This is a genomic window from Massilia sp. BKSP1R2A-1, from assembly GCF_050586525.1.
Lineage (GTDB): Bacteria > Pseudomonadota > Gammaproteobacteria > Burkholderiales > Burkholderiaceae_D > Telluria.
This window is the reverse complement of sequence record NZ_JBOBRE010000012.1, coordinates 114,204-171,874: the sequence shown is the minus strand read 5'-3', so window position 1 is coordinate 171,874 and position 57,671 is coordinate 114,204. Positions and strand designations below refer to the sequence as shown.

The following is a 57,671-nucleotide window of genomic DNA, read 5'->3' as shown; positions in this document are numbered from 1 at the left end:
CATGCCTTCCAGTATTCGGAGTCGCTGCGCTGGTTCAGGTGGTAGTGCAGGATGATGAAGTCGCGGATGCGCTCGTAGTCGAAGCGCGACTGGCGGTTGTACTCGTCGCGGTCGACGCTGCTCCAGCCGCGGTCCGGGAAGAAGTCGAGCAGGCGCTGGATGCCGGACTGGATCAGGTGGATGCTGGTCGATTCGAGCGGCTCGAGGAAGCCGCTGGCCAGGCCCAGGGCCACCACGTTGCGGTTCCAGGCCTGCTTGCGCATGCCGGTCTGGAACTTGATGAGGCGCGGGTCGGCCAGCGCCTTGCCGTCGAGGTTGGCCAGCAGCGTGCTTGCGGCCTCGTCGTCGCTGATGAAGCGGCTGCAGTACACATGGCCGTTGCCGGTGCGGTGCTGCAGCGGGATGCGCCACTGCCAGCCCGATTTATGGGCCGTCGCGCGGGTGTAGGGCGTGATCGCGGGCGCCGATTCGCAGGGCACGGCGAGCGCCCGGTCGGCCGGCAGCCAGCGGGTCCAGTCCTCGAAGCCGGTCTGCAGGGTCTGTTCGATCAAGAGGCCGCGGAAACCCGAGCAGTCGATGAACAATTCGCCCTCGACGCGGCTACCGTTCTCCAGCTCGATCGCGTCGATGAAGCCGTTGTCGGCGCGCTGGGTGGCGCGGGTGATCTTGCCTTCGATGCGCACGACGCCGCGCGCTTCCGACAGCTTGCGCAGGTATTTCGCATACAGGCTGGCGTCGAAGTGGTAGGCGTAGTTGATGTCGCGCAACGGCGAATTCTGCACGTCGAAGCGCGGCGGCATGAACTTGCCCGCCCTGGCCGCCATGCGCGTGATCGAGTACTGTTCGAGCGGCGCGGCCTTGCCTGCCGCCCGCATCTTCTGCCAGTACTGGTCGAAGGGCAGCGTGGCCAGGTCCTGGCCCAGGCGGCCGAAGCCGTGCATGTAGCGCTCGCCCAGCCTGCCCCAGTTGACGAACTCGATCCCCAGCTTGAAGCTGCCCTGGGTCTCGCGCATGAATTCGTTCTCGTCGATGCCCACCACGCGGTTGAAGCGCTGGATCATGGGGATGGTCGCTTCGCCGACGCCGACGATGCCGATCTCGTCGGATTCGACGAGGCGGATGTTGTAGCGGCCGTTCAGCACGGTCGACAGCGCAGCCGCGGTCATCCAGCCGGCGGTGCCGCCACCGACGATGACGATGTCCTTGATTGGTTCAGTAGTCATAACGTTACCCTGGGGATTTGTAGGGTGGGCGGTCCTCCGCCCACGCATTCAACCGGCGGGAAAATGGACGATGCGCCAAATTGGCCCGTGTATTTGAACGCGTGGGCGAGGAACCCGCCCACCCTACGAAAAACAACCCCTGGCGAGCGCAAGCCCGGCAGGGGTCGTTACTTTAACCTACTTCAGACCAGCTTAGAACTTGTAGCTGGCGCCGAAGTGGTAGGTGCGGCCGTAGTCCACGCGGTTCGACGGATTGTTCTCGTCGGTGGTGTACTCCAGGAACGGTGCGTTGTTCCAGTTCTGCGCCTGGGCGAACAGGCTCACGCCCTTCAGCCAGCCGGACTGCACTTCGTAGGACACCTGCAGGTCGACGATGGTGTCGCCCTTGATGAAGGTCAGCTGCTGGTTGTCTTGGAAGTCGGAGACCTGGCCCAGGAAGCTCGAACGCTTGCGCGCTGCGGCGGCGATCTGGAAACCGTTCTTCTCGTAGTACAGGCGCAGGTTGCTGACCTTGCGCGACAGGCCCGGCAGCGGGATCGTGACCGAATCGCCGTTGACGTTCGCGAAGCCGATTTCCGGCAGCTCGATACCCGAACGGGTGTCCGAGTGGTTGACCATCACGCCGAAGCCGTCCAGGTACTGCGAGACCATCGAGAACGGCACGTTGACCGCCAGTTCGTAGCCCTTGATGTTGCCGCCGTCGCCGTTGGTCGGCTGGGTGAACAGGCCCTGGGTCGAACCGGCGAACGGACCGGTGGTCGGCAGCGGGGTGGTCGGCGTGATGTACGGCGCGTAGTTGAACGCACGCGGCGCACGCAGGATGTAGGTGTCGAGCTTCTTGTAGAAGACCGCGGCGCTGATGTAGCCCTTGTTGCCGAAGTACTTCTCGTACGACAGGTCGAGCTGCTTGGCGCGGAACGGCTTCAGCTGCGGGTTGCCGCCGCTGCCGGTCAGGATCGACACGCCCTGGGTTGCCAGGCCGAAGTTCTGGCCGGCGCGCAGGTCATCCAGGTTGGCGCGCGAGACCACCTTGGCCGCGCCGAAGCGCAGCGCCTGGTCATTGCCCAGGTCGAAGCTCACGTTCAGGCTCGGCAGGACATCCCAGTAGCTGTCGCCATCGCTCACGCGCTGGGCCGGGCAGGTCTCGGCGGTATTGCCGACGCAACGCGCCTTGTCGATCACGTAGCCGCCGCCGGTCTGGCGGGTGTGGACTGCCTGCAGGCCGACGTTGCCGCGGTAGTTCAGGCCGAACAGCTCACCATCCAGGTCGCCCATGAAGTAAGCGGTATTGATGCGCTCCTGCACGTCCCAGTACTTGTTGTAGATGTCGGCGTCGACCTTGTTGGCCAGTTCGTAGATCGAACCGAGCGAGCCGCGCGGATCCCACGACACCACGTTGAAGCCCGAAGCGCCGGCCTGGGCGACATCGCTGCCCGGCACGGCAACCGCCGCGTACGGGCCGGCGCCGCCCTTGATCAGCAGGCGGCCTTCGTCGCCGGTGCGCGACTTGTCGCGCGAAGTGTGGTTGAAGCCGTAGGTGGTGCCGGTGATCGGGCCCCATTCGACCGCTTTCTTGGCGGTCAGGCGCACGGCCTTGACCTGGTCTTCGACGTAAGGCTGGGCCAGGTAACCGGCCTGCGGCGAGGTTTCGCCGCCGGACCAGCCCATCACGTCGGTCAGGCGCGCGATGTTGCGGTCGGCGTAGTTCGAACCCGGGGTGTACTTCACCTGGGTGACGTTGCCGCCGTCGAAGTTGCTGTAGCTCAGGGTGTCCTGTGCGCGGCCGGCGATACCGGCGGTGGTTTCGTAGCGCGAGCCCAGCTTGGTGGCCTTCGACCAGGTCAGGTCGGCCGCGGTGGTCCATTCGCCGATCTTCAGCTCGTTGTTCCAGCCGATGGTCTTGAGGTCGTCTTCGTTGCCTTCGTAGTGGTTGCGGACCACGCCCTTCCAGTTGGTCAGGGTGCCGCTGGTGGCGACGCCGCCCGCGACGGTGGCGCTGCTCAGCACGTGGGGCAGCTCATACTTGCCGCCGCCGTTGTAGGCGACGCCGCCTTCGAAGCCGGTTTTCTTCAGGCCGGTTTCGCCGGCCGAGTAGAACAGGTCGACGGTCGATTTGAAGTTGCGGTTCGGGCGCCATTGCAGCGAGGCGAAGGCGCCGTCGCGGTTGTGCGAGCCGACTTCGGTGTCGTAGCCGAAGCCGCCCGGGGTCTTCACATCGACGCCGTTGTACGGCATGGTCGCGGTGCCCCAGGAATTGAACTTGGCCTGGCCGCCGCCCATTTCTTCATAGCGGGTGAAGCCCGCCGCCACGCCGATGGTGCGGTTGGCGAACTGGTCGATGTAGGACAGGGTGTAGCGGTCGCCGTCGCCTTCCGGCAGGCCGTCGCGCTGCTTCACGCCCAGGCGGCTCTTCTTGTAGCTGACGGCGACGGTGCGCTTGCCGAAGTCCAGCGGCTGGACGGTGCGCAGGTCGATGGTCGACGCCAGGCCCTGGCCGACGACGGTCGCATCCGGGGTCTTGTAGATCATGATGGAGCCCATCAGTTCGGCCGGGAACAGGTCGAACTCAGGGGAACGGGCATTGCCGGTCGAGGCCATTTCGCGGCCGTTCAGCAGGGTGCCGTTGAAGCTCGGCGACAGGCCGCGCACCGAGATCTCCGCGGCCTTGCCCGAGCTGCGGCCGCGCTGCACGGCCACGCCCGGCAGGCGCGAGATCGATTCGGCGACGCTCTGGTCCGGCAGCTTGCCGATGTCTTCGGCCGATACGGCCTCGACGATCGAATTGGAATTCTTCTTGATCGAGATCGCCGCTTCGATACCGCGGCGGATACCCGTGACGGTGACGGTCGACACCTGGCCATTCGCGTTCGGGGTCGAGCCCGGCGGGCTCGGCTGGGCTGCGGCTGCAGCCTGCTCGGCCGATGCCGGCGCGGTGGCCGTGCTCGAGGTGGCGTTGGTAGTGGTGGTGCTGTTGTCCTGCGCGTAGGCGCTGCCCGCGAACACGGACAGGAAAACGGCGCAGCCGGCAGCGACCGGGCTCAGCAGGAAGGCTTGGCGGACCGGTTCAGCGGCGCGCTTGGTTGCGAAGATACTCATTTGTCCCCTCAATAAAGACCAATAATTTTTTTCCCGAAACTACAGCGCGGCAGGCACCTTGCACGGCAGCCTCAAGCAAACGTATTACAACGTTCTGCCAAGGATTCTGTATTAAAACTAGATGCACTGTCAACGGGAGTTGCTTGTTACTACGATAATGGCATGTTTTGCATAAAATCGTCATAAAAACGCCGTGCGCACGTTGTATTTGGGCTACAACGGTGCATACGCGGGGTTGTAGTCTCACTACAAATGATGAAATTTTGGGCAAAATGGCTGAAAATGCACCACCGTAGTGCAGATTTTGCGGGTAAGGCATGTGAAAGGCGGTGCGGAGTGCCGGGCGCAATCGGAAAAAAATCTGTACTTTGACTAGATATGGAACACATCAAGTTTTTTGTACCTCGACTACTTCCGTAGTATTCTTCAGGCAACACAACTAGAACGGGCGACTCCTTTTTCCAGCGCGGGCGATTCTGTACTGTAGTCTGACTACGATCTGTCGCCGTTCGAAAGAGGAAGCCCTTACGCCATGAGACAGTTCCTCGCCCTCCTCCTGCTCGGCGGCGCCTCGCTCGCCGCTTCCGCCCAGTCCCCCGCCATCGCCCATATGGAACCGCCGTTCTGGTGGACCGGCATGCAGCACACGGGACTGCAACTCATGGTGCATGGCGAGCGCATCGCCGAGCTCGAGCCATCGCTTGCCTATCCCGGCGTGCGGATCGCCACCGTCACCCGTGTGCCGAGCAAGAACTACCTGTTCCTCGACCTCGAGATCGGCCGGGACGCGAAGCCGGGCAGCTTCGAGATCGCCTTCAGGGGCGCCGGGCGCCAGACGAGCCATACCTACCGCCTCCTGGCGCGCGAGTCCGGTTCCGCCCAGCGCGTCGGCTTCAATAGCAGCGATGCGATCTACCAGGTGATGCCGGACCGCTTCGCCAACGCGATCCCCGCCAACGACAGCACCCCGGACACCCGCGAAAAGGCCAATCGCGCCAATGGCGGCGGACGCCACGGCGGCGACATCGAAGGCATCGTCCGGCGCCTCGACTACATCCGCGACCTGGGCTTCACCCAGCTGTGGCCGACCCCGCTGGTTGAGAACGACATGCCGGCCTACTCTTACCACGGCTATGCCGCCACCGACCACTACCGGATCGATCCGCGCTACGGCAGCAACGAGGACTTCCGGCGCTTGTCAAGCGAGGCGAAGAAGCGCGGCATCGGCCTGATCCAGGACGTGGTGCTGTCGCACATCGGCAGCTCGCACTGGTGGATGAAGGACCTGCCGACGCCGGACTGGATCAACTACGGCGGCAAGTTCGTGCCGACCCATCACCACCGCACCGCCGTGCAGGATCCCTACGCCTCGAAGGAAGATGCGGACAACTTCACGCGCGGCTGGTTCGTCGAGTCCATGCCGGACCTGAACCAGAGCAATCCCCTGGTCGCGAACTACCTCATCCAGAACAATATCTGGTGGATCGAGTACGCCGGCCTCTCGGGCCTGCGCATCGATACCTTCGGCTATTCGGATGGCGCCTTCCTGTCCGAATACACCCGCCGCCTGATGCAGGAATATCCGAAGCTGAACCTGGTCGGCGAGGAATGGAGCGTTCACCCGCCCATCGTGGCGCGCTGGCAGCGCGGCAAGGACAACTTCGACGGCTACCGCGCCTCGACGCCGAGCATGATGGACTTCCCGCTTGCGGAAGCGATGCGCACGGCGCTCGCCAAGGACAAGGGCCACAACGTCTTCAACGAGGTCTACGAGACGCTCTCGCAAGACTATCTCTACCCGGAACCGGGCAACCTGGTGCTGTTCGAGGCCAACCACGACGTCTCGCGCATCTGGAGCACCGTGGGCGAGAACTTCGACCGCTACCGCATGATGATGGTCTTCCTGATGACGATGCCGCGCATCCCCCAGCTCTATACGGGCGACGAGATCCTGATGACCAGCGCCACGGGAGAACGCGACGACGCCAGCTACCGCCGCGATTTCCCGGGCGGCTGGGCGGGAGACAAGGTCGACGCCTTTACCGGCAAAGGACTGAACGACCAACAACGCGCCGCCCGGGAGCTGGTGCGCAAGCTGGCCAACTGGCGCAAGGGCCAGCCGCTCATCCACAAGGGCAGGATGATGCACTTCGGCCCGCGCGACAATACCTGGGTCTACTTCCGCTACGAGGGAGATAAAAAAGTGCTGGTCGCCTTCAACAACAATCCGAAGGAGATGGCGCTCGACACGGCGCGCTTCCGCGAAATGCTGGACGGCGTGCCGGGCGGCGTCGACGTCCTGAGCGGCCGCCGCTTCGACCTGCAGGGCGAACTGCGCCTGCCCGCGATGGCCAGCGTGGTGCTGGAACTGGAGACCGCACGATGATGCGCCGGCTCCTCGCTGCAGCGGCGCTTCTGGCCTGCCTGCCGGCCAGCGCCCAGGACAAGCACCTGTACGTGCGCGGCGCCTTCAACGGCTGGGGCACGGACAACGCGCTCGTCAAGAAGGGCGACAAGCTCTGGGAGGCCGACATCCTGGTTGGCCCCGGCAACCACGCCTTCAAGGTCGGCAGCGGCGACTGGAGCGACGAATGGGTGGTGGACAGCACCCGCAGCGTCACCGTGGCGCCTGATACGCCCTACCGCCTCGAGACCCGCGCCGGCCCGGAGGACTACCTGTTCGTGCGCCAGACCGGCACCTACCGCTTCACGGTCGACACCAGCGTTCCTGCCGCGCCCCAGCTGCGCGTGGTGCGCCTGGCGGACCGGCAGGCTGCCGCGCAATCCGACCCGCATGCCGGCCGCCAGGTCGCCCAGCTTGCCTGGCCGACCTGGGACGGCAAGCAGGAAAACGCGCGCTTTTCCTCGCCGGATGCGGCGGCCGCGCTGCGCGGCTACACGCAGTCGAGCAGCATGAACCTGCGCGATCCGGGTCCGCAGCACATCAGCTACCGCGAGGAAGCCGGCCTGCCGCGCATCCGCACCGGCAACCTGGCTTTCGACGCCCTGTTCGCATTGGCCGGCGCCGAGATGCGCCTGGACTCGGTCAGCCAGATCCGCGACGGCAACTACAACGGCGGCGCGCCGATTCCCTGCGAGTGCTTCGCCACCGGCGAGAAATGGCACTACGTCTGGACCCGCGACCTCTCCTACGCGGCCGACCTGGGCCTGGCCATGCTCGATCCCCAGCGCGTGCGCAACTCGCTCGACTTCAAGCTGTCCGGTTGGCGCAAGGGCGTGGACATCCCCGCGCAGGCAGCGGGGACGGAGGACGGCCTGCAGATCGTGCAGGACACCGGCAGCGGCGGCAGCTGGCCGGTCAGCACCGACCGCGTCACCTGGGCCTTCGCGGCCGAGGAAGCGCTGCGCACCCTGAGCCCTTCCGAACGCGCACCCTTCGCGCGGCGCGCCCTCCAGGCCCTCTCGAATACCATCGAGAACGACCGCATCGCCGCCTTCGACCCGGAATCCGGCCTGTACACCGGCGAACAATCCTTCCTCGACTGGCGCGACCAGAGCTACGCCGCCTGGGTGCCGAACCAGTTGGCGGCGATGTCGACCTCGAAGTCGCTGTCGACCAACGTCGCGCACTACCAGGCCTTGCGCCTTGCCGCGCGCCTGGCGCGCGAACAGGGCCAGGCGGCACGCGCGCAGCGCTATGAAGACTGGGCGGCAAGCCTGAAACGCGCCATCAACGCGCGCCTGTGGCTGAAGGACGCCGGCATGTACAGCAGCATGACGGCGGGCCACCTGGACGGCGCGCCGCTGCACAAGTTCGACTGGCTCGGCCTGGCGCTGGCCATCACCACCGGCGTGGCCGATGACGAACAGGCCCGCGCCATCCTGGCGCGCTACCCGCACGGCCCGATGGGCGCGCCCGTGATCTGGCCCCAGCAGCCCGGCATGCCGGTCTACCACAACCGCGCCATCTGGCCTTTCGTCACCGGCTACGGCCTGAAGGCGGCGGCGCTGGTGGGCAACGTGGCGGTGGCCGACGCGGCCTACGCCACCCTCATGCGCGGCGCGGCCCTGAACCTGTCGAACATGGAGAACCTCGAGTGGCTGTCCGGCCAGCCGCTGCTGCTCGACGAGGCCAATCCTTCCCTGATCGGCCCCGTGATCAATTCGCGGCGCCAGCTCTGGTCCGTGGGCGCCTACCTCGGCATGGTGATCAATGGCGTGTTCGGCGTGTCCGCGCTCGACGATGGCATCGCCCTGCGTCCTTTCGTGACGGCCAGGCTGCGCCGCGAGCAGTTCGCCGGCGCGAACGAGATCGCGCTGCAGGACCTGCGCCTGCACGGCAAGCAGATCGGCGTGCGCCTGCGCCTGCCGGCCGTGAGCCAGGACGAAGGCTACTACGCGGTGCAGCAGATCCGCCTGAACGGCAAGCCGGCAGGCCACACCATCCGCCTGGCCCAGCTGCGCGAACGGAACGACATCGAGATCGTGCTCGGCAAGCTGCTGCCGGGCCAGCAGGCGATCCGGCGCGTGCAGGACAGCCCCTACGCTCCCGGTGGCGCGACCTTCGGCCCGCGCGAGCCGGCCATCGTTTCGCTCACGCGGGACAAGGACGGCGCTGTTCTGAAGTTCGCACCCGAGCAGGGCCTCGTCTACAGCGTCTACCGCGACGGCAAGCTGGCGGCCGACGACCTTCAATCGGGCGAATGGCGCGACCGCAATGGCAGCGCAAGCGCCTGTTACGTCCTGGCGGCGCGCGACAGGGCGAGCGGCAACCGCAGCCACCACAGCATCCCGCAATGCGTCGATGCCGGCATCGAGATCGGCGCGGACGACCCGCGTATCGCTTCGAACATCGCCGCCAGCGCGCCGGACGCGCAGTTCTCGATGCCGCGCATCGTGGGCTGGGGCCAGCCGGGCGACCGCTTCGCCGTGGAGCGCATCGAGGTGGCGGCGCCCGGCCGCTACCAGGTGCAGGTCCGCTACCACAATGCGGCCAACCTGGTGAACCTGGGGATCAGCAACGGAATGAAGTGGCTGATGGTGAAGGACGCAGCCGGCAGGACGGTGGCGCAGGGCGTGGTCCAGATGCCGCACGCTCCGACGGCGAAGAGCAACACCCCGGCCGTGTATTCGACGCCGCTGGCCGCGAACCTGAAGACCGGCCGCTACCGCATCGAGATGAGCGACTTCTACAATATGAGCTATCTCGACAGTAACAGCAGCTTCAGCGGCGCGGGCGGCGGCAAGGGGCCCTACAACCGCGTCGACATCATGGGCGTACGGCTGCTGCGCACGCGCTAGCCTTTACGATGCTTCGACCTCGGGGACCTCGCGTGCTTCCTTGCGCGACGGTCCCTGCACCATCAGGGCCAGCCGCCCTTCCAGCACCCGGAATTCGAGCGGCATCGGCATCGTCGTCACCTCGCCGTCCGCCGCGACCTTCATGCGCTTGCGGCCGTACACGGCCGGGGTGCGCACCGTCAGGCGCTTGAAGGCGAAGGCCTCGACGTCGGCATCCTTCAAGCGTCCCAGCAAGCCGCGCAGCAGGAGGCCGAGCAGGCCCAGCTTGCCCATGGGGCGCGGGGCGATGGCGACCAGCTGGCCCTCCTCCACCGCCTCGGTCAGGCCATCCATGCCGACCTGTTCCAGCTGCAGGCGGTTGTTCCCGACAAACAAGGTGGTGGTGCGCAGGCGGCGTTCCTTGCCATCCTGCTCGAGGGTGATACGCAGGTGGCGGTGCGGGCGCAGCGCGATCTTGATTGCCGAGAAGAAGGCGACCACGCGGCTGCGGCCGTACTGGCGCTTGTCGTGCTCGCGCTCTTCCAGCAGTTTCGGATACAGGCCGACACTGGCGTTGACGAGGAAAATCTTGTTGTTGAGCAGGCCCACCTGCACCGGCCGCACCTTGGCGCGCAGCAATGAATAGACGGCTTCGGCCAGGTCTTCGGGAATGCCGTGGGTGCGGCCGAAGTAGTTGAAGGTGCCCTGCGGCAAAACCCCAAAGATGCAGCCGGCCAGCACGGCCTCATGGGCCACCGTGTTGATGGTGCCGTCGCCACCGGCGGCGACCAGAATGCCGTTCGCGGCCAGGGCCTGTTGCGCCATGCCGCGGGCGATCGCCTGCAAGCGTTCGGGATCATCGACCACTTCCAGGTGGCAGCTACGGCCGGCTGCGGCCAGCACCGATTCGATGGTCGAACGGCGCAGCGCCGTTTCCGAATGGCCCGAGCCGGCATTGAGGACAACGAAGATGGGGGCGTCGGGACGCGGTTCGCTGGGCGGATTGAAAGGCATCGAAGGCTCGGAGAAAGGTGGTCGTTTTTATGGCAACGCCATCCTACCACCGGCGCCTGCTACGGTGCGTCAGGCAGCGCACACAAGGCTCAGCTCCGCGCCAGCGCCATTCCGTAGACGTTCACACCCGGCTGGCCCTCGACCAGCACGGCGAAGCGCTCGAAGGTCATGCCAAGTTTGAGCAAGAGCCCGATCGATGCCGTGTTGGCCGGATTGGTAATGGCGGCCAGGCGTGGAATGCCGAGGCTCCGGGCATGCGCGGTGACGGCCTGGGCGGCTTCGAAGGCATAGCCGAGACCGCGATGTGCCGGCAGGAAGGCATAGCCGAGGTCGACATTCTCGAGGGTGTCGCGCTTGATCAGGCCGGACATGCCCACAGGCAATCCATCTTCGAGACGCTCGACCAGGTAGAGCGAGTGGCCGCGGCGACGCTGCATGTCCACGGGCCCGGCTTCGATGGCGCCCGCCGCGGCCTCGAGGGTGCGCAGGCCGCGGTCGCCGATGTGGATGATGAAATCGGGATCGTTGACGAGTTCGAGGTAGAACGGCGCATCTTCCGGCGTTGCCACGCGCAGCCGCAAGCGTGCGGTCCGGAGGACTTCGCTCATGCGTCCACCGTGGGCCAGTGGTCCGGGTCCTGCAGCAGCTGGTACATCACGTAGGCGTCCACATAGCCGAGGCGCCGGTGGCGGAAGGCCTTGGGCAGGGTACCGACGATGGAGAAGCCGAGTTTCTTCCAGAGACGGATGGCGGCGGTATTCGTGCTCACCACGTGGTTGAACTGCATGGCGAGAAAGCCCTGGGTGCGCGCCTCGCCCAGGCAATGCTCGCCCAGCATGCGCCCCACGCCCGCGCCTTGCGCCGAGGGGCTGACCATGAAGGAGGCGTTGGCGACGTGGTGGCCGCGCCCGACCTGGTTCGGCAGCAGACGGTACATGCCGAGCACGCGCCCGCCCCCGGACACCGCCACGAAGCTCGACACGCCTGCCCCCAGCCAGTAGGCATGGGCGGCTTCGCGCGAGGTGGCGGGAGTGAAGGGATAGCTGTCGCCGGCAGCGAGGTGGGTGCTGAAGATGCCCCACATCGCTTCGAAGTCCTGCTCGCCGGCGGGGCGGATCTGGATGTCTTTCACGACTTTCGGAACGCGTTGCTGAACTGGAAAGCGTTCTATTCTAGCCGCAAACCGACCCCGTCTTCATAGGATTTTGTTACGTATTGTGCGCGCCATGCGAGGGAATCCGGAAATCGGTGGCGGCCGGCCTGCCGGGCAGGTGCAGGGTTGCCTGGGCAGGCGGCGTCTCGGACACGATGGCGCCGCGCCGCAGCACCAGCCGGCGCGCCGCGCGCAGGCGGATCGCCTCCACCGGCGAGCCGGCATCGAGCAGCACCAGGTCCGCATGGCAGCCGGTCCTGATGCCGTAGCCCTCGAGGCCGAGGATGCGCGCCGGCGTGTCGGTCACGGCGGTGAAGCAGGCCTGCATCGCCTCCACGCCGGTCATCTGCGCTACGTGCAGGCCCATGTGCGCCACTTCCAGCATGTCGCCCGAACCCATGCCGTACCAGGGATCGAGCACGCAATCGTGGCCAAAGGCGACGTCCACGCCGGCGGCCAGCAGCTCCGGCACCCGGGTCATGCCGCGCCGCTTCGGGTAGCTGTCGTGGCGGCCCTGCAGGGTGATGTTGATGAGCGGGTTGGCGATCGCCGCGACCCCGCTTTCCGCGATCAGGGGCAGCAGCTTGCTCACGTAATAGTTGTCCATCGAGTGCATGGAGGTCAGGTGCGAGCCTGCCACCCTTCCCTGCAGGCCGAGGCGCTGGGTCTCGTAGGCCAGGGTCTCGATATGGCGCGACATCGGGTCGTCGGTCTCGTCGCAATGCATGTCCACGCGCAGGCCCTTGTCGGCCGCGAACTCGCACAGGAGGCGCACCGATTCGGCGCCCTGCGCCATGGTGCGCTCGAAGTGGGGGATGCCGCCGACGACGTCCACGCCCATGCCGATGGCGCGCTTCAGGTTATCGAAGGCGCCGGGGCTGCGCAGCAGGCCGTCCTGGGGAAAGGCGACCAGCTGCAGGTCGAGATAGGGGGCGACGCGCCGCTTCACGTCGAGCAGGGCCTCGACCGCCAGCAGGCGGTCGTCGCAGACGTCGACGTGGGTGCGGATCGCCAGCAGGCCGCGCGCCACCGCCCAGTCGCAATAGCGCAGCGCGCGTTCGACCAGGGCTTCCTGGCTCAGCTGGGGCTTGAGTTCGCCCCATACGCGTATGCCTTCGAGCAAGGTCCCGCTGCGGTTCACGCGCGGCAGGCCATAGCTGAGCACGGAATCCATGTGGAAATGGGCGTCCACGAAAGGCGGGCTGACCAGGTCGCCGCCCGCATCGATCTCGCGCGCACCCTGCGCCCTCATCCGCTGCTCCACCGCGACGATGCGTTCGCCTTCGATGCCGATATCGATGCCATGGCTGCCGTCCGGCAATGTCGCATTCCGAATCACGAGATCCATGCAAGCTCCTTGTCTGGTTTTCCAGATTGTAGCCATTTCCGTCGAGCCAGGCCTGCCGGAAGCAGATGACCATGCTGCACTGCAATATCTTTGTTGTAAAACAAAAAAGAAGTGCTTTGCAAGCGCGGCCTTTCATGGCTACACTAGCCGATATTGCAGTGCGCCATAAAATGACCGATAAGGAATTCGCATGACTTCACTTCCCGAGCAATTCACCGCAGCACGCAAGGCCCAGTTCGAAGCCGGCTTCGACATCTTCCACTCCCTCGCCAACCAGGCTTTCGAGAGCGCCAGCCGGGTCGCTGCCCTCAACCTGGCCACCTCGCGCGACGCCCTCGAACGGTCGGCCCGCACCGCCACCGCCCTGTTCGCCTCGCGCGATCCGCGCGACCTCCTGATGCTGGGCGGCCACGCCGAAGAGCAGGTGCGCAGCCTGTTCTCCTATGGACGCGAACTGATGAGCATTGCCGGCGGCATCAAGCCCCATGCGGTCCGCACGCCGGTGCTGTCGGGCGCCAACGTCGAGACGGTGGCATTCAAGGCCGTCGCTCCTGCCCCGGCTCCTGTTCCGGCTCCGGCTCCTGTTCCCGAACCCGTCGTGGCGGCGGCCGTGCCGGAAGCTGCGCCGAGCGAGCCGCTCGTGCTCGCCGAGCCGGAGCCGGCGGTCGAGCTGATCGTCACCGCTGCGGAAGCCGCGCCGGCCCCGGTGGCCGAACCGAAGGCCATCGCCAAGGCCGCCGGCAAGGGCACGGCCCGCGCCGCCGTCGTGCCGCATCCGGCCGCCGCTCCGGTCGCAGCGCGCGACGAAGCGGAGGCGCCGAAAATTGAGCTGCCGCCGACCTCTCCCCGCCGTAAGAAGTAGAGCACCTCGCTGCGCCTGATTGGTAAAGCGACTACACTAGCGGGCTTCGGCCCGCTTTTGTTTTGGGCGCAAAAATCTCCTAGGAAATACTGCATGAGTCTCGCAAGGCTGATCGGCGGCTTCGTCCGCCGTCACTGGCCGGCCTATGTCTCGTCGGCCTTCATGCTGGCCGGCGTGGCCATTTGTACGGTGCTGATTCCGCGCAAGGTCGGCGCCCTGATCGACGGCCTGGCGGCGCACAGCCTCGACGGGCGCGCGCTGCTGCTCGGCCTGGCCCAGCTGCTGGGTCTTGGCGTCGCCATCTACGTACTGCGGGTCGGCTGGCGCATCCGCCTGTATTCGGCCGCCTACAACCTCGGCGTGGAGCTGCGCACGCGCCTGTATGCGCGCCTGGCCAGCCAGGGCCCGGGCTTCTACCAGCGCCAGCGCACCGGCGACCTGATGGCCCTGGCCACCAACGACATCGACGCCATCGAGATGGCGGCCGGCGAAGCGATGCTGGCCGGCTTCGACGGCACCCTCACTCTGGTGATCGTGATCGGCATCATGACCCTCGGCGTGGATCCGCGCCTGGCCGGCGTCGCCCTGCTGCCCTTCCCGCTGATGGCCTTCGCCTTCTGGCGCATCTCGACCCAGGTCCACCATGCCGAAGCGGATGCCCTGAAGCGATTCTCGGCACTGAACGACCATGTGCAGGAATCGCTCTCCGGCGTGCGCACCCTGCGCGCCCTCGGCCTGGAGACGCGCAGCGCCACGCAGTTCAGCGAGCTGGCCGGCAATGCGGCCAATGCCAGCCTGAACGCCCAGCGCTGGGAAGCGGCCTACGAGCCGGCCGTCGGCCTGACGCTCACCGCCGCGACCGGCCTCACGCTCGGCCTGGGCGGCTACCTGGTCTGGAACAATGAGCTTACGGTCGGCGACCTGACCAGCTTCACGATGTACCTGGGCCAGCTGATCTGGCCGATGTTCGCGGCCGGCTGGGTGCTCTCCCTGATCGAACGCGGCCGCGCCGGCCTGAATCGCCTGCAGCCGCTGCTGGACGCGCCGCTCACGGTCGAGGATACGGGCACCCTGGCGAGCGTCGGGCGCGGCGCACTGGCGGTCGACCGGGTCACCTTCGCCTACCACGAGGCGGAAAAGCCGGCGCTGGACAAGGTCTCGGTGACGGTGGAGCCGGGCCAGACCCTGGGCCTGGTCGGCCCCACCGGCGCCGGCAAATCGACCCTGCTGCGCGTGCTGCTGCGCCAGGCCACGCCGCAAAGCGGCCTGGTTACCTGGGCCGGCCAGCCGCTGGGCGCCTACCGCCTGGAGGCCCTGCGCTCGGCCATGAGCTGGGTGCCGCAGGAATCCTTCCTGTTCTCCGCGACCATCGCCGAGAACATCGCGCTGGCCCGCCCCGGCGCTTCACGCGCGGAGGTGGAGGAAGCGGCGAAGATGGCCTCGATCCACGACGACATCCTGCGCTTCCCCTACGGCTACGACACGCCGGTGGGCGAGAAAGGCATCACCCTGTCGGGCGGCCAGCGCCAGCGCGTGGCGATCGCGCGCGCGCTGCTGGCCGACAGCGCGCTGCTGCTGCTGGACGACGCCCTGTCGGCGGTCGACACCGGCACCGAGACCCGCATCCTCGAACACCTCGACGAACTCCGTGCAAGGGGAGGAAAATTCGGGCCCGAACGCGCCGCCATCATCGCCAGCCACCGCCTGTCCGCCGTCGCAGGGGCCGACCGCATCGTGGTGCTGCGCGACGGCCGCATCACGGAATCCGGCACCCACGAGGAACTGCTCGCATTGGATGGCTGGTATGCCAGCCAGTGGCGCTATCAACAACTGGAGGCCAGCATTGACGCAGCCTGACCCGAAACTGGAAACCAGGGATATGCGCGCCCAGGCCAGGCAGGCGGCCGGCCTGCTGCGCCGCGCCGCCGAACCCGACAAGCGCCACCTGGTCTGGGCCACCTTCTGGCTCGCGATCGCCGCCGCCCTCGAAGTCGTCGGCCCGCTGCTGGGCAAGATGCTCATCGACGAACACCTCCTGACCCGCAACCTCGACTGGACCCGCATGTCGCTGCTGCTGGGCGGCCTGGTGGTCACCGGCTGGGTGTCGTCCTGGATCCGCTACCTGCAGCTGATCCGCCTCTCGGGCCTGGCGATGCGCTCGGTGCGCCGCCTGCGCGAATGGGTCTACGGCCACGTGCTGCGCCTGCCGATGGCCTTCTTCGACCGCGCCATCACCGGCCAGCTGGTCAGCCGCGTGACCAACGACACCGAGGCCGTCAAGACCCTCTACATCCAGGTGCTGTTCGTAATGCTCGACTCGACCATCGTGCTGGTCGGGACAATGATCGCGATGGCCTGGCTCGACTGGCGCCTGATGCTGGTGGTGCTGGCCCTGGTGCCGGCGGTGGTGGGTATCGTCTGGCTCTACCAGCGCCTCTCGGCGCCGGCAGTCACGCGCGCCCGCGCGCTGCGTAGCGACATCAACGGCCAGATGGCCGAGTCGATCGGCGGCATGAGCGTGCTCCAGGCCAGCAATGCGGAGAAGCGTTTCGGCGAGCGATTCCTGAACACCAACCGCGCCCACCGCGTCGCGCGCCTGAAGGAACTCAAGGCCAATGCCTTCCTGCTGCGGCCCGCGCTCGACCTGCTCAACGTGGTGCTGCTCACCATCGTCATCTACGGCTTCGGCCAGCGCCAGATGAATGCGGTCGAAGTCGGCGTGCTGTACGCCTTCATCAGCTACATCGCGCGGGTGGTGGAGCCCCTCATCCAGATCACCATGCAGTTCAGCGGCCTGCAGCAGGCGGTGGTGGCGACCGCGCGCGTGTCCGCCCTGCTCGACGAAGGCGGCGCGGCCGAGCACCTGGCCGGCCGCGTCGAGAACGCCGCGGCCTTCGATCCGAAGGCGCCTGCCGTGCGTGTGCGCGATGTGAACTTCGCCTACGTGGAAGGCCAGCGCGTGCTGCACGACGTCTCGCTCGACATCCCGCAGGGCGCCTTCTTCGGCATCGTCGGCCACACCGGCAGCGGAAAGTCGACCCTGCTTTCGCTGCTGCTGCGCTACTACACGGCGGACGAAGGGACGATCGAGATCGGCGGCCTGCCGCTCGCGGCGATCGGCAACGAGCGCTTCCGCAACGAGGTCGGCCTGGTGCCGCAGGATCCCTTCATCATGGCCGCCACTGCGCGCGAGAACATCGACATGGGCCGCGGCCTGTCGCTCGAACGCATCGAAGCGGCCGCGCGTGCGGCCCATGCCCACGACTTCATCGCGGCGCTGGAACAGGGTTACGAGACCCAGCTCGGCGAAGGCGGCTCGCGCCTCTCGTCGGGCCAGAAGCAGCTGGTGGCGATCGCCCGCGCCCTGGCCGGCGAGCCGCGCATCCTGCTGCTGGACGAAGCGACCTCGCGCATCGACAGCGCCACCGAGCAGATCGTGCAGGAAGCGCTGGAAGAGTTGCGCGGCAAGGTGACGATCATCGCGATCGCCCACCGCCTGTCGACGATCCGCGCGGCCGACCGCATCATCGTGCTGAACCACGGCCGCATTACCGAAGCCGGTTCGCACGAGGACCTGATGCGCATCGAGGGCGGCCTGTACCAGCGGCTCTACCTGCTGCAGCAGATCGCGATCTAGCCGCGATCCGGCGGCACGAGGCGCGCCGCATTGCGGCGCTCGATATCCCGCAGCACGCGCGTGGCGACGCCGTCGAGCGCGGCGAAGTTCTTGCCCAGGCCCTGGCGCAGCGCTTCCGGAACGCTGCCGCCGCACCAGCCCATCTGCATGCACAGTTCCAGCGTGCGCACCGAGTCCGGACCGCAGTTTGCTCCCAGGCGGCAGGCGACCAGGGTGGCGCCGAAGGGCACGCCCAGCGCGGTCGAGTCGCGCTCGGGCGTGATCGCCGGCGCCATCTGCGCCTCGATCGCCGGTGCGACCAGCGAGGCGATGACTTCCGGATTGCCCTGCTCGAAGGCCGCCTGCAGCATGGTCGCCCGGCCGTCCGGGCCGTCCGCGGACAGGTAGTCGAACATGCTGCCCAGCAGCGGATCGGTGCTCAGGCCGATGTTGCGGGCCGCGTCCAGCTCGCGCCCTGCGTCCGCCAATCCCTCGGCAGTGAAATCACAGCGCTGCAGCAGGGCGTCGGCGGCTTTCCTGCGCTCGTCAGGGAGCGCGGACGGCGCGGCCTTCAAGACCAGCCCGCACGTCTCGAGCACCCGCATCGCATAGAAGTAGGCGCCGTTCCCGGGTTTGCGCAGCGCTTCGTAGAAGAACACACGCAGGTTGCGGGCGCCCGCGTATTTCGCATGCATGTCGCGCCAGCTCGCTTCCGGCTGCACCGCTGCCGGCGGCGGCGTATCCGTGACGGGCGTTGTGCCGGGCACGGGAGCGTGGGCCAACCTGGCGGGTCTCGGCGCGGGCACGTCGACGATGACGGGTGCGGGCGGCGGGACGGTCAGCGCCACCCCGCCCGCAAGCAGGGCGGCGAGCACGGCGCCGATGGCGATTTCACGGAGTCTCATGCCCGCGATGGTATCAGGCCCGGCTCCGCTCACCAGCCAAGCCCCATGCCGGTAGAACCCCCAGCGCCGTTCCGGCGCCACCGCCACCACCACCACGCGCACCCTTGGTATCACCCTTGGTGTCAGGTCTGACATTCGGACACGAACTCAACATTAAATACAGTCCAAACCTGAGCTCGTGTCTATTTGTCAGACCTGACACCAGGGTGTTAGCCTTCGCCGCGCCGGGTCCAGGCCATGCCGGCTGCGACAGAGGCCAGTCCGGCCGCCAGGAAGGTGGCGCCCGATGCGAGGGTGGCGTCGCCGTGGAAGCCGACCACGTCCATCATCGGCACGCCCTTGGCCTGGATCGCCACGTAGAGGCCGAACAGGAAGAGGCCCAGGAAGAGGCGCGGCGTACGGCTCAGCAGGCCGAACAGGGCGGCGCAGCCTGCCAGTGCAGCCACCCCGGCCAGCAGGGCGAAGGCGCGCACCGGGTCGGTGGCGCTCCAGCGCAGCGCGATGGGCGCCGTAGAGAGCAGGCCCAGCAGAAGCGCCGCGCCCCACTGGCGCAGGAAGCGGCGCGGCACGCCGCCTGGCGCCGCGCCTGTCAATCCTTCGCAGCCGGCCGTGGCGTCGCGGGTCGTGCTCTCGCTGCACAGGATGCCCCAGAAGGCCACCGCGCCGACGAGCAGGCCGGGCAGCACGGTGGCGGGCAGCAGCAGGCCACCCAGGAAGCACAGGGCCAGCACCAGGATCGCGCTGGGCGCCGTCATCAACACCAGGCCGGCGTCGGCCAGCACCTGCCCGAGCGGGCCGGGCGTGCGCGCAGCGAGCCGCATCAGCGGCTGCACGCAGCTGGCCAGGGGACGCAGCCAGCCGTTGAGCAGGGCCAGCGGGGTGCGGCGGCGGCGCGCCTTGCCCGCCTTGACGCGGTCCGGCGAGAAACGGTGGAACAGGAGCATCGCGGGCAGCAGCGGCAACGGCGCCAGCACCGCGGACAGCAGGCGCGCGCGCACCATGTCGGCGGTCCACATCGACTGCGGCAGTTCGAGCGGCGCCAGGGCGGCATCGAACGGCATCATGCCGATGCCCAGCGATTCGGTCGCCACCTGGCTGCGCAGGCCGTTCAGGGCGTTGGCCAGGCCGGTGAAATCGAGCCAGGCCAGGGACGATGCCTTCGTACCCTCCTCGACCGCCGCGCCGAGCGAGAGCAGCATCATCCACACGATGAAGTACAGCAGGTCGCCGCCCTTGCCCATCAATGGCCCCCAGCTGTCGCACAGGACCGCGCAGCTGGCCGCGAACATGGCCATCGGCAGCAGCATCAGGGTGTAGGTCTCCAGGTAGACCAGGGGCTGCAGGGGACCGTCGCCGCGCAGCAGGTGGCAGGCGAAGGTGGTGAGCATGAAGGCGCCCAGCAGGATCACCAGCGAACCCACGGCGCCGAGCCAGCGGCTGAACACCAGCAGGGCATTGCCCGCCGGCGTCGCGCCGATCACGCCGCCGATGCCGCTTCTCAGGTCTTCCCCGGTGCGTCCGCGCGCGAGGTAGAAGCCCGCAAGACTGAACAGCAGGCTGGCCATGGTGGCGCTGCCGAGCGCCAGCGCGGAACTGGTGTACAGCACGCGCGCATCGTGGACGATCATCAGGGCCTTGCCGGTGCGGATGTCCGAGATCATGGCCCAGGTGACGGCCACCACCGCCAGGATCGTGACCAGGGTGGACAGGCGCCGCAGCCGCAGGCGCACCTCGTTGGCGGCGAGCAGGAACAGTGGGTGAGCATTCATGCAGCTTCCTCCTGCACGGCATAGCGCTGCGCCATCAGCGCTTCTTCCAGCGTCGGCTCGGCCTCGCGCGCGCCCAGGCAAGGCAGCTCGGGATGCGCGATGCGCAGCAGCACGCGGCCATCCTGGCGCTGGGCCTGCAGCACGTGCACGCGCTCGCGCAGCGCGGCGTAGTCATGTTCGGCCACGCTGGCGCTCCACACCTGGCCTCTGGCCAGGCGCAGGATGGCATCCGGCGACTCGTGCGCGACCAGGCGGCCGGCGCGCATGATGGCCAGCTCGGTGGCGATGCTCTCGACGTCGGACACGATGTGGGTCGAGAGGATCACCAGCTTGCCGTAGCCCAGCTCGCCCAGCAGGTTGCGAAAGCGCAGGCGCTCCTCGGGGTCGAGGCCGGCCGTGGGTTCGTCCACCACCAGGATGTCGGGGTCGTTCAGCAGGGCCTGGGCGATGCCGAGGCGGCGCCGCATGCCGCCCGAGAAGGAGGCGGCCGGGCGGTGCGCCTGGTCGTGCAGGTTGACGAGTTCCAGCAGGCGCCGGATGCGCGCGGGGTCGCGCACGCCCTTGAGGGCGGCGAAGTACTGCATGAACTCGAGGGCGCTCAGGTTCGGGTAGACGCCGAAATCCTGCGGCAGGTAGCCCAGGCGGCGCCTGATCGCGTCCGGCTTGCGCACGATATCGACGCCGTCGAACAGGATCTGGCCGCTGCTCGGACGCGCCAGCGTGGCGATCATTCCCATCAAGGTCGACTTGCCGGCCCCGTTGTGGCCGATCAGCCCGACCACGCCCTGCCCGAGCGACAGCGTGACTTCGTCCACCGCCCTGACTTCCTTGCCGAATTTCTTGGACACCGTGCGCAGTTCCAGCATGAGTTTCCCCTCCTGTTGTTGTTGGTTCGAGGATAAGGAAAGCGGGGTGGCGGCCACCAGCGGTTTGCGACGGATGGTCAAAAACGCGGTGTGAACGATGTTGAGAATACGTCTTATTTGTACGTACTAATGTGTCATTTTGGTGACAATTGGCGAGAAAGTGAATTTCTAATTTGCAACACGCCTATAATATTTCCAAACAAATGTACCTTTCGCTGGCGTCCAGATACCTTCCATGCCTTCCGCTACTCATCGCGCCCTGACGCGTTCCCGACGCATCGCCCTAGCCGCCGCACTGTGCATTGCCGCAGCCGGCATCCACGCTGGCGAGCAGCGTCCGCTGGCCGAACGCCTGGCCGAAGCGAGGGAAATCAACAAGTACGTGCCCGAACGCGCGCTGCCGCTGCTGCTCGCGATGGAACAGGAAGGCCGCGCCGCGCCGCTGCCCGACCGGATCGAGTTCCTGAACCAGCTTACCTACGGCTACTACGCGATCGGCAAGATGAGCGAGGCGACCAGCGTGGCCGACGAGCTGTTGGCGCTCGGCCACGAGCACAAGAACAATGTGGCGATCGCCAAGGGGCTGCTGTTCAAGGGCTACATCGCCTACAGTACCCAGGAACTGGCCAAGTCGCACCGTTTCGCCCGCGAGGCCGAGAAGCTGGCCTATACCACCGACAATATCGAGCTGCAGGTGCGCGCGACCATCACTGCCGGCGAAACCTGGGCGGAGGAAGGCAACTTCCCGAAAGCGCTCGAGCGCCTGCAGGCAGCAGCCACGCTGGCGCGCCAGCACCGCGATCCGACCCAGATCGTGATGGCCCTGAACGCCCTGATCCGCCTGTATGGCCAGATGCGCGAGCACGACAAGGGATTCGAGGCGCTCGAGGAAGCGCTGGCGGCGGCGCGCCAGACCAACTCGCCGGGCCGCATGGCCACCCTCAAGCACTCGGAATACGGTCTGGCGGTCGGTTCGGGCCAGTACCAGCGCGGCCTGAAGGCCCTGCTGGAGAGCCTGGCGATCGAGCGCAGCCTGGGTGCCGAGTCGATGGCGGCCTTATCGCTGGTCAACCTGTCGGACTGCTACCTGAAGCTGAAGGACTACGCCAACGTCATCCGCTATGGGGAAGAAGCGCTCGTGTCCGCGGAAAGGCTCAACGACATCGGACTCGGAGCGACGGCGCGCCTGAACCTCGGCCAGGCCTACCTGGCGACCGGCCGCCTGGCCGAAGGCAAGCGCTACATCGAAGAAGGGATGCGCGCCTACGAGAACCTGGGCGACAAGCCGGAACTGCAGGCGGTGCTGGTCGAATACGGCCAGGCGCTCGAGCGCGCCGGCGACCTGGGGGGAGCGCTGAAGGCTTACCACCGCGAACGGGAGATCTCGAACGAGCTGTTCGAGAAACGCCGCCAGCGCGCGGTGCTCGACTTGCAGGCCAAGTACGAGACCGAGAAGAAGCAGCGCCAGATCGAACTGCTGCGTACCGAGAACGAAGTGAACCGCCTGCAGCAGCGCGTGTGGTGGCTGCTGGCCGCCGTGTTCGCGCTCGCTTCGGTGGTGGTCGGGATGTTGTACCGCAAGGTGCGCCAGGCCAACGCCCAGCTCTACCTGAAGAACAAGGAACTCAAGCAGCAGAGCGTGCGCGATCCGCTGACCGGCCTGTACAACCGCCGCCACTTCCTCGAGTTCATGCGCAACCAGGTGCCCCAGGCGAACCGCGAGCCTTGCGGCGCCCTGTTCCTGCTCGACGTCGACCACTTCAAGCACATCAACGACAGCCACGGCCATGCCGCCGGCGACGCCGTGCTCACCGCGATGTCGGCCAGCCTGCGCGAGATCCTGCGCGAGACCGACATGATCGTGCGCTGGGGCGGCGAGGAATTCCTGGCCTTCCTGCCGTCCATCCCGCACAACGGCCTGGACGAAGTGGCGCAGCGCCTCCTGAGCGGCATCTCGGCGGTACGCATCGAGCACGGCGGCCAGACCCTGACCGTGAACGTCTCGATCGGCTTCGCACCCTTCCCGCTCACCTGCGGAGACGAGACGCTGCCATGGGAGCGCGCGGTGAACATCGTCGATATGGCGCTGTACCTGGCCAAGGCCCACGGCCGCAACCGCGCCTACGGGGTGCAGGGCTTCGCCGAACCGTCCCAGGTCTGCATCGCGGACGTGGAGCAGAACCTCGAGCGCGCCTGGCGCGCGGGGCAGGTCAAGCTGTCGGTGGTGCAGGGAGAGTGGCTGGAGCAGCGGGCCAGCGCGTAGCGTTCACACCGCGGATGCATCACGAGTCGTGGTCGATTGAACGAAAAACCCGGATTAGTCCACGTTTCGTAATAAATCGTGCACTACCGGCGCACAGGGGAGCTGACCGCGCGGTCGGCAGAGCCGACCACCCTACCTCGAATCGGCGGCGTCCTGGATCTTCTCGCCGGCGTCTTCGACCTTCTTGCCGACTTCCTCGGTGGCGCGCTTCAGGCCGCCCTTGGCGTCCCTGGTCGCATCCTTGATCTTCTCGCGCGCCTCCTCGGCGGCGCGGTCGGCTTTTTCCAGTTCCTGCTCCACCTGGCGCGATACCTTGGCGCCGGCGTCGTCCAGCGCCTTGCCGGCGCGCTGGGCCGGGCCGATGGCCTCTTCCTCGCGGCTGCAGCCTGCCAGCACGGCAAGCACCAGCAGCGACCCGACTATGGTCGTTTTCATGTCCGTCTCCTGGCTTATTGCTTGCCTGTCAGCATACACCCGAGGGAAAAAACGCGGCTGACCGTTGGTGCATCTCACTCGCCGCGCGAGGGATCGGCCAGCGGGCGGTCGCGCTCGATGTCCAGCCGCTCCTTGAGGGCGCGCGTCTCGAAATCCTCGCCCCAGCGCCTGGTGAAGGTTGCCAGCCTGGCCAGCGCCTTGTCGTAGCTGCGCGCGCGGCGCAGCTTCTGGATGGCGCCGCTGGCGTCTTCCCAGGCCTTGGCGCGCTGTTCGGCGCGGGTGCAATCGGCCGCCGCCTTGTTCAGCGAAGCTTGCACCTGGCGCAGCTGCTCGGGCGTGGCGCGGGTGCCGCGCAGTGCGATCAGCTCGTCCTGGGCCTCGCGCGCCTTGCACTCGACGGCCAGGCTGACCGCGCGGTCCATGCGCCGCTCGATGCGGGTGCCTTCCGGGCGCACGAGCAGCCAGATCAGCCACAGGGCGGCCAGGGAGATGATCCACCAGCGCAGGCGGATCGGCGCGCGCTGCGGCGGACGCGCCGGGATGGGCGCCCCGCGTCCGACGCCGGGTGGCGGGGGAATGCCGGGTCCCTGCTGCGCCGATTCCGGCTTGCCTGCCGGAGGCGGAGGTGGTGGTGGGGGTGGAACCGGTGGCGGCGGCGGCGTGAACGCCGGCTGGGCCGGCGGCAGCGGCTGGGCTGCGGCAGCGGGCGCCACCGGCGGCTTGGCAAGGACCGGCGCCGGCGCGGCAGGCGGCTGCACCACGCCCTGCGCCGTGCCGCACCAGGGACAGTAATGCACCCGCCTCGGCATCAGGCGCCCGCACTGGGGGCCGACGCAGCGGTAGATCGAGTCTTCCATCCTGTTCACGCCGTCCTTCATTCAGGGTCCGGAACGCCGTCACCCGGGCCGCCCGCATCGTCAGGATCGGGAATCGCATCGCCCAGCACCGCCGCCAGTTCCGGCAGCGCGCCGACCGTGCTCCATTTGTCCTGCTTCGGGTTCCACGCCATATTCCATGCGCGGGTCTGTGCATCGATCTCGCCGCGCGCAGCCTGGACCGCGATCTCGGCCACCGTGAAGGGGCCGCGCTGGGCGCCCTGCACGAAGAGCTTGAAGCGCGGCCCGGCGTCGAGCGCCGGCGCCGGCTTGGCCAGCTCGACGGCGCTCGTGCTTCTACACTGCAGGACCGCCGCGGCGCGTGCGTCGCTGGCGAGGATCTCCGCTGGAATCACGCGCTTGTCCACCGGCCGCTCGACTTCCCAGCTGTAGGCGTCGCTGGCCGAATCGGGCACCGTCTCGGTCCAGCCGCCGATGCCGGCCAGCGCGGTTTCGATGTGGGTCGGCGAGAGCGCCGGGTCGAGCGCCGCGGCGCGGCGGATCCAGGCGTCGTAGAGGCGCCGCGCCGTGATGTTGGGCAGCGAGGGCGACGGCAGCTGGGCGCCGGTCTCGTCGACCTCGAGGCGCGGCTCGTAGACGCGCAGCTGGTAGTAGCGCATCAGGGCCGCCAGCAGGGCCAGCTGGTGCGGTCCCACATTCGCCAGGCGGTGGCGCACGGCCCCGATCACGCCGTCGCGATAATAGGGCGGCAGGCCGTTGGAGCGGATCGCATACTCGTTGCCGATCTGGAGCCATTCGCCCGAACCCGGCTCGACCTCGAACAGGTACTGGCCGCGCGGCTGGAAGCTGGCTTCGCGGTCGCCCAGGTCGGCCTTGCGCCGGATGACGCCGAGCGCGATCGCCTGCAGGAACCATTCGTAGTCGTCGGCCAGGCGGTTCAGTTCATCCATCGAGGGCGACAGGGGATGGCGGAAGCGCGTGGCGTCGAAATGCAGGTGGGTCGGGATCTTCGGGTTCTCGATCTGGTAGGACGCGCGCCAGGTCGGCAGGCCGCGCAGCACCGTCATCGGATAGCCCGACAGCTCGACATAGCACACCGCCCTGCCCGGCACGCCGGTGTTCACGATCGACAGCGCGTCGCCATGGAAGTATCCGGTCGGCACCGCGGCGCGCAGCTCTCCTTCCATGCGGCGCCAGGCGGCGACGTCACCCACGCCGATGAAGCACTTGAACTGGTCGGCGTTCGGCGTGAACTCGGCCGAGAAGCGCGCGTTCACCCAGGGCATGGCGCTGCGGATCCATTCGGCGAAGACGCGCTGGCGTTCCTGGGGCGTCATGCTCGACAGGCGTTCCAGCAGCGGATCGACCGGTTCCGGCTGTTCCAGTTCCTGGGCAGAGAGTTGCAGCTGCGCGCGGCGGAAGAGTTTGAGCAGCAGGTCGGCGCGCAGGCGCTCGTCCCCGAGCTGGGGGAAGAGGCGCGCCGAGCCGCCGAATTCCAGCAGCACCTCCTCGCTCCAGGCGCTCACGTCCCCGGTCAGGCGAACGGGCGGCGGCAGGGTGTCGCCGGCCAGCTTGATGTAGGTGGCGTGCTCCTGGCGCGCGTCGGCGCGCAGCTGGCTGATGCGCTGGTCGGCCGCCGCCAGCATGGCCTGCACCATGCGCCGGCCTTCCTGGAATTCGCCGGCGACGCCGCTCCACTGGGCGTTGCCGTGTTCGTCGGTCGATTGTGGTTCACCCAGCCAGGCTGACATATTGCGCATGACCTCGATCGACTGGCCGGCGCTGACCGCCAGCAGGTGGAAGCGCAGATAGTCGGCGATGTCGCGCTTCAGATGATTCATCACTTCGCGCGCCTGCGGCTCCTTGCCGAACAGGCGGCCGGCCGCCTGCGACAGGTTGTTCAGCGATTCCTCGACCTGGCGGGTGCGCAGGGCGTCGCGGATGTCGCGGTAGCGGCGGCCGTTGCGCTCGGCGTTGGCGAGGTCGCGCTGCGACAGGCGCGCCTTGACCTGCTCCAGCAGCGAGAGCACGAATTCCAGGCCGCCCTGCTTGCGGTCGTCGAGCAGCGCGTAGAGGCGATCGCGCACGCGCGTCTTCAGGCGCCCGGTGAGTTCTCCCGTGTGGCGCTTGATGCGGTCTTCGCTGGTCTCGGCGGTGGCGCCGGCCTCCCGGATGGCGTCGCGCTCCAGCTGCGGCAGCAGCTCGGCCACCTTTTCGCGCCACAGCTTGATGTCGTAGGCCGCCATGATGCGGTCGACTTCCAGCTGCACCTTGCTCTCCACGCGCTCGAGGAGGGAGCGGCCGTCCCTGTCGAGCAGGAGGGTGTTCGTGAGCGCGTATTCGGTGAAGGGCGTGACGTCGACCGTCCCCTTGCGGAAGTCCGGGAAGGTATCGAAGGGGCGCTCGCTCATCTCCATCTGTTCGCGCATGAAGCTGTCGCGCTCCGCGTCGCCGGCGCGCCGGGCCGAAGTTGCTTCACCCTTGCCGTCCGTGCTCACCATGCCGAAGAAGGCCTTCACCATCAGGCCGGCCAGCTCGTAGGCGCGGATGTCCTCGCGCAGGGATTGCTGGGTGTCGAGCACCGACTGGCCGAAGGCCGAATATACCTTCGAATAGGACAGGCGCATGTCGCCGAAGCGCTGCTCGGGCACGCGCGGGTTATAGGGTCCGAGCTTGTGCTGCTGCTGGTTGACCGCCACCGAGCGCTTGCGGTTGGCGAAATCGGCGGAAGCGAAATCCTCGAACAGGGAATCGGCCACCATCTGGTAGACGTCCTTGATGTCGGCGGTGGCCTTGTTGGCCAGGTTCGCGGTGTCGACGAAATACACGTCATCGTAGGGAGCGCCCTTGCCCTGGATGCTGTCCGGGTCCATCCAGGAGACGCGCGCGTTCATGTCGCGCATGGCGGTTTCCAGCTCCATCAGGGTGGCGTAGGCGTTCGCCTCGGTGCGCTCCTTGTTGGCCTTGGCGAAACCGGCCGGCATCAGGAGCACCAGGTCGACCTGGCTGTCCGACACTTCCTGGCGCGCGATGGCTTTCGACAGCCAGCCCAGGTCCAGCACGCTGCCGGCCCCGGTGCCGCCCGCGCAGGAGGCGATGACGACGATGCGGAACTTCGAGGTATCGACCTGCAGGCCGAGGCGCTGGTAGTTCTCCTTGCGCTCGATGCCGGCATTGCTGGCCAGGCCGTTGAGGGCGCCCTTGATGCGGCCGCGCAGCTTCGGGTACTTGTCGTAGAGGTAGAGGCGGGCCAGCGAGCGGATCTGGCCCGCGCCTTTCGAGGGATCGATGCCGAGCGAACGCAGCTTCTTGGGACGCAGCGGCATCCAGCTTTCGATCAGGGGGAAGCGCGCCAGGCTGTCGTCGGATTCGTGGTACTGCGGCAGGTCGAGCGGCTCGACCAGGCGTTCCTCGTCCGTGAGCTTGACCAGCTCGTACCAGGGATCGGTGCGCTGCGACTTGCCCTCGTCGATGATGGCGTTGTTGTCGAGGTCGAAGTGCAGGAAGCGCGCAACGGGGAAGTCGGCGATCGATTCGACGCGCGTGGGGTTGTGCCGGTTCCAGACCGCCGACAGGATGCGGCGGCGGATGCGCATCATCACTTCCATGCCGGTGCCGCCGGCGCCGATGAAGAGCGTCGGGCGCAGGTCGACTTTTAATTCAGCCTTGGCGTTCAGCGCCGCTGGGTTGGGGAAATCTGCCATGTCGTTCTGCTTTCTATGGTTACCTGCGGCCGACGAAGAATGCCGCCACCAGCGCCACCAGGCCGACCGCCACCAGCGGGCCGGTCACGGCGAAGGTAAGGAATTTGCTGGCGTTGATGATGGCCAGCACGGCCGCCGCCGACAGGAAGCCCAGTCCCACGAAGAGCAGCCAGCCGGCGCTGCCCGCGGAGGACGGCGCCACGCGGCGCACGACCAGGTGATGCACGTAGGCGTTACGCACGAAGAAGTAGACCACCAGCAGGACGATGAACACCACCGCGCCGATCGCCAGGTCGCGCGTCGAGGTGTCCGTGGCCGGCACCGGCGCCGTCGTCGTACCGGGAATGACTTCGACCGGGCGGCCGGCCGTATCCGGCGCGGTCTGCGGCAGCGAATCCTGGGGCGAAGCCGATTCTTCCGGCAGCTTGAAGCCGGGGTCGGCCGAAGGTGGCGCAGAATCGGGGGCGGCGGCGGGTGGCTGGGTGCCTTGCATCTTGAACTTCCTTTCTTGTTTTAGCGGCCGAGCCTGACCTGCGCGCCTTCGCGCAGGTCGATCAGCTGGTGGCCGAACATCGTGGTTTTCAGCTGCGCCACCTGGGCGCCGGTCCTGTCGTAGATCGGTTGGATGGTGCCGGGACGGGCGCGCATGGTGCGCAGCTCGTCCTCGACCGTCACCTGGGCCACGCGCGGGCGGCCGTAGGCATAGGCGGCAGCGCCGGCGGCGGCCAGCAGCGCCGCTGCAATGCCGCCGAGCGCCGCCAGCGGCCCCATGCCGTAATGGACGCGCACCTCGATCGGCAGCACCGCGTCCGAGGCCTGCACGGTTGCAGGGGGCGTGAAAATGTCCGGCAGCGGGTCGCCCGGGAACAGCGCGGCCATGCGCTGGCGGAAGGCCTGGGACAGTTCCAGGCGCTGGTTCGCCAGGTGCAGCTCGATCCGTCCCGGCAGCACATAGGCCGAGCCGGCAGATTTCATCGCCTCCATCGACCATTTGTCGGGCAGCTGCGCCACCGGCAGCTGCATGGTGGAGCCGAGCGGCACCGGCTTGCCCGGCGCAAGATTGCTCACCTTCGTATTCGCCAGCTCGATCTTGCGCTCCTCCCCGGCCAGCGCCGAGCGGGCGCTGAGCGTGGCCGAGGTGATGGTGTAGGGGTACATCGCGTTCTCGAGCTGCCAGCGGATGCTGGCGCGCGGCGTGCGCGCATCCGGGTCGACGTCGGCGCGCAGGCCGCCGTTCGGCGCCTGCGAGAACGCCACGCCGGGCGCATTCTCGACCTGGGCGGGCACCAGGCGCACGGTGTCGCGGTCCAGCGGTTTCAGGCGCGCCGGCTGCTCGGTGATGACGCGGGCGAGGCGTCCTGACACCAGCAGGCCGTCGAGCGCGCGGCTGCCTTCCTTGCCGACCGCGAAGGCGTACACCATCAGGCCGTTCGCGCTGTAGTGCTTGCCCTGTACCGGCATCTTCAGGGGGAAGGCCACCACCTTGTCGATCGCCGCGCCGCGGTGGATCAGCGCATAGAACTCGCGGTTGCGCGCCGCGGTGGCCTGGTCGTTGTTCGGGCTGTTGCGGTTGTTCGTCACCAGCCAGACGATGCCCGGCTTGCCTCCCAATGCCGTCGTGATGGCCGCCTGCACGGCTTCGCCGAGATCCGTGTCGGCCAGCGCGCTGCTGTTCGGTTTACGCGCCGTGTCCAGGTTCGCCAGTGCGGCATTCACGCGGCTGCGGGTGGTCTTCTCGTCGGCCTTCACCGACAGCAGCGCTTTGGGGGAGGGCGCGCCGGGCAGCGACTGGTTGAAGGCGGCCAGCACCAGCGCGTCGCCCGGCTGCACCACGGCGCCCGCCAGCGCGCCCACCAAGGGCTTGAACTGGGACTGCGGGTCGCTGTAGAAAGGCTCCATCCAGCCCGAGTTCTGCACCAGGATGACGTGCGGCGTCGCCCCTGCCCCGCTTGCGAAAGCCAGCAGGAACAGGGTGCAGAGGAAGCGCAAGGCGGCCCGCATCACGCCAGCTCTTCCAGGCGCCAGCCGCGCAGCACGTTCCAGTCCGGGTGGTGCAGCCACAGGCAACCCGCGTACACGAAGGGCAGGCATTCGAGGGGACGGACCAGGCGCACGATTTCGTCGAGGATCACGTTGCGCCGGCCTATCCACTCCACCGTGGTGCGCGGAATCACGCGCTCGTGCAGCGCCTCCTCGGCGCGGCCGGTGACCTTGTGGAAGCGCAGCACCAGGCCGCTGGGCTGGCTGCGGTTGTTGTTGAAGGCGCGCAGCAGCGGCAGCACCAGGGTCTCGTCCTGGCCCAGGTCTTCGATGTGCTCGCCGGACCAGGGTTCGTCCACCACCGGGTGGCCGCGCCGGAACAGGAAGTTGGCGAAGCCCAGGCGCGCGCCGTCGATCGGGGCCTGCTGCGGGCGGTCCGTACCCAGTTCGAGGAAGGAGTAACCCTGGCCATCGTGGCCGATGTGCCAGAGACGGCCATCGCGGCTCTGGGTGGGGCCGCCGAATTCCAGGCGCGGCTGCCAGCCCATGGGCCAGGGCGTGAACTGCGGCGCCTCGCCCGGACGCCAGGCCAGCTGGCCCGCATCGTGCAGCCAGAACAGGCGGCCGTCGTAGCCGATCGGGCGCGACCAGCCGCTGGCCGGTACGTCCGGGCATGCATATTCCTCGACCTCGCCGAGGTCGGCGCGCGCGCTCCACAGGCGGACAGGTCCGCCAAACTGCGCTTCCGGCTTGATCAGGCAGGCGATGTGGCGGCGCATGGCGCCGGGCGCCGCCGCCAGGGGCGCCGCCAGGACCGGCTCGGTGCGATAGGTTTCGCTGACCGGATTGATCCACAGGCGCATCAGGCCGTCCGGTGTCGGCACCAGCGCCACTTCGCCGCGGCGCGGTTCGAGTACCGGCAGCCATGCATACGTGGATGCGGTGAAGGCCAGGCTGGCCGCGCCTTCGTCCGGCGTCATCACATGCCACAGCTGGGCGATCGGATCCCAGTACTGCAGCACGCCGCGGGTATGGGCCAGCGCCAGCAGGCGCTGCTCGGGGAAGCCGTAATGGGCGGCGGCGAACACGCAGGTCGAGTTCGGCGGCGCCGGCATGCTGACCTCGGCACGGCCGACGTGCGGCGCGGCGGGACGTTCTTCCAGGCTGTCGCCCAGGGGCAGCGACGTGACCGGCAAGCCGTGCGGCACATGGCGCGGCAGCATGGCGTCCTGGCCCGGCCCCCACCAGCCCGGCAGACGCGACGGCGTGCCCGGCAGGCGCTGCAGGGGCCGGCCGCAGTTGGGACAGAAAACGAAACCTTCGGGATAGATGGGCGCGCATTCGCAGGAAGTCGGCAGCGAAGCGCCGAGCAGGCGGGCGACGTCGGGCAGGCGGCCGTGGGCCTGGGCCTGCCAGTCGATGCGGCCCAGTCCCTCGGTTGCCAGCAGTTCGAACTGCCCGCTCTGCTCATCCTCCTGCCAGACGCTGGCAGGCGTTTCCCATCGGTATGCCATTGATGACCCGTTTCGCGATGCCATTTGATTGAACGAAAATCAGCCGTGTAGACCGGCACCTCGGGAAACCGTAGCGAGCGGCAGCAATGGTGGCCGAGAAGCGCAGCTGTACGAGGAGTACAGCCGGTCCGCCGTAGCGGAGCATCGCAGGCCGCCAGTGCAACGCGCAGTAGGTTTCTCGAGGTGCCTGTTGTTGTTGCTCAAATCATAGCGCTCAGAACTGCTGCGCGGCGCGCCGTATACACGGTAGCGTGGGGCGACACTTCAGGGATCAACAAACGAACTGGTGTGGGGAACTTTTGGCCGGCATACGTATAATGACGACCGGATTTCCTGCCTTCGATTGCCATGCATACGCTTGTTTCGCTTCCCGATTCCTCTCACGACCACGACCTGCCCACCGGCGCCATCGAGGAGGCCACCGCACACCTGCGCGACGTGCTGGCGCATGCGATCGAGCATGGGCCCGAGCATGCGGCCCTGGTCGTCTACGACACCCGCACGCCGCTGGCGCGCGCCCTGACCGAGGGCTACCGCCGCAACCTGCCGGACGCCACCTTCATCGACTTCGATGCGGTCACGCCCGGCGCCGTGCTGGCGGCCTTCAAGTCGATGGCGCCGAAGGATCTGGTCGTGCTGGTGCAGTCGTCCAACTTCCGCCTCGACGGCTTCCGCGTGCGCGTGGAGCTGTTCAAGCTGGGGCTGAAGGTGATCGAGCACGTGCACCTCTCGCGCATGCCCGGTCCGCAGTCCGAGCACTACATCGAGGCGCTGGCCTACGACCCCGCCTATTTCCGCGGTACCGGCCGGGCGCTCAAGCGCCGCATCGACGCGGCGCCGCATGCGCGCGTGGTCGGCGGTGGCGAGACCCTGCACTTTTCCTCCCCCTTCGAGCCCGCCAAGCTGAATATCGGCGACTACAGCGAGATGAACAACGTCGGCGGCCAGTTCCCGATCGGCGAAGTGTTCACCGAGGCGCTCGACCTGGAAGCCGTGCATGGCCGCGTGCAGGTGCACGTCTTCGGCGACACCAACTACCGCTCCAACCGTCCCGAGCTGCCGGTGACCCTGGTCGTCGAGCGCGGACGCGTGGTCGGCGCCGAGAACGCGACGCCGGCATTCCAGGAAGTACTCGATAAAATCACCGCGGACGAGGGCGAAGTCTGGGTGCGCGAACTGGGCTTCGGCCTGAACCGCGCCTTCACGCGCGAACGCCGCGTCGACGACATCGGGACCTATGAGCGCATGTGCGGCATCCACCTGTCGCTGGGCGCCAAGCATGGCGTCTACCCGAAGCCCGGCTTCAAGCGCAAGGATGCGCGCTATCACATCGACGTGTTCGCGGTGACCGACGCTGTCTACCTGGACGAGGAACGTGTTTACGCGGACGGGCGATGGATTTGTAACAACTGACGGTTACCCGCTTCACAAGTGCTACCATGGACCGTTTGTAACCGTTTCGTAGGGCGCTCCATGGCAGTAAATGCACTTTCGTGCGTCGACGAGATCCAGGCCATCGGCGCGGTGCCGAAGATCCTGGAAACCGTCGCCGCCATGACCGGCCTGCGCTTCGTGTGCATTGCCCACGTCACCCAGGATTCCTGGACCACCTGCGCCGTCGTCGACAAACTGGCGTTCGGCCTCAAGCCGGGCGATCAGCTCGATGTCACCACCACCCTGTGCGAGGAAGTGCGCGACACCGGGGCGGCCGTCATCATCGACCACGTGCGCGAGAGCGCGCGCTACCACGATCACCATACGCCGCGCATCTACGGCTTCCAGAGCTATTTTTCGATTCCCGTGTTCCGCCCGGACGGCCGTTATTTCGGCACCCTGTGCGGACTCGACCCGGAACCCGTGCGCCTCTCCGACGCGGTCACGGTCTCGACCCTGCAGCTGTTCACGGAACTGATCGCCAAGCAGCTCGAGAGCGAACAGTCGCTCGGCGAGGCGCGCGCGGCCCTGCTCGACGAGCGCGAGACGGCCGAGCTGCGTGAACAATTCATCGCCGTGCTCGGACACGACCTGCGCACGCCGCTCGGCTCGGTCATGTCGGGCGCCGAGTTCCTGCTGCTGAAGCACCAGGACCCCTCCACCCGCCAGGTGGCCGAGCGCATCCGCCGCAGCGCGCGCCGGATGTCGGCGCTGGTCGAAGACGTCGTCGATTTCACGCGCGGGCGCATGGGCGACGGCCTGGCGCTCGAGATGAGGCTGCTGCACGGCGTCGACCTGCGCCTGTACGATGTGGTCGACGAGCTTTCCAGCCTTCATCCGGACCGGGTGATCGACAGCGCGATCCAGCCCGGCCTGTCCCTGTACTGCGATCCGGAGCGGCTCTCGCAGCTGCTGTCGAAACTCCTGAAGAACGCGCTGGTGCACGGCAGCGAGCTGCACCCGGTCTTCGTCGTCGCCAATGTTCGCAACGGCCTGTTCACGCTGCGCGTCACCAACGGCGGCCCGGACCTGAGCCCGGCCGTCATCGCCCAGCTGCTCAAGCCCTATTGGCGCGCATCGTCGCGCCCCGGCAGCGAGGGACTCGGACTGGGCCTCTACATCGTCGACCAGATCGCCCGCGGCCATGGCGGAAGCATCGAAGTCAGCTCGAGCGCGGGCAGCACCTCCTTCACCTTCACCATGCCGGCGGCGATGTGAACCTTCAGAATTTCGTGCTTGCATGAAGGCTCCGGGCTCCGGATACTGACGAGCAGTCGGTTCAATCACAGGAGACGGGATGAAAACACGGTATGGAAACGCGGCCCGCGTGCTGGCGGCATGCGCACTGGGTAGTTCGGCCTGCATGGGCGGCGCATGGGCGCAGGATGCGAACGAGATCGCCCGCATCGAACGCGGCCTGCGGCCGGCCGTGGGCCTCCAGGGCGCCAAGGCGGATACCCGCACCCTGGAAGCCGAGATGCGCCGCCTGAACGTGCCGGGCGTGAGCATCGCCGTGATCCGGGGCGGCAGGCTGGCCTGGGCCAAGGGCTATGGCACCACCGGCGCCAATGGCGCCCCGGTGACGCCCCAGACCCTGTTCCAGGCCGCCTCGATCAGCAAGCCGGTGACGGCCATGGGCGCTCTCAAGATGGTTGAAGCGGGCCAGCTCGAACTCGACGCCGACATCAATTCCGCCCTCTCCTCGTGGAAGCTGCCGCCCGGCCCTGCCAGGCGGCCGGCCACCTTGCGCCAGCTGCTGTCGCACACGGCAGGCACCACGATCTCGGGTTTCCCCGGCTATGCGGCCAGCGCCCAGGTGCCCTCCCTGCTGCAGGTCCTGGACGGCAAGGCGCCCGCCAATACCGGGCCGGTACGCATCGAAGGCGCACCGGGCGACGCCTGGAACTACTCGGGCGGCGGCTACACCGTGGTGCAGCAGGCCATGATCGACCGTTCCGGACGTCCTTTCGAGGTCCTGATGGAAGAATCCGTGCTCAAGCCGCTCGGCATGAACGACAGCACCTTTGCCCAGCCCCTGCCGGGCGCCCTCCTGGCGCGCGCCGCCCTGCCCCATGACGGACAAGGCAAGCCGTATGCGGGCGGCCCCTACACCTATCCGGAACTGGCGGCCGCCGGCCTGTGGACCACACCGACCGACCTGGTGAAATTCGCCCTGGCCATCCAGGGCGGCGGCAGCCCCGTGCTGTCGACCACATCGACGCAGACCATGCTGCGCCCGGTGATGAACAACTACGCCCTCGGCCTGAACATCGACGGCAAGGCGCCGCGCCACGCATTCGGCCACGGCGGCAGCAATATGGGTTACCAGAACACCCTGTACGCCTTCGTGCAGAAGGGCGATGGCGTGGTCGTCATGACCAATGGCGACGCCGGCGCCGAACTGTCGCAAAGCCTGGTGCGCGCGGTGGCGGCCGAGTACCGCTGGCCCACACAACAGACGAAGCTGCGCAAGGCCATTACGCTACCCTCCGCCACCCGCGCCAAGCTGGCCGGACGCTACGAGATCAAGGGCCTCGGCACCTTCGAGATCGCCGATCGCGGCGGCAAGCTGATGGTGGCGCTGCGCGAGAATCAGTGGGAGCCGCTGTATGCGGAATCGGCACGCACGCTCTTCGTGCTGTCGCGCGAACTCGAACTGCGCATGGATGGGACGGGCGGCCGGCTGCTGAGCGGTTCCTTCGACGTCGCCTTCAAGCGGATGCCGTGACGGCGCCCGCCTGTAGCGGGCAAGCCTCGAGCGGATCGGCCAGGCGCGCCGCCAGCGCGGCGCGCAGTTCCGCCAGGCCGGCGATGCGGGTGTCGATGTCGGCGAGCTTGCGTTCGAGCGCCGCGCGCAGCTCGCTTGCAGAATTCGCCGGATCGGATAACAGAGGCATGCCCGCCTCGATCTCGGACAGGGTGAAACCGAGCGACTGGGCGGTGCGCAGGTAGCACAGCCACTCGACCGCCTCGACCGGATAATCGCGGTAGCCGTTGCCCAGGCGGCGCGCAGTCAAGAGGCCGCGCGCCTCGTAGAAACGCAGCGCATCGCGGCTCAGGCCAGTGGCTTCCGCCAGTTCTCCGATCTGCATCGTGGTCTTCCTCGAAATATCGCTTGACCCTGGAGTGTACTCCAGGGTTGAGGATGGCGGCTCCACCACTTCGGAGCAACGCCATGCAGCTTTCCCAATCAGCCAGCCGCCGCCTCGTGCGCGCGAGCGCCCTCTACGACCTCTTCCTGACCGCCGGCTTCGCCACGCCCTGGACCTTCGCGCTCGTCCACGGCCAACTCTCCGGCCTGAACGTGGCCATGGGCGGCGCCGCCCTGCCCGCGTTCACACCGTTCCACATGCTGTTCGCCTGCCTGATGGGCAGCATCGTGCTGGTGTGGTCGGTCCTGCGCATCCTCGAGCCAACCACGCGCCTGGGCCGCTTCGACGGTACGGGGCGCTTCCTGTTTTCTCTGTGGATGACCTGGTGCCTCTACGTGACCGGGGAACCGCTGCTGTGGCTCTTCATCGTGCCCGAATTCGCCTGGGGCGTGGCACAGTGGTGGCCGGTAGCCGATTGATGCACGCTACAATGGGATTTTTGCCTGCCCACGCACCATGCTGACTTCCGAACAACGCGCGCAATACGAGCGCGACGGCTTCATCGTCATCCCCGGTTTCAAGAGCCTGGAACAGATCGCGGCATTGCGCCGCCGCGCCGAAGAGATCGTCGACGCCTTCGACCCGAACGAATCGCGCGCCATCTTCACCACGAAGGACCAGGAGCGCGCCAGCGACGCCTGGTTCCTGGGTTCGGACAATACGGTGCGCTGCTTCTTCGAAGAAGAAGCCTTCGGCGACGATGGCCGGCTGCGCCAGGCCAAGGCGCTGTCGATCAACAAGATCGGCCACGCCATGCACGACCTGGACCCGGTCTTCCATGCATTCACGCGCGACCCGAAGCTGGCCGCCGTCGCGCGCGACCTGGGCCTGGAAAATCCGCAGGTCTGGCAGTCGATGTACATCTTCAAGCAGCCCGGCATCGGCGGCGAGGTGCGCTGGCACCAGGACGCCACCTTCTTCGACAGCGACCCGATCACCGTCACCACCTTCTGGTTCGCACTGGAAGATGCGACGGTCGACAACGGTTGCCTGTGGGCCGAACCGGGTGGGCACCGCGGTCCGCTGCGCGAACGTTTTCTCCGCGATGGCGACAGCATCGCCATGGAAAAGCTCGACAGCACGCCCTGGCCGATTGATGGAACCGCCGTGCCGCTGGAAGCGAAGGCCGGCACCCTGGTCTGCTTCCACGGCCTGCTGCCTCACTACAGCGCGCCGAATCGCTCCCCGGTGTCGCGCCACGCTTTCACGCTGCATGCGACCGATGCCGGTTCACGCTATTCGCCGCGCAACTGGATCCAGCGCGACACCGGCTTCCCGGTGCGCGGCTTCGATCCCGCCTGAGCCTGGCCGCTAGATCACCTTCACCCAGCCGCCCTTGTACAGGATCGGCCCCGTCGGCCCGTTCGGATCCGGCGAGCCGCCTTTCGGCTCCAGGCTGACCGCCAGCAGCGCGACGTCGGCGCCCAGCGCCTGCGCCGTGAGGGGCAGGGTCAGCTGGCGGCTGCTTCCCAGCACGCCAAGCGAGCGGGGCTTGCCCTGTTGCGGCACGGCCCATAGCTGCAGCGCGCGGTCGGGGCCGACCGGCTGGGTCTCGACCAGGCGCACGGTCAGGGTCTTGCGCTCGCGGTCCGCCGTGACCAGCAGGGCCGTGCGCGCCTCGGCGTCGGTCAGCGTGGCGATGTCGCTGATCACGGGCTGGCTGCGTTCGTGCATGATGGCCACCACGAGCAGCGCCGCCACCATGCTCGCGCTCACACCCAGGGTGCGCCAGTAGCCGAGCGAGCCGTGGCGCCAGAATTGCCAGGCCGGCGCCTTCGCCCGCAGGCCGAGGCGGGCTTCGATGCCGCGCCAGACCCGCATATGCGGGGTGGCAGGCGGCACGAATTCGGCCATGGCGCCGATGCGGTCGCGCCATTCGGCCACCGTGCGGCGCAGGGCCGCGTCCCCATGCATCAACCCCTCGAAACGGCGCCGCGCCCTGCCGCGCAGGGTGCCCAGCACGTATTCCCCGGCGAGGCGCTCGCGCAGTACCTCTTTTCCGCGCAGGTTCATGCGGCCCCCTGTCCGGTCAGGCAGGACTGCAGCCGCGCCAGGCTGCGGCGGATCCAGGTCTTGACCGTCCCCAGCGGCAGGGCAAGCCGGCGCGCCACGTCGCCGTGCGACAGGTCATGGAAGAAGGCCAGGCCGATGACGTGGCGGTGCTTTTCCTCGAGCGCCGCCATGCAGTTCGCCAGCGCTTTCGCCTCGCTGCTCAGTTCCAGTGCCTCGGCGGGATTCGCACGCGGATCGCGCAGGCTGGCCAGCACGGCCTCGTCGAAGTCCTCGCCATCGATCTCCACGTCGGCCTGCATGCGCCGCAGCAGGTCGAAGGACTTGTTGCGGACGATGGCCGTCATCCAGGTCAAGGGCGCGGACAGGCCGGCCTGGTATTCGCCGGCATGGTGCCAGATCGAGACGAAGCTTTCCTGCAGCGCCTCCTCGGCCAGTTCGCGCCGGCGCAGGATGCGCAGTGCAAGGCCGTACAGGCGCGGCGCGGAGGCTTCGTAGAGCTGGCGAAAGGCGAGCGCGTCTTTCTGCGCGGCGCCACGTAACCAGTTATTGAGTTCTAATGAATTTGGCGGATTTAATGCCCGAGTCACGGTATGCCTTGGCGTGAATATGAAATCTGACGGTTTTGCTCATAGTTTGGCAAAACTCAGGCCGAAACTTAGCATATTTACGTTAGGGAAATGTAAAAAAATATTTTGAATCCAACAAGACGCCGGCTGCGTATATCCCTGTACGAACGCCGTTTCGCCCTTGGAGGGGAACAACAACATCATGAGGAGATCGTCATGCAAGCTGGAATGAAGCAACACCGCTGGGCCGCCGCCATCGTCTCTGGCGCGGCCCTCGCCGCGCTGGCCCTGCCCGCCGCAGCATCGAGCCACCGCGAAGCCCCCTTTCTGACCAATGCGCCGAAGGTCGACGGTACCGACTTCTACCTGTTCCGCAGCTACGCGCCGGGGCGCGAAGGCTATGTGACGATGATCGCCAACTTCATCCCCTTCCAGGACCCGCAAGGGGGGCCGAACTTCTACCAGTTCGACCAGAACGCGCTGTACGAGATCCACGTCGACAACAACGGCGACGCCAAGGAAGACATCTCCTTCCAGTTCCGCTTCAAGAATACCTCCAAGCGCACCGCGCTGACGGTGGGCGGCAAGCCGGTGCTGATCCCGCTGATCAACTCGAATACCGTCGCGGGCGTCAATCCGGCCTCGCTCAACGTGCGCGAGACCTTCACCATCGATATGGTGAAGGGCGATCGGCGCGCCGGCACCCGCACCCGCCTGGCCGGCGCCACCGGCGGCGCCACCGAGTTCGACAAGCCGGTCGACAACATCGGGGACAAGACCTTCGGCAGCGCCACCGGCTACGAGACCTACGCCAACCAGCACATCCACGACGTCAACATTCCCGGCTGCGGCACCGCGCGCGTCTTCGTCGGACAGCGCAAGGAGCCCTTCTACATCGCAGTCGGCAAGATCTTCGACCTGGTCAACCTGAATCCGCTGGGGGCCGAGGTCAACGGCAACAAGAACGACCTCGAGAACAAGAACGTCAGCGCGATCGCACTCGAGGTGCCGATCAGCTGCCTCACCGTGGCCGGCGAACCGGTCATCGGCGCCTATGCCACGGCCAGCATGCGCCAGGGCCGCCTGATCAACCCGGCGCCCGCCAGCGGCATCAACAACGCCGTCAAGGAAGGCGGCGCCTGGACCCAGGTCTCGCGCCTCGGCATGCCGCTGGTGAACGAAGTCATCATCGGCATGGACGACAAGGACCGCTTCAACACCTCCAAGCCGAAGGACGACGCGCAGTTCATCACCTACGTCACCAACCCGACCCTGCCGGCCCTGATCGAGACCCTGTTCCCATCGGCCAAGGCGCCTACCAACTTCCCGCGCAACGACCTGGTCACCGCCTTCCTGAAGGGCATCCCGGGCGTGAACCAGCCGAAAAATGTGGTCGCGTCCGAAATGCTGCGCCTGAACACCGGCATCGCGCCGACCGCGCTGGCCGCGCAGAATCCGATGGGCGTGGCGGCGGGCGACAATGCCGGCTTCCCGAACGGGCGCCGCCCGGCCGACGACATCGTCGACATCGCGCTGCGGGTTTCGATGGGCGCCCTGTGCGCCCTGACCGGCGCCAACGACGCCCTCGGCGTCGGCTGCAAGCCGTCCGACGCGCCGGCCGGCGGCCTGGCCCTGACCGATGGGGTGCGCAAGACGGCCGCTTCGTTCAAGCCGGCCTTCCCCTACCTGAACACCCCGCTGCCGGGCAACCAGTAAGGAGCACGCCATGACACCCAAGCATCCGAACCGGCGCCTGCGCGCCGCGGCCCTGGCCCTGGCCGCCGCCATGGCGCTCGCCGCCTGCGGCGGCAGCAACGACCGTGTCCACGAACCGGGGCCGGGCGGCGGCACCACACCGCCCCCACCGCCGCCGGTGGCGGGCGATTCCTTCTTCGCCCTGGTGGTCGCGCGCGTGGCCTCGCTGCTCGACAGCGACGAACCTGTCGCGATCGACGCGGTCACCGCCACCACGCCGGAAACCACCGAGCCGGAACCGCTGCCGGCCACGTGACGCGGCGCCAAGAAGCAAGGCGGGAGCGCCATGCGTTCCCGCCCAACCCCTCTGGAGACACGATGCGCGCACGCTTCCTTGCGCCCCTGCTGCTGGCTGTGCCCGCGGCTTTCCACGGCGCCGGTGCGGCGCCCTATATTCCGGCGAGCGGCGCCCAGGTGCTGGAGCGCCTGCCGGCCAGCGTCGACCAGCTGCAGCGCGAGCTGGGCCGCCTGCGCGCCGAACTGGCCGCCAATCCGAACGACCTGGGACGCGCCACCCAACTGGCGCGGCGCTACATCGAACAGGCGCGCCGCGACGGCGATCCGCGCTACCTCGGCTACGCACAGGCGGCCTTGAGACCCTGGTGGGGACAGCCGCGCGCCACTGCTCCGGCCGAGGTGCTGGTGCTGCGCGCTACGCTGGCGCAAAGTACCCATGACTTCGACGGCGCCCTGGCCGACCTTGGCGAAGCGCTGCGGCGCGAACCCGGCAACGCCCAGGCCTGGCTGACCCGCGCGACCATCGAACAGGTCGTCGGCAAGTACGACACCGCGCGCACCAGTTGCGCGCGCCTGTTCGGCCGGGCGCCCGACCTCGTTCTGCAGACCTGCCTGGCCTCGGTCGGCAGCGTCAGCGGCCAGGCGCGCCCCAGCTACGAGAAACTGAAACGTACGCTGGCGGCCCGCGCCGATGCACCGGCGCCGCTGCGGGCATGGTCCGGCACCCTGCTGGCCGAAATGGCCGAGCGCCTGGGCGAACATGGCGCCGCCGATGCCCACTTCCGCGAGGCCCTGCGCGCCGACCCCGAGGACAGCTACCTGCTGGCCGCCTATGCCGATTTCCTGCTCGACCGCGGGCGACCGCAGGACGTGTTGCGCCTGCTGGAGACGCGCACCGCCGCCGACGCGCTGCTGCTGCGGCATGCGATCGCCCTGCAGGCCCTCGGGTCGCCACGCGCGGCGCAGCAGGTCGCGGCGCTGCGTGCGCGCTTCGAGGCCGCGCGCCGCCGCGGCGACACCGTCCACCGCCGCGAGGAAGCGCGCTTCGCGCTGGCGCTGGATGGCAATCCAGGCGAGGCGGTGCGCCTGGCGAAACTCAACTGGGCGGTGCAAAAGGAGCCGGCCGACCTGCGCATCCTGGCCCAGGCCGCGGCCGCGAGCGGCGACGCGGACGCCGGACGCCTGGTGCGCGACTGGCTGCGCCACAGCCGGATCGAAGACCGCAGGCTGTCCCGCGGCGGAAAGGGGGCGGCATGATGCGGCGCTGCTTCGCCCTGCTTGCAGCCTGCTTCGCGTTTTTCTCGGCTTTGCCCGCCCATGCCCACAAACCCAGTGACAGCTACCTGAACCTGGAGGTGAAGGAAGAGCGCATCGAAGGGCGCTGGGACATCGCCCTGCGTGATCTGGAAATGGCGGTCGGAATCGATGGCGACGGAGACGGCAACATCACCTGGGACGAGGTGCGCGCGCGCCATGGCGCGATCGCGGCCTATGCGCTGTCGCACCTGAAGCTCTCGGCGGACGGCCGCGCCTGTTCGCTGCAGGTGACGCAGCAGATGATCGACCACCATACCGACGGCGCCTACACGGTGCTGCTGCTGCGCGGCGCCTGCCCTGCAAAGGCCGGCACGCTCTCGGTCGGCTACACGCTGCTGGCCGAGTTCGACCCGCAGCACAAGGGCCTGCTGGCGCTGCGCCAAGGCGGCGCCACGCGCAGCGTCATCCTCGACCCCGAACATGCGCGGCAGGAGCTGATCCTCGGCGAGTCGGGCCACTGGCGCCAGTTCGCCGACTACGTCCGGCAAGGCGTGTGGCATATCTGGATCGGCTTCGACCACATCCTGTTCCTGCTGTCGCTGCTGCTGCCCGCGGTGCTGCTCTACCAGGGCCGCGAATGGGTCGGCCGCGACGGCTTCAAGCATGCGGCCCTCGATGTCGTGCGCGTCGTGACCGCATTCACGGTAGCGCACTCGATCACGCTCACGCTGGCCGCGCTCGGCCTGGTCGCCCTGCCCTCGCGCCTGGTCGAATCGGTGATCGCAGCATCCGTGATCGTCGCGGCGCTGAACAATATCCGGCCGCTCTACGGGCGCGCCAGGGTGCTGTTCGCCTTCGGTTTCGGGCTGCTGCACGGCTTCGGCTTTGCCAGCGTGCTGGCCGACCTTGGCCTGCCGCAGGGCGCGCTCATGATTTCCCTGCTGGGCTTCAACGTCGGGGTGGAGCTGGGCCAGCTGGCCATCGTCGCCGTGTTCCTGCCGCTTGCTTACTGGCTGCGCAAGGGCCTGTTCTACCGGCGCGTCGTGATGCTCGGCGGCTCGGCGGCGATCGCGCTGCTGGCCACCCTCTGGCTGGCGGAACGCGCCCTCGACCTGCGGCTGCCGGGCTGGGAGCGCCTGTTCACATGAGGTCTACTCATATGCATGTTGCGATTCCAGATACATATGCATCATGTATCAGCTTTTTTACAATTCCTCCGAACAATTGCCGAATAGCTAAAGATAGAATACTTTTTCCTATTCCAATTAAAATTTCAGGGGAAATATGATACGTCTGCCCATCGGACTGGCAGCGCTGTGCCTCACAGCCTCCGCTTTTGCCGCCCAGCCTTTTGACGACAAGTTCCGCCAGCTCGACGAGCTGCTGCCGACCCCGGGCGCGGTCCGCACCGCTTCCGGTGCTCCCGGCCACGCCTACTGGCAGCAGCGCGCCGACTACACCATGCGCGCCAAGCTGGACGAGGCGAACCGTTCGCTGACCGGTTCCGGCACCATCACGTACTACAACAATTCCCCTGACACCCTGAAATACCTCTGGCTGCAGCTCGACCAGAACATCTACCAGAAGGATTCGGGCGCCCGCACGACCGCAGCCCTGCCTTCGCGCGAAGCCTGGGCCCAGGCCCGCGGTCCGGAACAGGGCGTGAAGTTCGACGCCATCCGCACCCTGCTCGAAGGGAACACCTTCGACGGCGGCTTCAAGATCAGCAACGTCCGCGACGGCGGCCGCCAGCTGAAGTACACCATCAACGGCACCATGATGCGCATCGACCTGCCGACCCCGCTGAAGCCGGGCGCGCGCGTGTCGTTCAGCCTCGACTGGTCCTACAACATCAACGAACAGAAGATCCTGGGCGGCCGCTCGGGCTTCGAGAAGTTCGACGACAAGAACGACCTGTTCGAGATCGCCCAGTGGTTCCCGCGCATGGCGGCCTACTACGACGTCTACGGCTGGCAGCACAAGCAGTTCCTGGGCGCCGGCGAATTCACGCTGGAGTTCGGCGACTACGACGTGCAGATCACCGTCCCGTCCGACCACATCGTCGCCTCCACCGGCGAGCTGCAGAACCCGGGCGAGGTCCTGACCGCCACCCAGCGCGAGCGCCTGCGCCAGGCCCGCACCGCCAAGAAGCCGGTCATCATCGTGACCCAGGCCGAAGCGGAAGCCGCCGAGAAGACCCGCGCCAGCGGTACCAAGACCTGGCACTTCAAGGCCAAGAATGTGCGCGACTTCGCGTGGGCGTCGAGCCGCAAGTTCATCTGGGATGCCCAGGGCGTCAAGTCGGGCAACGTCGACGTGATGGCGATGTCCTACTACCCGAAAGAGGGCAACCCGCTGTGGGAGAAGTATTCGACCGCATCGATCATCCACACCATCGAGCAGTACAACAAGTACTCCTTCGACTACCCGTATCCGACCTCGATCTCGGTGAACGGCCCGGTCGGCGGCATGGAATACCCGATGATCACCTTCAACGGCCCGCGCCCGGTGAAGGACAAGAAGACCGGCGAGCTGACCTACTCGAAGCGCACCAAGTACGGCCTGATCGGCGTGATCATCCACGAAGTCGGCCACAACTACTTCCCGATGATCGTCAACTCGGACGAGCGCCAGTGGACCTGGATGGACGAGGGCATCAACTCCTTCGTGCAGTCGCTGGCCCAGGAAGCCTGGGAAGAAGGCTGGGACGAGATGCGCGGCGACCCGCGCACCATCGTCGGCTATATGCGCAGCCAGAACCAGGTCCCGATCATGACCAACTCCGAGTCGCTGCTGCAGTTCGGTAACAACGCCTACGCCAAGCCGGCCGCCGCGCTGAACGTGCTGCGCGAGACCATCCTCGGCCGCGAACTGTTCGACTTCGCGTTCAAAGAGTATGCCGAGCGCTGGAAGTTCAAGCGTCCGACCCCGGCCGACTTCTTCCGCACCATGGAAGACGCTTCGGGCACGGACCTCGACTGGTTCTGGCGCGGCTGGTTCTACACCACCGACGCGGTGGACATCAGCGTCGATGGCATCAGCGAGTACACCATCAGCAGCAAGGATCCGGAAGTCGAGAAGGCCATGGCCCGTGCACGCAAGCAGTCGGAGCCGATCTCGATCACCGACCAGCGTAACAAGGGCATGGTCCGCAAGGTCGACCAGCAGCCCGAGCTGAAGGACTTCTACAACCAGAACGACGACTTCACCGTCACCAACAAGGATCGCAACACCTACAACGAGACCTTCGCCGGCCTGGAAGACTGGGAAAAGGCGCTGCTCAAGGAAGGCAAGCGCTTCTACCTGGTCGACTTCTCGAACAAGGGTGGCCTCGTCATGCCGCTGATCGTCGAGATCACGACCCAGAGCGGCAAGAAGACCATCGAGCGCATCCCGGCCGAGATCTGGCGCTACTCGCCGAAGAAGGTGACCAAGCTGTTCATCACCGACGAGCCGATCGTCAGCCTGACCCAGGACCCGTACTGGGAAACCGCCGACATCGACGTGAACAACAACTCGTGGCCGGCGAAAGCGACTCCGTCGCGCCTGGAGCTGTTCAAGACCAATCGCGAATTCGGCACCAACCTGATGCGCGATTTCAACACCAAGCTCAAGCCGGCAGGCCAGAAGGAAGCTGCTGAAGCGCCGAAGGCTGAATAATCAGCCAGGATTGCTGCACTAAGCGGCAGGGCACCCAGGTGCCCTGCCGTTTGTTTATGAAGACCGAAACAATGAAAATCAAGCATCTGCAGGCGGCGCTGGCCGCTACCCTCTTCGCCGGCGCCACGAATATGGCACAAGCGGCTGCGCAGCCCTTCGACGACAAGTTCCGCCAGCTCGACGAGCTGCTGCCCACCGCGACCGACACCCGCACCGCCTCCGGCGCCCCGGGCCACCGCTACTGGCAGCAGCGCGCCGACTACCGCCTGCGCGCCACCCTGGACGAGAACAAGCGCTCGATCACGGGTTCGGGCACCGTCACCTACACCAACAATTCGCCGGATACCCTGTCCTACCTGTGGGTGCAGCTGGACCAGAACATGTTCCGCAGCGATTCGGACAATCGCCGCATCGCCGGCCTGCCCTCGCGCGACGCATGGCAGGCGCGCGGCAACGACGGCGTCAAGTTCGACACCCTCAAGTCCACGCTCGAACAGCAGCGCTTCGAAGGCGGCATCCAGGTCACGGGCGTGACTGGCAGCGACGGCCGCGCCTTGCGCCACACGGTCAACAAGACGATGATGCGGATCGACCTGCCGCAGCCGCTCAAGCCGGGCGCCCGCGTCGCCTTCAACCTGGCGTGGACCTTCAATATGCCCGAGGCGAACGTGGTCGGGCGCCGTACCGGCTTCGAGAAATTCGACGACGGTAACGACATTTTCCTGTCCGCCCAGTGGTTCCCGCGCATGGCGGCCTACTACGACGTCAAGGGCTGGCAGCACAAGCAGTACATGGGCGACGGCGAATTCACCCTGGAGTTCGGCGACTACGACGTGCAGCTGACCGTCCCGGCCGACCACATCGTCGCCTCCACCGGCGAACTGGCGAATGCCGATGCGGTGCTCACCGGCGCCCAGCGCGAGCGCCTGCGCCAGGCGAAGAACGCGAAGAAGCCGGTCGTCATCGTGACCCAGAAAGAAGCGGAAAGCGCCGAGAAATCGCGTTCGAAGGCGACCAAGACCTGGCACTTCAAGGCCAGGAACGTGCGCGACTTCGCTTTTGCATCGAGCCGCAAGTTCATCTGGGACGCCCAGAGCATCAAGAGCGGCAGCAAGGACGTGCTGGCCATGTCCTACTACCCGAAAGAGGGTAACCCGCTGTGGGAAAAGTATTCCACCGCCGCCGTCATCCACACCATCGAGCAGTACAACAAGTATTCCTTCGACTACCCCTACCCGACCGCCATCTCGGTGAACGGCTCGATCGGCGGCATGGAATACCCGATGATCTCGTTCAACGCCGGCCGCCCGGTCAAGGACAAGAAGACCGGCGAGATCACGTATTCGAAGGGCACCAAGTATGGCCTGATCAGCGTGATCATCCACGAGGTCGGCCACAACTACTTCCCGATGATCGTCAACTCGGACGAGCGCCAGTGGACCTGGATGGACGAAGGCCTGAACTCCTTCCTGCAGTTCCTGGCCGAGGAAGCCTGGGAAAACGACTATCCCTCGCGCCGCGGCGAGGCGCGCAACATCGTCGACTACATGCGCAGCACCAACCAGGTGCCGGTCATGACGAACGCCGAGTCGACCCTCCAGCGCGGAAACAACGCCTACGCCAAGCCGGCCACCGCCCTGAACGTGCTGCGCGAGACCATCCTGGGCCGCGAGCTGTTCGACTTCGCCTTCAAGGAATACGCCGAGCGCTGGAAGTTCAAGCGGCCGACCCCGGCCGACTTCTTCCGCACCATGGAAGACGCCTCCGGCACCGACCTCGACTGGTTCTGGCGCGGCTGGTTCTACACCACCGACGCGGTGGACATCAGCGTCGATGGCGTCAGCGAGTACACCATCAGCACCAAGGACCCCGAGATCGAGAAAGCCTGGCAGCGTGCGCGCCACAAGGCCGAGCCGACTCCGATGATCGACCAGCGCAACAAGGGCATGCAGCGCCGCGTCGAGACCGATCCGGACCTGAAGGACTTCTACAACGAGCACGACGACTTCACCGTCACCAACAAGGACCGCAACGCTTATAACGAAACGATGGCGGGCCTGGAGGACTGGGAAAAAGCCCTGCTCAAGGAAGGCAAGCGCTTCTACCTGGTCGATTTCAGCAACAAGGGCGGGCTGGTGATGCCGCTGATCGTCGAACTCGAACTCAAGAGCGGCAAGAAGATCGTCGAGCGCATCCCGGCCGAGATCTGGCGCACCTCGCCGAAGAAGGTGACCAAGCTCTTCATCCTCGACGAGGAGCTGGCCGGCATCACCCAGGATCCGTATTGGGAGACCGCCGACATCGACACCAGCAACAACGCCTGGCCGGCCAAGCCGACCCCGTCGCGCCTGGAGCTGTTCAAGACCAACCGTGACGCGGGTTCGAACCTGATGCGCGACTTCGCCACGCCACTCAAGAAACCGGCTGAAAACAAACCGGCAGAGAAAAAGGCCGGGCAATGAGCATGCAGCGCTTTCGCTTCAACCTGAAAGCGCTGCTTGCTTGCGCGCTGCTGTGCGTGAGCGCGGCAGCGGGCGCGCACCGCTTCCACATGGGGATCACCGAAGTCGCCTTCAATCCGCGCACCGGCAGCACGGAGATCGTCCACACCTATATGGCGCATGACATCGAGGCACTCCTCATGAATCTGTACCAGCGCCAGTTCGATCTCACCGATCCGGACGACCAGCAGGTGCTGCGCAAGTACGTCGAGGAGCGCTTCGCGCTCAAGGGAAGGGACAACAAGCGCCTGCCGGTGCGCTGGGTCGGCATGACGGCCGATTCGCAGAGCGTCACCATCTACCAGGAACTCGAGAACGCACCGCTGTCGAAGACCGTGAGCATCCGCCACGGCGTGCTGGCCGACTTCCTGCCGGACCAGGTCAACACCGTCAACCTCAACGACGCGGGCAGGATCCGCTCGCTGACCTTCACCATGAACACACCCGAACAGCCGACGGCGCAAGCCGTACAACAACACACTCAATGACCACGATTCGCATCTCCCCCATCGCCGCCGCGCTCACAGCGCTCTTTTTCCAGGGCGCCGCCAGCGCCGACGACTTCGTCCTGCAGCGCGTGCTGGTCGAGGGTTCGCGCATCAACCAGATCGGCAGGACCGATTCGGCCAGTTCCGGCACCGTGGGCGCCAAGGACCTGGAAAACCGCACCGTCTACCGTCCGGGCGAGCTGCTCGAGGCCACGCCCGGCCTGATCGCCAGCCAGCACAGCGGCGAAGGCAAGGCCAACCAGTTTTACCTGCGCGGCTTCAACCTCGACCACGGCACCGACCTCGCCACCTGGGTCGACGGCATGCCGGTCAACCAGCGCAGCCACGCCCACGGCCAGGGCTGGACCGACCTGAACTTCCTGATCCCGGAACTGGTCACCCGCCTCGACTACCGCAAGGGCCCCTACTCTTCGCTCGATGGCGACTTCGCTTCCGCCGGCAAGGCCTCGCTGGCCTATGCCAGCCGTTTGGTGGCGCCGGTGGCGACCGTCACGCTCGGCCAGGACGAGTACGCGCGCACGGTGCTGGCCGCTTCGCCCGAAGTCGCGGGCGGCAACCTGCTCTACGCGCTGGAACTGATGAAGAACGACGGTCCCTGGACCCGTCCGGACGGCTACCGCAAGGTCAACGCCGTGCTGCGCTACAGCCGCGGCTACTCGAACAATGGCTGGACCGTCACCGCGATGCACTATCAGGGCCATTGGAACAGCACCGACCAGATCCCGCTGCGCGCCGTCCAGAACGGCCAACTGGGCCGCTTCGATGCGATCGACCTGAGCGACGGCGGCGAGGCCAAGCGCAGCAGCCTCTCCGGCAACTGGCGCCGCACCACGGACGATTCGGCGACGGCCCTGAACGCCTATGTGATCCGCAACCAGCTCGACCTGTATTCGAACTTCACCTACTTCCTGAACGATCCGGTAAACGGCGACCAGTTCGCCCAGCCTGACCGCCGCGTGACGACGGGCCTGGACGGCAGCCACACCTGGCACTTCTGGAAGAGCGCGGACGGCAAGCGCGCCTCCGACATGACGGCCGGCTTCCAGCTCCAGAACGACAATATCTTCAACGGGCTGTATGACACCCGCGCGCGCCAGCGCATCGCGACCACGCGCGAAGACCACATCGTCGAGACCAGCGGCGCCGTCTACCTGGAGAACGCGACCATGTGGAGCGACGCGCTGCGCACCGTGGTCGGCGTGCGCGCCAACCGCTACCGCTTCAATGTCGATGGCGACCGCCTCGAGAACTCCGGCCGCGCCTACGACACGCTGGTGACCCCGACCCTCAGCGTCGCCTACGCGCCCTGGAAGCACACGGAGCTCTACCTCAACTACGGCCACGGCTTCCACAGCAACGACGCGCGCGGCACCGTGGCGAGCGTCGATCCGAAGACGCTCGACCCGGTCGACCGCACGCCCGGCCTGGTGCGCTCGCGCGGCATGGAACTGGGCCTGCGCACGGTGGCGATGCCGAAGATGGAAACCACGGTGTCGGTCTACCGCCTGGACTTCGCTTCCGAGCTGACCTATATCGGCGACGCCGGCAACACCGAGGCCGGGGACCCGAGCCGCCGCTACGGTGTCGAGCTGTCGAACATCTACCGTGCGAACAAATGGGTGTCGCTGAACTTCGACGCGGCCTATGCGCGCGCCCGTTCGCGTGGAGGAAACCCGGATGGCGACCGGATTCCGGGCGCCGTCGAGGGCGTGGCCCAGGTCGGACTGACGGTGGACCGCGTGGGTCCGTGGTCGGGCGCGCTGCGCCTGCGCTACTTCGGCCCGCGTCCGCTGATCGAGGACGACAGCGTGCGCTCGCACGCGAGCACCACGCTCAACGGCCGCATCGGCTACCGCATCGGCAAGGACATGCGCCTGGAACTGGAAGGATTCAATTTGACCAACCGCCGCGACTCGGCGATCGACTACTACTACGAGTCGCGCCTGGCGAACGAGGCGCAAGGCGTGGAAGACATCCACTTCCACCCGATCGAGCCACGCACCTTCCGTCTCACCTTCGTCAAGAACTGGTAGGAATTGCCCCGGGTCAGACCGGCAGCGTTGAAAAATGCTACGCTAGCCGGATGACTACCCGTGAATTACCCTACACCGATCCGTCGCAGCTGACGGATGCGCTGCGCGGCGAGGGCTATGCCCTCCTGCGTCCCCTCGACGTGGCCCGCCTGGCGGGCTGCACCCTCGACGAGCTGCAGGCCCTGGCCCCGAGCTGGGACAGGCTCGAACTCGACAACTACCTCAAGGACGGCGGCCGCTACCGGCGCCGCCGCCACTCCTGCTTCATCGACGACGGCGAACGGCTCGCACAGACGCCGCACCGCGCGCACTGGCAGCCGGTCGAGTACAACGCCCTGCACGGCGGCATGCACCGCCTGTTCGAACCGGTCGAACCGGGCACCGTCGCCAACCCGGCCTGGGAGCGCCTGGTGCGCGCGCTGGGCGCCGTCTGTTCCCAGGTACGCGGCCAGCAGCCCTGGTACGTGGAAGCGCACCAGTTCCGCATCGATACCGCCGACGGCATCGGCCGTCCCACCCCGGAAGGCGCCCACCGCGACGGCGTGGACTTCGTCGCCGTCATCCTGATTGGCCGTACCGGCATCAAGGGCGGCGAGACGCGCGTGTTCGAGGCCGAGGGCCCGGCAGGCAAGCGTTTTACGATGCTGGAGCCCTGGACCCTGCTCCTGCTGGACGATGCGGCCGTGATCCACGAGTCGACGCCGATCCAGCCCTTGGCCGGGCATGGGCATCGCGATACCCTGGTGCTGACCTGGCGGGCCGGCGCATTCCAGGGCGCCGATGCCTGATTGGGTAGGGTGGTCGGCTTCGCCGACCGCGCGTTCAACTCCCTGATGAATGGATGCGGCGCGGGCTGTTCACGCATGGTTTGAACGCGTGGGCGGGGGACCGCCCACCCTACGGTCCGTCGCATATTCACCGAATCGCACAAAAAAAGCGCCCGCGAACCTTGCGGCTGGCGGGCGATAATCCAATTTCGGAGAAACTGGAGGAGACGGTTTCAATATAACCCAGTTTTTTGTGCACCGCAATACAGTAGAACTACGTAGCTTGTTTCGTTCAGGAAGCGTTTCCATTTGAGATAGATCAATGTTATTTGCTGCATCGCACAAATTTCACTTTTCCTGCCCACCCTCCCACGTACCGGCCTCTCTCTTTAGCAATATCCTTTTGTAGAGCGCCGCCTCCATCCTCGCGAACGGTACTGGCAAATATCTCCCGGCACGCGTATCGTATTGCAACTTTGATACACTCCTCAGCTTGACCTGTAGCCTGCCAACGACTATGCCAACCCTCCGCCGTCTTCCCCCCGTTCCCGTGGTCGCCGCCGCCGGCGCGACCCTGTGCTTCGCCCTCGCCCTGGCCATTCCTGAGCGCGCCAGCGCCAAGGACGAGAAGCCTGCCGCGCCGACGCCGGCGCTGACCGTCACCACCGGCCTGCCCTCGACCGCCTCGCTGCCGGTCGGCCTGACCGCCAACGGCAGCGTCGCCGCCTGGCAGGAAGCGGTGATCGGCAGCGAATCGAACGGCCTGCGCCTGAGCGAGGTGCGGGTCAACGTGGGCGACGTGGTCAAGAAGGGCGAGACCCTGGCCGTGTTCGCGAGCGACACCGTGCGCGCCGACGTCGAGCAGGCGCGCGCCGTGCTGCAGGAAGCCCAGGCCAACGCCGCGGCAGCCAAGGCCGACGCTGACCGCGCGCGCAACCTGAAGAGTTCGGGCGCCCTGAGCGAGCAGCAGGTCACCCAGTACCTGACAACCGAAGCCACCGCCCGGGCGCGCGTGGCTTCTGCCCGCGCCACCCTGGAACAACAGCAGCTGCGCCTGCGCTACGCCACCGTGGTGGCCCCCGACAGCGGCATCATCTCGGCGCGCAGCGCCACCGTGGGCGCCGTGATCGGCCCGGGCACGGAGATGTTCCGCATGATCCGCCAGGGCCGCCTCGAGTGGCGCGCCGAAGTGACCTCGAATGACCTGGGCCGCATCAAGCCCGGCATGCGCGCCCAGGTGCGCGCCGCCAGCGGCGTCGAGATCAGCGGCAAGGTGCGCACCGTGGCGCCGACCGTGGACCCGCAGACCCGCCTGGCCCTGGTCTACGTCGACCTGCCGCCGTCGATGTCCGCCAACGCGCCGCTCAAGGCCGGCATGTTCGCCAGCGGCCGCTTCGAATTCGGCGCCACCAATGCCCTCACGGTGCCGCAGCAGGCCGTGGCCGTGCGCGACGGCTTCAGCTATGTGTTCCGCCTGAACCGCGACAGCCGCGTGAGCCAGCTGAAGGTCACCACCGGCCGCCGCCTCGGCGACCGCGTCGAGATCGTCGGCGGCCTGGCGGCAGATGCGCCGATCGTCATCAGCGGCGCGGGCTTCCTGAACGACGGCGATCTGGTACGCAACGTCGCTGCCCCAAGCGCCGCGCAGCCTGCCCGCCAGGCGGCGCGCTGAGCGGAGACATTCCATGAACTTCTCCGCACTATCGATCCGCAACCCGATCCCGGCGATCATGCTGTTCGCCCTGCTGACGCTGGCGGGGCTGCTGGCCTTCAAGGCCAACAAGATCCAGGACTTCCCGGACATCGAACTGCCGATCGTCACCGTCGCCGCCACCCTGGAAGGCGCGGCGCCAGCCCAGCTGGAAACCGAGGTCGCGCGCAAGATCGAGGACTCGGTCGCCACCCTGCAGGGCGTCAAGAACATCTATACCAAGGTGCTCGACGGCGTGGCCACCATCACCGTCGAGTTCATTCTCGAGAAGGACCTCGCCGAAGCCGTCAACGACGTGCGCGATGCGGTGGCGCGGGTACGCGCCGACCTGCCGCCCGAAATGCGCGAGCCGAGCGTGACCAAGGCCGCCACCGCCGGCCGGGTGGTGATGACCTTCACCGCCGAAGCGGCCAAGGGCGCGCGCATGGACGACCAGGAACTGAGCTGGTTCGTCGACAACGACGTTTCCAAGCGCCTCCTGAGCGTGCCGGGCCTGGGCTCGGTCAAGCGCGTGGGCGGCGTCACCCGTGAGGTGCGGGTAGAACTCGACGACGCACGCATGGCCGCGCTGCAGGTCTCGGCCCTGGACATCTCGCGCCAGCTGCGCAACGTCCAGCGCGAGGCGCCGGGCGGACGCGGCGACGTCAGCGGCGCCGAGCAGTCGGTGCGCACCATCGCGACCGTGCAGTCGGCCCAGGAACTGGCCCGGATGGACATCCCGCTCACCGATGGCCGCCACGTGCGTCTCGACCAGGTGGCCACCGTCACGGACACCGTGGCCGAGCCGCGTGCCATCGCCCTGCAGGACGGCCGCAAGGTGGTCGGCTTCGAGGTCTTCCGCACCCGCGGCGCGGGCGAGGTCGACATCGCTGAAGGCGCGCGCGCGGCCGTGGCCCAGCTGCAGAAAGAAAATCCCAACGTCGTGCTGCGCGAGGTGATCGACAACTCGGCGCCGGTCGAGGAAAATTTCGACGCATCGATGGAGATGCTGTACGAAGGTGCGGTGCTGGCGGTGCTGGTGGTGTGGTGGTTCCTGCGCGACTGGCGCGCCACCCTGGTGGCTGCCGCCGCCCTGCCCCTGTCGGCGATTCCCGCTTTCCTGGGCCAGTACCTGTTCGGCTACACGCTGAACATGGTGACCCTGCTCTCGCTGGCCCTCGTCATCGGCGTGCTGGTCGACGACGCCATCGTCGAGATCGAGAACATCTCGCGCCACCTGCGCATGGGGAAGACGCCGATGCAGGCCGCGCTGGAAGCGGCCGACGAGATCGGCATGGCGGTGATCGCCACCACCTTCGCCCTGGTCGCGGTGTTCCTGCCGACTGCCTTCATGGGCGGCATCCCGGGTAAATTCTTCAAGCAGTTCGGCTGGACCGCGGTGCTGGCGATCCTCGCCTCCCTCGTCGTGGCGCGCCTCTTGACGCCGATGATGGCGGCCTACATCCTCAAGCCGTCGAAACACCACGGCGAAGAGAAGGACGGTTTCATCATGACGCGCTACATGCGCGCCATGCAGTGGTGCCTGCGCCACCGCCTGGCGACCGCCATCGCGGCCGGGCTGTTCTTCATCGGCTCGATCGCCCTGGTGCCGCTGCTGCCGACCGGCTTCGTGCCGCCGGCCGACCGCTCGCAGACCCTGATCACGGTCGAGCTGCCGCCCGGCTCCACGCTGGCCGAGACCTATGCCCTGGCCGAACAGACCCGCAAGGCGGCGATGGAAGTGCCCGGCGTGAAGAGCGTGTTCAGCTCGATCGGCGGCGGCTCCAGCGGCGACGCCTTTGCCCCGGGCGCCGCGGCCGAGGCGCGCCGCGCGGTGATGACCGTGACCACGATCGACCGCGATGAACGCGACGTTGGCCTGTCCAGCATCGAAAAGGCCCTGCGCGAGAAGGTCGCGCAGATCCCGGGGGCGCGCTTCAACGTGGGCGCCAACGACACCGGCACCAAGATGCAGCTGGTGCTGCGCAGCGAAGACCCGCAGGCCTTGACCACCATCGCGCGCCAGGCCGAGCGCGAGCTGCGCACCCTGCAGGGCATCGGCAACGTCAGCTCGAGCGCTTCGCTGGTGCGCCCCGAGATCATCGTGCGGCCTGACTTCGCGCGCGCCGCCGACCTCGGCGTGACCGCCGCCGCGATCGGCGAGACCGTGCGCGTGGCCACGGCCGGCGACTACGACCTGTCGCTGGCGAAGATGAACCTGTCCGAGCGCCAGGTGCCGATCCGCGTCAAGCTGCCCGACAGCGTGCGCGCCGACCTCGACGCGCTGGGCCGCCTGACGGTGCCCGGCTCGCGCGGCCCGGTGCTGCTGGCGAACGTCGCCACCATCACGATGGAAAGCGGCCCGGCCCAGATCGACCGCCTGAACCGCACCCGCAACGTGACCCTGGACGTCGAGCTGCAGGGCCGCTCGCTGGGCGACGTGAACACCGAGGCGCGCGCCCTGCCGGTGTTCCAGAACCTGCCGCCGAACGTGCAGATCGCGGAACTCGGCGACGCCCAGGAGATGGCGGCCCTGTTCGCCAGCTTCGGCGTGGCGATGCTGATCGGCGTGCTGTGCATCTACGGCGTGCTGGTGCTGCTGTTCAACGACTTCATGCAGCCGGTGACCATCCTGGCCGCGCTGCCGCTGTCGATCGGCGGCGCCTTCGTGGCACTGTTGATGACCAATAGCGCGCTGTCGATGCCGACCATGATCGGCCTGATCATGCTGATGGGGATCGTGACCAAGAACTCGATCCTGCTGGTGGACTACGCGATCCTGGCGCGCGAGGCGGGCATGAACCGCTTCGACGCCCTGGTCGACGCCTGCCACAAGCGCTCGCGCCCGATCGTGATGACGACCATCGCCATGGGCGCCGGCATGCTGCCGCTGGCGCTCGGCCTGTCGGGCGACCCGAGCTTCCGCGCGCCGATGGCGATCGCCGTGATCGGCGGCCTGATCACCTCGACCCTGCTGAGCCTGCTGGTGGTGCCGGCCGTGTTCACCTATGTGGACGACTTCGAGCACCTGATGAAACGTGGGATGGCGAAGCTGCGGCGCAAGCCGGCGCACGTGCCGGAAAAGGAAGCGGTGTCGGTCAAGTAGGGTGGACGGGTCCCCCGTCCGCGCGTTCAACCAGCATGAAATTGGACGATGCGCCAATTTGCACCATATATTTGAACGCGCGGACGGCGAAGCCGCCTCTCGTGGCCCGGTCCACCCTACAAACGCATAAAACAAAACCCCGGCAAGCGCGAGCCTGCCGGGGTTTTTGCTTGCCTGAACCCGAAGGGATCAGTCGCGGTAGTCGCGATAGTAGCGGCGATCGCTGCTGCTCGAGCTGCTCAGCAGCTTGGCCAGCAGGAAGCCGACTGCGCCGGCGACCAGCAGGGCGGTGCCCGGGTTGGTCTTGACGTACTCGGTGCCTTTTTCCGAGTAGGCGCTGTAGGTCTCGCCCAGCTGGCCCTTGCGTTGGCCCAGGCTTTCCGATGCGCCGCTCAGCATGCCGCTGATGCGGTCGACGCCGGCGTGGGCGGTGCTGACCAGGCGGTCGACCAGCGGCTGTGCTGCCTGGCCGGCCTTGTCGATGGTCTGGTGCAGGTTGTCCGGCGACATGGCCGCCATCGCGCCCTTGATGCCGCCCGACGACGACTGCGACTGCGACTGATCGCCGCTGTCCGACGACTGCTTCGAGCTGGAGCTCGAGCTCAGGCTGCTGCTCAGGTTGTTACCCGAGGAGCTGCCGGTGCTGCTGCCGCTCGAGCCCAGGGCGCTGTTGCCGCCGCTGGTGCTGCTCAGGCTGCCGCTGCTGCCAGCTGCGCTGGAGCCCGACGAACCGCTCTGCTGGCTGCCCAGCGCGCTGCTGCTGCCCAGGTTGCCCGAGCTTTGCGAGCTGCTTTGCTGGCTGCCGGCATTGCTGGTGCCGCCGACCGAACCGCTGCTGCTGCCGGTGGCAGGCTTGGCGGTGCTCGGCGAGGCGTTGGCGCTGCCGAGGCTGCCCGACGAGCCGCTCTGGCTGTTGCTCGAAGCGCTGCTGCCCTGGCTCAGGCCGGAATTCTGGCTTTTACCGATGCTCGAACCCAGACCATCGCGGCTTGCGTCGCTGCCTTTTCCCTCGGTAGATTTCTGATTATCCATGATGTATCCCTTGTAAAAATGTAGACCAACGCGAAGTAGACCGATACTCGACTATCACCACATTCTTCCTCGATTCCGCCTGAAACAGAATGAAGGGACGAAATGGGCATGCGCTACATCAATGTGGCACCTTG

General features: G+C 67.1%; 41 protein-coding genes (1 of these 41 only partly in view). 22 read left to right on the top strand and 19 right to left on the bottom strand.

Going from position 1 to position 57,671, the window contains the following annotated elements; all coding sequences use genetic code 11:
* Both ACQ7JA_RS18560 and ACQ7JA_RS18555 read right to left on the bottom strand, forming a co-directional pair.
* Positions 1-1,223, bottom strand: partial view of a tryptophan halogenase family protein gene (locus ACQ7JA_RS18560; protein WP_430900394.1) — the 5' portion only. Its footprint begins 289 nt before the window's first position; only the first 1,223 of its 1,512 coding nucleotides appear in the window; it begins with the start codon at positions 1,221-1,223; its stop codon lies off the left edge, out of view.
* A gap of 192 nt (positions 1,224-1,415) precedes the next feature.
* Positions 1,416-4,319 (bottom strand): TonB-dependent receptor, encoded by a 2,904-nt coding sequence (locus tag ACQ7JA_RS18555; RefSeq protein ID WP_430900392.1) that lies wholly within the window; start codon positions 4,317-4,319, stop codon positions 1,416-1,418.
* Between the two features lie 532 nt (positions 4,320-4,851).
* Between ACQ7JA_RS18555 and ACQ7JA_RS18550 the strand changes: the two genes are divergently transcribed.
* The gene (locus ACQ7JA_RS18550) at positions 4,852-6,705 is read left to right on the top strand and encodes a glycoside hydrolase family 13 protein (RefSeq protein ID WP_430900390.1); all 1,854 of its coding nucleotides are present in this window, start codon (positions 4,852-4,854) and stop codon (positions 6,703-6,705) included.
* Positions 6,702-9,581 (top strand): MGH1-like glycoside hydrolase domain-containing protein, encoded by a 2,880-nt coding sequence (locus ACQ7JA_RS18545; protein WP_430900388.1) that lies wholly within the window; start codon positions 6,702-6,704, stop codon positions 9,579-9,581. The genes ACQ7JA_RS18550 and ACQ7JA_RS18545 overlap by 4 nt, the downstream gene beginning before the upstream one ends.
* 3 nt (positions 9,582-9,584) lie before the next feature.
* Here the strand turns inward: ACQ7JA_RS18545 and ACQ7JA_RS18540 are convergent, their stop codons facing one another.
* The 4 genes from ACQ7JA_RS18540 to ACQ7JA_RS18525 all read right to left on the bottom strand — a co-directional run bounded on the left by ACQ7JA_RS18540 (position 9,585) and on the right by ACQ7JA_RS18525 (position 13,075).
* Entirely contained in the window at positions 9,585-10,574 is a 990-nt protein-coding gene (locus tag ACQ7JA_RS18540) for a diacylglycerol/lipid kinase family protein (protein WP_430900386.1), read from the bottom strand.
* An 89-nt stretch (positions 10,575-10,663) separates the two neighbouring features.
* Entirely contained in the window at positions 10,664-11,182 is a 519-nt protein-coding gene (locus ACQ7JA_RS18535; RefSeq protein ID WP_430900384.1) for a GNAT family N-acetyltransferase, read from the bottom strand.
* On the bottom strand, positions 11,179-11,706 hold the full coding sequence (locus ACQ7JA_RS18530; protein ID WP_430900382.1) for a GNAT family N-acetyltransferase: 528 nt from the start codon (positions 11,704-11,706) through the stop codon (positions 11,179-11,181). Before ACQ7JA_RS18530 ends, ACQ7JA_RS18535 begins: the two co-directional genes overlap by 4 nt.
* Positions 11,707-11,782: 76 nt before the next feature.
* Positions 11,783-13,075, bottom strand: a complete 1,293-nt coding sequence (locus ACQ7JA_RS18525; protein ID WP_430900380.1) for an amidohydrolase family protein — start codon at positions 13,073-13,075, stop codon at positions 11,783-11,785.
* A gap of 190 nt (positions 13,076-13,265) precedes the next feature.
* Between ACQ7JA_RS18525 and ACQ7JA_RS18520 the strand changes: the two genes are divergently transcribed.
* The 3 genes from ACQ7JA_RS18520 (at position 13,266) to ACQ7JA_RS18510 (ending at position 17,574) form a co-directional block, all read left to right on the top strand.
* Complete coding sequence (locus ACQ7JA_RS18520; RefSeq protein WP_430900378.1) at positions 13,266-13,937, top strand: phasin family protein; 672 nt, start codon at positions 13,266-13,268, stop codon at positions 13,935-13,937.
* A 93-nt stretch (positions 13,938-14,030) separates the two neighbouring features.
* On the top strand, positions 14,031-15,794 hold the full coding sequence (locus ACQ7JA_RS18515) for an ABC transporter ATP-binding protein (RefSeq protein WP_430900376.1): 1,764 nt from the start codon (positions 14,031-14,033) through the stop codon (positions 15,792-15,794).
* A gap of 22 nt (positions 15,795-15,816) precedes the next feature.
* On the top strand, positions 15,817-17,574 hold the full coding sequence (locus ACQ7JA_RS18510) for an ABC transporter ATP-binding protein (RefSeq protein WP_430900439.1): 1,758 nt from the start codon (positions 15,817-15,819) through the stop codon (positions 17,572-17,574).
* Here ACQ7JA_RS18510 and ACQ7JA_RS18505 read toward each other — a convergent pair.
* The 3 genes from ACQ7JA_RS18505 to ACQ7JA_RS18495 all read right to left on the bottom strand — a co-directional run bounded on the left by ACQ7JA_RS18505 (position 17,571) and on the right by ACQ7JA_RS18495 (position 21,093).
* Positions 17,571-18,458: a hypothetical protein gene (locus tag ACQ7JA_RS18505; RefSeq protein WP_430900374.1), complete on the bottom strand. Its 888-nt coding sequence runs from the start codon at positions 18,456-18,458 to the stop codon at positions 17,571-17,573. The two genes, ACQ7JA_RS18510 and ACQ7JA_RS18505, sit on opposite strands and share 4 nt — an antisense overlap.
* Positions 18,459-18,667: 209 nt before the next feature.
* The gene (locus ACQ7JA_RS18500) at positions 18,668-20,227 is read right to left on the bottom strand and encodes a hypothetical protein (protein ID WP_430900372.1); all 1,560 of its coding nucleotides are present in this window, start codon (positions 20,225-20,227) and stop codon (positions 18,668-18,670) included.
* The gene (locus ACQ7JA_RS18495) at positions 20,224-21,093 is read right to left on the bottom strand and encodes an ABC transporter ATP-binding protein (RefSeq protein WP_430900370.1); all 870 of its coding nucleotides are present in this window, start codon (positions 21,091-21,093) and stop codon (positions 20,224-20,226) included. The genes ACQ7JA_RS18500 and ACQ7JA_RS18495 overlap by 4 nt, the downstream gene beginning before the upstream one ends.
* A gap of 235 nt (positions 21,094-21,328) precedes the next feature.
* Between ACQ7JA_RS18495 and ACQ7JA_RS18490 the strand changes: the two genes are divergently transcribed.
* Positions 21,329-23,356, top strand: a complete 2,028-nt coding sequence (locus ACQ7JA_RS18490) for a diguanylate cyclase (RefSeq protein ID WP_430900368.1) — start codon at positions 21,329-21,331, stop codon at positions 23,354-23,356.
* Between the two features lie 132 nt (positions 23,357-23,488).
* Here the strand turns inward: ACQ7JA_RS18490 and ACQ7JA_RS18485 are convergent, their stop codons facing one another.
* From ACQ7JA_RS18485 to ACQ7JA_RS18460, 6 genes are all read right to left on the bottom strand, one after another.
* A complete protein-coding gene (locus tag ACQ7JA_RS18485; RefSeq protein WP_430900366.1) occupies positions 23,489-23,791 on the bottom strand; it encodes a hypothetical protein in 303 nt (100 codons plus the stop codon).
* A gap of 74 nt (positions 23,792-23,865) precedes the next feature.
* On the bottom strand, positions 23,866-24,669 hold the full coding sequence (locus ACQ7JA_RS18480) for a hypothetical protein (protein ID WP_430900364.1): 804 nt from the start codon (positions 24,667-24,669) through the stop codon (positions 23,866-23,868).
* A complete protein-coding gene (locus ACQ7JA_RS18475; protein WP_430900362.1) occupies positions 24,666-28,331 on the bottom strand; it encodes a tubulin-like doman-containing protein in 3,666 nt (1,221 codons plus the stop codon). Before ACQ7JA_RS18475 ends, ACQ7JA_RS18480 begins: the two co-directional genes overlap by 4 nt.
* Before the next feature lie 19 nt (positions 28,332-28,350).
* On the bottom strand, positions 28,351-28,824 hold the full coding sequence (locus ACQ7JA_RS18470; RefSeq protein WP_430900360.1) for a hypothetical protein: 474 nt from the start codon (positions 28,822-28,824) through the stop codon (positions 28,351-28,353).
* A gap of 20 nt (positions 28,825-28,844) precedes the next feature.
* A complete protein-coding gene (locus ACQ7JA_RS18465; protein ID WP_430900358.1) occupies positions 28,845-30,332 on the bottom strand; it encodes a hypothetical protein in 1,488 nt (495 codons plus the stop codon).
* Complete coding sequence (locus ACQ7JA_RS18460; protein ID WP_430900356.1) at positions 30,332-31,825, bottom strand: hypothetical protein; 1,494 nt, start codon at positions 31,823-31,825, stop codon at positions 30,332-30,334. Before ACQ7JA_RS18460 ends, ACQ7JA_RS18465 begins: the two co-directional genes overlap by 1 nt.
* Positions 31,826-32,173: 348 nt before the next feature.
* On the opposite strand from ACQ7JA_RS18460, the gene ACQ7JA_RS18455 reads away from it, so the two are divergent.
* The 3 genes from ACQ7JA_RS18455 (at position 32,174) to ACQ7JA_RS18445 (ending at position 35,987) form a co-directional block, all read left to right on the top strand.
* Positions 32,174-33,238, top strand: coding sequence for a hypothetical protein (locus ACQ7JA_RS18455; protein ID WP_430900354.1), 1,065 nt, complete (start codon positions 32,174-32,176; stop codon positions 33,236-33,238).
* A gap of 60 nt (positions 33,239-33,298) precedes the next feature.
* A complete protein-coding gene (locus ACQ7JA_RS18450) occupies positions 33,299-34,477 on the top strand; it encodes a GAF domain-containing sensor histidine kinase (protein ID WP_430900352.1) in 1,179 nt (392 codons plus the stop codon).
* A 79-nt stretch (positions 34,478-34,556) separates the two neighbouring features.
* The gene (locus ACQ7JA_RS18445; protein ID WP_430900350.1) at positions 34,557-35,987 is read left to right on the top strand and encodes a serine hydrolase; all 1,431 of its coding nucleotides are present in this window, start codon (positions 34,557-34,559) and stop codon (positions 35,985-35,987) included.
* Here ACQ7JA_RS18445 and ACQ7JA_RS18440 read toward each other — a convergent pair.
* Positions 35,971-36,351 (bottom strand): MerR family transcriptional regulator, encoded by a 381-nt coding sequence (locus ACQ7JA_RS18440; protein WP_430900348.1) that lies wholly within the window; start codon positions 36,349-36,351, stop codon positions 35,971-35,973. The genes ACQ7JA_RS18445 and ACQ7JA_RS18440 overlap by 17 nt on opposite strands.
* An 83-nt stretch (positions 36,352-36,434) precedes the next feature.
* Here ACQ7JA_RS18440 and ACQ7JA_RS18435 point away from each other — a divergent pair, with 83 nt between their 5' ends.
* Together ACQ7JA_RS18435 and ACQ7JA_RS18430 are read left to right on the top strand one after the other, a co-directional pair.
* The gene (locus ACQ7JA_RS18435) at positions 36,435-36,830 is read left to right on the top strand and encodes a hypothetical protein (protein ID WP_430900346.1); all 396 of its coding nucleotides are present in this window, start codon (positions 36,435-36,437) and stop codon (positions 36,828-36,830) included.
* A gap of 37 nt (positions 36,831-36,867) precedes the next feature.
* Positions 36,868-37,713, top strand: a complete 846-nt coding sequence (locus tag ACQ7JA_RS18430) for a phytanoyl-CoA dioxygenase family protein (RefSeq protein WP_430900344.1) — start codon at positions 36,868-36,870, stop codon at positions 37,711-37,713.
* Between the two features lie 9 nt (positions 37,714-37,722).
* On the opposite strand, the gene ACQ7JA_RS18425 is transcribed toward ACQ7JA_RS18430, so the two are convergent.
* Entirely contained in the window at positions 37,723-38,424 is a 702-nt protein-coding gene (locus ACQ7JA_RS18425; RefSeq protein WP_430900342.1) for an anti-sigma factor, read from the bottom strand.
* Positions 38,421-39,011, bottom strand: a complete 591-nt coding sequence (locus ACQ7JA_RS18420; RefSeq protein WP_430900340.1) for a sigma-70 family RNA polymerase sigma factor — start codon at positions 39,009-39,011, stop codon at positions 38,421-38,423. Before ACQ7JA_RS18420 ends, ACQ7JA_RS18425 begins: the two co-directional genes overlap by 4 nt.
* 195 nt (positions 39,012-39,206) lie before the next feature.
* On the opposite strand from ACQ7JA_RS18420, the gene ACQ7JA_RS18415 reads away from it, so the two are divergent.
* The 11 genes from ACQ7JA_RS18415 (at position 39,207) to ACQ7JA_RS18365 (ending at position 56,505) form a co-directional block, all read left to right on the top strand.
* Positions 39,207-40,706 carry a DUF4331 domain-containing protein gene (locus ACQ7JA_RS18415; RefSeq protein ID WP_430900338.1) on the top strand — a complete coding sequence of 500 codons (1,500 nt, stop codon included), beginning with the start codon at positions 39,207-39,209 and terminating at the stop codon, positions 40,704-40,706.
* Between the two features lie 10 nt (positions 40,707-40,716).
* The gene (locus ACQ7JA_RS18410) at positions 40,717-41,001 is read left to right on the top strand and encodes a hypothetical protein (RefSeq protein ID WP_430900336.1); all 285 of its coding nucleotides are present in this window, start codon (positions 40,717-40,719) and stop codon (positions 40,999-41,001) included.
* 62 nt (positions 41,002-41,063) lie between these two features.
* Positions 41,064-42,239 (top strand): hypothetical protein, encoded by a 1,176-nt coding sequence (locus ACQ7JA_RS18405; RefSeq protein ID WP_430900334.1) that lies wholly within the window; start codon positions 41,064-41,066, stop codon positions 42,237-42,239.
* Positions 42,236-43,387 carry a HupE/UreJ family protein gene (locus tag ACQ7JA_RS18400; protein WP_430900332.1) on the top strand — a complete coding sequence of 384 codons (1,152 nt, stop codon included), beginning with the start codon at positions 42,236-42,238 and terminating at the stop codon, positions 43,385-43,387. The genes ACQ7JA_RS18405 and ACQ7JA_RS18400 overlap by 4 nt, the downstream gene beginning before the upstream one ends.
* 136 nt (positions 43,388-43,523) lie before the next feature.
* Entirely contained in the window at positions 43,524-45,899 is a 2,376-nt protein-coding gene (locus ACQ7JA_RS18395; RefSeq protein WP_430900330.1) for a M1 family metallopeptidase, read from the top strand.
* 71 nt (positions 45,900-45,970) lie between these two features.
* On the top strand, positions 45,971-48,361 hold the full coding sequence (locus ACQ7JA_RS18390; protein WP_430900328.1) for a M1 family metallopeptidase: 2,391 nt from the start codon (positions 45,971-45,973) through the stop codon (positions 48,359-48,361).
* 2 nt (positions 48,362-48,363) lie between these two features.
* The gene (locus ACQ7JA_RS18385; protein WP_430900326.1) at positions 48,364-48,888 is read left to right on the top strand and encodes a DUF6702 family protein; all 525 of its coding nucleotides are present in this window, start codon (positions 48,364-48,366) and stop codon (positions 48,886-48,888) included.
* A complete protein-coding gene (locus ACQ7JA_RS18380) occupies positions 48,885-50,942 on the top strand; it encodes a TonB-dependent receptor (RefSeq protein ID WP_430900324.1) in 2,058 nt (685 codons plus the stop codon). Before ACQ7JA_RS18385 ends, ACQ7JA_RS18380 begins: the two co-directional genes overlap by 4 nt.
* Before the next feature lie 50 nt (positions 50,943-50,992).
* Positions 50,993-51,730, top strand: a complete 738-nt coding sequence (locus ACQ7JA_RS18375) for a 2OG-Fe dioxygenase family protein (RefSeq protein ID WP_430900322.1) — start codon at positions 50,993-50,995, stop codon at positions 51,728-51,730.
* 496 nt (positions 51,731-52,226) lie between these two features.
* A complete protein-coding gene (locus tag ACQ7JA_RS18370; protein ID WP_430900320.1) occupies positions 52,227-53,381 on the top strand; it encodes an efflux RND transporter periplasmic adaptor subunit in 1,155 nt (384 codons plus the stop codon).
* 13 nt (positions 53,382-53,394) lie between these two features.
* Positions 53,395-56,505: an efflux RND transporter permease subunit gene (locus tag ACQ7JA_RS18365; protein ID WP_430900318.1), complete on the top strand. Its 3,111-nt coding sequence runs from the start codon at positions 53,395-53,397 to the stop codon at positions 56,503-56,505.
* A gap of 189 nt (positions 56,506-56,694) precedes the next feature.
* On the opposite strand, the gene ACQ7JA_RS18360 is transcribed toward ACQ7JA_RS18365, so the two are convergent.
* A complete protein-coding gene (locus tag ACQ7JA_RS18360) occupies positions 56,695-57,537 on the bottom strand; it encodes a hypothetical protein (RefSeq protein ID WP_430900316.1) in 843 nt (280 codons plus the stop codon).
* Between the last annotated feature and the right edge of the window lie 134 nt (positions 57,538-57,671).

What these genes read in the sequence shown, in the direction of transcription:
- ACQ7JA_RS18390 (WP_430900328.1), top strand. Translation starts at nt 45,971, where the DNA reads ATGAAAATCAAGCATCTGCAGGCGGCGCTGGCCGCTACCCTCTTCGCC.
- ACQ7JA_RS18465 (WP_430900358.1), bottom strand. Translation starts at nt 30,332, where the DNA reads ATGCGGGCCGCCTTGCGCTTCCTCTGCACCCTGTTCCTGCTGGCTTTC.
- ACQ7JA_RS18415 (WP_430900338.1), top strand. Translation starts at nt 39,207, where the DNA reads ATGCAAGCTGGAATGAAGCAACACCGCTGGGCCGCCGCCATCGTCTCT.
- ACQ7JA_RS18545 (WP_430900388.1), top strand. Translation starts at nt 6,702, where the DNA reads ATGATGCGCCGGCTCCTCGCTGCAGCGGCGCTTCTGGCCTGCCTGCCG.
- ACQ7JA_RS18495 (WP_430900370.1), bottom strand. Translation starts at nt 21,093, where the DNA reads ATGCTGGAACTGCGCACGGTGTCCAAGAAATTCGGCAAGGAAGTCAGG.
- ACQ7JA_RS18540 (WP_430900386.1), bottom strand. Translation starts at nt 10,574, where the DNA reads ATGCCTTTCAATCCGCCCAGCGAACCGCGTCCCGACGCCCCCATCTTC.
- ACQ7JA_RS18385 (WP_430900326.1), top strand. Translation starts at nt 48,364, where the DNA reads ATGCAGCGCTTTCGCTTCAACCTGAAAGCGCTGCTTGCTTGCGCGCTG.
- ACQ7JA_RS18375 (WP_430900322.1), top strand. Translation starts at nt 50,993, where the DNA reads ATGACTACCCGTGAATTACCCTACACCGATCCGTCGCAGCTGACGGAT.
- ACQ7JA_RS18555 (WP_430900392.1), bottom strand. Translation starts at nt 4,319, where the DNA reads ATGAGTATCTTCGCAACCAAGCGCGCCGCTGAACCGGTCCGCCAAGCC.
- ACQ7JA_RS18460 (WP_430900356.1), bottom strand. Translation starts at nt 31,825, where the DNA reads ATGGCATACCGATGGGAAACGCCTGCCAGCGTCTGGCAGGAGGATGAG.
- ACQ7JA_RS18425 (WP_430900342.1), bottom strand. Translation starts at nt 38,424, where the DNA reads ATGAACCTGCGCGGAAAAGAGGTACTGCGCGAGCGCCTCGCCGGGGAA.
- ACQ7JA_RS18405 (WP_430900334.1), top strand. Translation starts at nt 41,064, where the DNA reads ATGCGCGCACGCTTCCTTGCGCCCCTGCTGCTGGCTGTGCCCGCGGCT.
- ACQ7JA_RS18360 (WP_430900316.1), bottom strand. Translation starts at nt 57,537, where the DNA reads ATGGATAATCAGAAATCTACCGAGGGAAAAGGCAGCGACGCAAGCCGC.
- ACQ7JA_RS18400 (WP_430900332.1), top strand. Translation starts at nt 42,236, where the DNA reads ATGATGCGGCGCTGCTTCGCCCTGCTTGCAGCCTGCTTCGCGTTTTTC.
- ACQ7JA_RS18440 (WP_430900348.1), bottom strand. Translation starts at nt 36,351, where the DNA reads ATGCAGATCGGAGAACTGGCGGAAGCCACTGGCCTGAGCCGCGATGCG.
- ACQ7JA_RS18505 (WP_430900374.1), bottom strand. Translation starts at nt 18,458, where the DNA reads ATGAGACTCCGTGAAATCGCCATCGGCGCCGTGCTCGCCGCCCTGCTT.
- ACQ7JA_RS18485 (WP_430900366.1), bottom strand. Translation starts at nt 23,791, where the DNA reads ATGAAAACGACCATAGTCGGGTCGCTGCTGGTGCTTGCCGTGCTGGCA.
- ACQ7JA_RS18445 (WP_430900350.1), top strand. Translation starts at nt 34,557, where the DNA reads ATGAAAACACGGTATGGAAACGCGGCCCGCGTGCTGGCGGCATGCGCA.
- ACQ7JA_RS18470 (WP_430900360.1), bottom strand. Translation starts at nt 28,824, where the DNA reads ATGCAAGGCACCCAGCCACCCGCCGCCGCCCCCGATTCTGCGCCACCT.
- ACQ7JA_RS18550 (WP_430900390.1), top strand. Translation starts at nt 4,852, where the DNA reads ATGAGACAGTTCCTCGCCCTCCTCCTGCTCGGCGGCGCCTCGCTCGCC.
- ACQ7JA_RS18535 (WP_430900384.1), bottom strand. Translation starts at nt 11,182, where the DNA reads ATGAGCGAAGTCCTCCGGACCGCACGCTTGCGGCTGCGCGTGGCAACG.
- ACQ7JA_RS18480 (WP_430900364.1), bottom strand. Translation starts at nt 24,669, where the DNA reads ATGAAGGACGGCGTGAACAGGATGGAAGACTCGATCTACCGCTGCGTC.
- ACQ7JA_RS18490 (WP_430900368.1), top strand. Translation starts at nt 21,329, where the DNA reads ATGCCTTCCGCTACTCATCGCGCCCTGACGCGTTCCCGACGCATCGCC.
- ACQ7JA_RS18380 (WP_430900324.1), top strand. Translation starts at nt 48,885, where the DNA reads ATGACCACGATTCGCATCTCCCCCATCGCCGCCGCGCTCACAGCGCTC.
- ACQ7JA_RS18500 (WP_430900372.1), bottom strand. Translation starts at nt 20,227, where the DNA reads ATGAATGCTCACCCACTGTTCCTGCTCGCCGCCAACGAGGTGCGCCTG.
- ACQ7JA_RS18410 (WP_430900336.1), top strand. Translation starts at nt 40,717, where the DNA reads ATGACACCCAAGCATCCGAACCGGCGCCTGCGCGCCGCGGCCCTGGCC.
- ACQ7JA_RS18510 (WP_430900439.1), top strand. Translation starts at nt 15,817, where the DNA reads ATGCGCGCCCAGGCCAGGCAGGCGGCCGGCCTGCTGCGCCGCGCCGCC.
- ACQ7JA_RS18520 (WP_430900378.1), top strand. Translation starts at nt 13,266, where the DNA reads ATGACTTCACTTCCCGAGCAATTCACCGCAGCACGCAAGGCCCAGTTC.
- ACQ7JA_RS18370 (WP_430900320.1), top strand. Translation starts at nt 52,227, where the DNA reads ATGCCAACCCTCCGCCGTCTTCCCCCCGTTCCCGTGGTCGCCGCCGCC.
- ACQ7JA_RS18430 (WP_430900344.1), top strand. Translation starts at nt 36,868, where the DNA reads ATGCTGACTTCCGAACAACGCGCGCAATACGAGCGCGACGGCTTCATC.
- ACQ7JA_RS18455 (WP_430900354.1), top strand. Translation starts at nt 32,174, where the DNA reads ATGCATACGCTTGTTTCGCTTCCCGATTCCTCTCACGACCACGACCTG.
- ACQ7JA_RS18525 (WP_430900380.1), bottom strand. Translation starts at nt 13,075, where the DNA reads ATGGATCTCGTGATTCGGAATGCGACATTGCCGGACGGCAGCCATGGC.
- ACQ7JA_RS18365 (WP_430900318.1), top strand. Translation starts at nt 53,395, where the DNA reads ATGAACTTCTCCGCACTATCGATCCGCAACCCGATCCCGGCGATCATG.
- ACQ7JA_RS18475 (WP_430900362.1), bottom strand. Translation starts at nt 28,331, where the DNA reads ATGGCAGATTTCCCCAACCCAGCGGCGCTGAACGCCAAGGCTGAATTA.
- ACQ7JA_RS18515 (WP_430900376.1), top strand. Translation starts at nt 14,031, where the DNA reads ATGAGTCTCGCAAGGCTGATCGGCGGCTTCGTCCGCCGTCACTGGCCG.
- ACQ7JA_RS18395 (WP_430900330.1), top strand. Translation starts at nt 43,524, where the DNA reads ATGATACGTCTGCCCATCGGACTGGCAGCGCTGTGCCTCACAGCCTCC.
- ACQ7JA_RS18435 (WP_430900346.1), top strand. Translation starts at nt 36,435, where the DNA reads ATGCAGCTTTCCCAATCAGCCAGCCGCCGCCTCGTGCGCGCGAGCGCC.
- ACQ7JA_RS18450 (WP_430900352.1), top strand. Translation starts at nt 33,299, where the DNA reads ATGGCAGTAAATGCACTTTCGTGCGTCGACGAGATCCAGGCCATCGGC.